Here is a 57,671-nt window from a genome sequence, read left to right as displayed (position 1 = left end):
ATGCCGATTTTGCAAATTCCTGCTCTTACCTTTGAAAATATCGTAGGTGACGTAGAATACCAAGATGGGGTTCTTAATTTTAAACAAGTCTATGCGAGTGTGTATGAGGGTAAATTGGAGGCTCACGGTGTTTATAATTTAGATACGCGAGCTTACGAGATTTATGGCGTTGCTAAAGACCTCAATAGTTCTATTGCTTTAAAAACACCAGAATTTGATGTGCCTGTATCGGCAAATTTGAATTTTGTTAGCTATGGGCAACCGAAGGACATGGAAGTATGGGGCAATTTTTGGTCTGGTGAAGGCCGCTATGTGCTCATTCCTATTAAGGGGATTACGGGTTGGTTCCACAATAAAGGACGCCATCTTTCCTTTGCTGATGTGAAAGTGCAAACTCCGATTACGACGATTTCTACGGACGCACTGCACATTGACAATGGAGAACTTACCATGGGACCGCTCAATATTACGTCTAATGGGGGCAGTAATTTTATCCTCTATGATGAAAGTGCTTATGGAGAGTTAGATGAACAAATGGGCCGCATTACACAAGGCTTTGCTACGGCTACTGATAATGTAAAACGCATACAAGATAACACAAAAGCGCTACAAGAAGCAGATATACAATCAGCTTTCAAAATGAATGGTGAATTAGATGAAGCGAAAGCCAATATACGGAGCGCGTCGGAACGGATGAAATCATTGCGACTCAAATAGAGGGTCTGTGTGTTATAATTAATAATATTGCTAGTGTTAATACGTGTTGGTGTAACGCTATAGATTTAGTACAGTACTATGGATACTACTATAATATATATTTATAATATATATTAAATAGACAGTATATAGATAATAGATACTATATAAGTAAATAAGAAAGGGGTAACTATGGCATCTGGTAGAACAGAACAAGAATTACAAGGCGTAACGATGCTAGGAACGACAACAGAATATCCTACGGATTACGCACCACATGTATTAGAAGCATTTGATAATAAACATCTGGACAATGATTATTTCGTTAAGTTCAATTGTCCTGAATTTACAAGCCTTTGTCCTATGACAGGGCAACCGGACTTCGCTACCATTTATATTTCTTATGTACCGGATAAAAAAATGGTAGAGTCTAAATCTCTTAAACTGTATTTATTTAGCTTCCGCAATCATGGCGATTTTCACGAAGACTGTATCAATATCATCATGAAAGACCTCGTGAAATTGATGGATCCTAAATATATTGAAGTGTGGGGTAAATTTACACCGCGCGGGGGCTTATCCATCGATCCTTATGCGAACTATGGTAAACCTGGTACAGAATGGGAAAAGACGGCGAAAGAACGGTTGCATTTCCACGATATGCAACCAGAGCGCGTAGCATACCGTTAATGACTCGATAGGGGAATCAATCCTATGAGCGTCTTAGTCCTTATCGTGTATATGATTCTTTCCGTTCTATGGGAATTGGCTGCTATAGGAGTATTGGTTCTTTTAGGAATGGGCATAGCTTTACAACCCGGTGCAGTGCTAGCTGGCCATTATGTGCGTGGAATGGAACGGAATCGATCGTTTCAATGGCACGCGTGGCTTATCGTAAGCATCGCTGTGTATGTAGTGATGGCATTGATACTGGCTAGCAGAGATTGGTTCATTAGCACAGGGTTGAATAACTTTAGTAGTTTTATGATCGTTGGCGGTTATAGTTTTATTCAAAGTCTGTGGTGGCTTCTATTTATTGGCTCCATAGGGGCTGTATTACAGCTTTCACAGCTATTAGGGTTGACCCATGGAGAACGAGATTTACAGTTCTACTATGAGCAAATAAAAGGTCATAAGGTGGCGCCTACATGGTGTGAACGCTATATGGAGAAGGAACCGTGGTCTTTGCAACGAGCTCTAGTAGAGATCGTTTATCTCTTGTGGGCTCCGCGATGGTCCTTGTGGCCTTATGGCGTATGGCTTTTAGTCGTTTTGTTTACTAGCCATGACGGGTTCATTATAACCGGCCCTTTATTGATCGTAGCAGTCATAAGCGGTTATCTAATGGGGCATTATCGGTTCCATGATGGTGAAAGTAGAATCGAAGGTCTATGGAGTTGGCTGCGGCGAGGCACACCTTGGCTCGTAGTCATACATCTAGTCCTGAAGATGGTAGGTATATTACTGGCAATGTAGAAAATAAATAAGAGAATAGGAGCTTGTATGGGTGGTTTGCGTCAATTATGGCAGAAAATTCAATATAATATTAAGCGCGTTATGGAGTCAGATCCTGCCGCTACGAGTGTGTGGATGGTGATTTGGACATATCCCCATATGGAAGCACTCTTTTGGCATTTCTTTGCGCACCGCCTCTATAAAGCGGGGTGGCCTATTTTAGCGCGCCGCATAGCCCTTCATGCTAGATGGGTGACGGGTATTGAAATCCATCCAGGGGCGACTATTGGCAGAGGCCTTTTTATTGATCACGGTATGGGCGTTGTTATCGGTGAAACGGCTATTATTGGGAATGATGTTACGTTATTCCACCAAGTTACTTTGGGAGGCATGTCTTCAAAAAAAGTAAAGCGCCATCCTACTATAGAAGACGGCGTTTTAATTGGTGCGGGCACGAAGGTATTAGGGAATATTACTATTGGGGCTCGTACAAAAATCGGCTGTAATCTCGTCATTAAACATGATATTCCAGCAGATACAGTTATATTTGAAGCAGATCCAGAGAATATGTATATTAAAAAATCGAAAAAAATAGATACATTTTGTTGACAAATAAAAATACAATTGTTATACTAACAACATAATCAATAATGATTACAAATTACAAATGCTTTTCAAATAATATTTGCATATATGATGTGCAAATTGTATGATTGTATTAGATAACATATTAATTAATTTTGGAGGAAATTATTATGAAAAACACAGCACAAGTAAACCAATATTTAGCAGATCTTTCCGTATGGATCGTGAAACTTCACAACTTACATTTCAATGTAACAGGCCCTCAATTCAAATCCATTCATGAATACTTAGAAGTAATTTATGATATCGCATTTGACTACTATGATGATGTAGCAGAAGCAATGAAAATGGCAGGCCAATTCCCTGTTGCTAACGTTGCTCAATATGCGGAAATGACTAAAATTCAAGAATTAGGTCAAGAAGATATTCCACAAGGTAAAGTAATTGATATCTTGTTGAACGATATTAAATACATGAAAGACCAAGCTCTTGCTATCCGTGAATCTGCAAGCGAAGAAGATCATTTCGCACTTGCTAACATGATGGAAGATCATGCTGGTTACTATACAAAACAAATCTGGTTCATCGAATCCATGATTAAATAATTAAATTGACAATAACTTACTGCTATGATATGATTGTTCAGTAAGTACGGAGGATTACTCAAGAGGCTGAAGAGGACGGTTTGCTAAATCGTTAGGGCGGGTTACCGTCGCTAGGGTTCGAATCCCTAATCCTCCGCCATGCTTTATTTACAATTAAATTAGATAGTGCAATATAGCAAAGCCTAGCAAATACTGGGTTTTGCTATTTTTTATATAGCACATTGGTATAAGTTTGCAAAAGTTCGCCTCATTTTCGCTCCATTGACAAATAAGATTTTTGTTTTATATATCTTTACAAAGTTACTAAATTGTGATATAGTGACATTAATAAATAGTGCTCTTAGTTTTAGGCAACCCATTATGAGGGAAATGCTGAAGCTTAGAGCTTTTTTTTTGGGGGGAGAGTAAAATGGAAAAGAAGATTGCAATTTTGGTAGATGGCAGTTTTTATCAGAAAAGAATACATGCATTGAAAGATTTTAAAACACCTAAAGAAAGTGTTGATTTTTTTATTCAATATTGTAAAAGGCATGTAAGAGCAGAAAGATTTAATTCTTTTTCTTTATATAGAATATTCTACTATGATTGCCCACCAAGTGATAAAGAAGTTTATCATCCCTTATTAAAAACAGCAATTAAACTAAAAAATACAGAGCAATATAAATGGATGACAGAATTTATAAAAGAATTAACAACTAGGAGAAAGGTTGCTTTGCGATTAGGACGGTTGAGTGATAATGCGGTCGCATATAACCTAAGACCAGATGTAACAAAAAAACTTTTGAATGGCAAGCTAAATATAGAGGATATTAAAGAACGAGATTTTTATTTATCTATTGCTCAAAAAGGGGTAGATATGAAATTAGGTGTTGATGTATCTTCTTTAGCCTATAAAAAGCAAGTAGATAAAATTGTACTAATTGCTGGGGATAGTGATTTTGTACCTGCTGCAAAGTTAGCTAGAAGAGAGGGCATAGACTTCATATTAGATCCATTGTGGAATCCTATTAATGCAGATTTACATGAACATATAGATGGTTTAAAAAGTTGTATAAATAAAAATGGAGAAAAGGGGCTGTAATAAACAGCCCCTTTATTTCATATAACAAATGTATTTAATTTATCAATTACTTCTTGTTTTGCTGCTTTTGATACATGGGTATATACAGATAACGTAGTACGATGGTCCTTGTGGCCGACTCGTTCTAATTTTTTATCTGCAATGTGGATTTTACGTAAAATTTTATTAACATATTGCAAGTTGTACGGGTGGCCAGTGTTGGTTGAAAATATATAGTCCTCTTTGCAATAGCGTGTAGATTTAAATGAATTAACTCTATTTTCCTAGATTAATATATCAAGAATTTCTACAGCGCGCTTATTAAGCATAACTTTGCGAACCGAATACACATTTTTAGGAGTACCCTTTTTAAAATTAGTAATTGATCCATTAATATCAATCACATTGAATGCTTTATGATAATCGCGTAATCTAAGCGCTACTAATTTCCCAAATCTAAGACTTGTAAGGGTGATAAACTCCATTATTAGGCTGATGAGACGCTTCAGGTACCGTATTTAATTGTTTCCCTTATCCTGTTGGCGTAGGGGAGGAGGGAAACAATTAAAAATTCGTATTTTTTATTTTAGGTAGAGGAATTTACTCTGCTTTTAAATTGCGTTTTACTTTTTTTATATCAATTTCAGGAGGTAGTGTTTCTGGTTTTATTCCACGATTTATTAGCATTTCTCTAATAGTTGAATTATTTTGTAAATGCTCATCTGTAATTGGCAACTCACCATATAAATCATTTTGTTCTACGTTATGATTTGTCATTTCTGTGGCAAGTTTTTTGCTGTAATAGTAACTGCAGGGAGAAATTCGGCAAGAGGTCTATTTCTGTTAATTCTTGTTGTTGAGTTTGTACAGCAAAGTATGTTTGTGCTAAGGCTATGACTTTTTTGATTATCATTATTCATGGCAATTAAATAGTAAGCATAACGAGATAATACTATATCTTGTACTTCGTGTTGTAAGGTAGCCCTAACATCTACCAATTTGTTGACGTTAACAAATTCGGAAGAAACTTTATAATTACTAGATTCACAAGCGATTTTAGTCTTTTTGATAACTTTGTTGAAATTTCTTCATTCGTTATATTCTAAAATAGTTTGTAATTCACGGGCATACCAAAATTCATTTCCATTAGCATTGATATTTTTTATTGTTTTAAATAAGTTATCATTTGGTGAAGTGGTTTCTTGGACAGAACTTCCGACATTTATTCCATCGAAGAAGAATAAGAGAAAAATATATTTGCAATAGTAAAAGGGACTGTAACTAACATGCGCAATAATCGCATGCTGTTACAGTCCCTTTTTATGCGGTTAAGTTATACAGAATAAATTTGTATTATATACCTACTTTCATCATCAATTGTTCAATTAATGCGCGTTGCTCTTCTAATTGAGCTTGTTGACTCGCTACTTTTTCCTCTAATGCTTTGTTATTAGCTTCTAGTGTGGAAAGATTAGTGCTAGCCATAGTGCCAGATATCATAGTATTGCGGTAAATCGTATCGTCTTTTTTGCCGAATTTCAATGATACACCTACATTGAACATAGGGTCGCTATCTAATGTACTAGATACGCTAAACATAGTGTCTGCATTTGGACGGTAGAAGCCACCGATAGCTACAGCGCTTTCACCTTTGTAGCTGCCTAAAGCTGCAGCGGCAGAGAATTTATCATCTGGATTGAATTCTAATGGGTGAAGACCGGCTAATGCAGCAGCGTGAGCACCAGTTTTTTCAATTTTTTGGTCTAATTGACCTATGCGGTTATCTAAACCTGTTACACGATCGTTTAGACCTGCAACTTGAGTATCTAAACCGCTTACTTTACTATCTAGGCCTTTAACGTTGTCATTCAATTTAGATACATCTTGGGTAATATCATTAACGCCTAATGTATCTTTCCAGTTATTGATATCAGAAGTGTTTAAATTAGAAGCGTCTTTGTTAGCTTTGCTATCTAGCTCTGGTTTAACAGCAGCCTTGATAGCGTCATCTTTTACAGAGATTTTGTGATTTACTTGTGTTTTGTCAGCATTATAAGTAGATTCAATGGTTACATTGTCGCCTTCAGATAACGTAATAGCATTTACATTGCCTACTGTATTTTCATCGATGCCGAGAAGGTCTTTCCATCTTTTTACGTTATCAGGTGTAATGTTGCCAGCGTTAACATCTGCTTTATTGCCCAATTCAGTGCCTAGCGTTGATACAGCATCTGCTAATTTAGTTGTTTCACTTACAACACGTCTCAATTGTGCTACATTGACTGCATCTGTATCATTTGTACCGGCCGCTACATTGATGATTTGGCGAGTCGTTTGTGCTTTACCTGCTGAAGCAGGAGAACCTACGCTAACGGCACTTTCAGTAGCTTTGAAAGTAGCTAATTCATCGTTGAAGGCAGTCATAGCTTTCATAAAGTTAGCATTTGCTTTTATCCAATTATTTTGGGCTGTACTCGCTGCTACTGCTTCTTTGTCATATTGGTCTCTTAAATTTTTAGCGGCTGTGTATGCAGCATCATCTTTTCCTTTGGTAGCTAACATAATTTGGCGTTGCTTTTCTTTGTTGTCAGATGCTGTTTTATAAGTGTCGTTAAGTGTTTGGTATTCTTGGATTTGTTTGGACCACGTAGTTTCAAAGTTTTTGGTTGCATCACTAGCACTGATTTGGTCAGACAATGCCGCGTCACTCGTAGCAAGGGTTGTAGCTTTGTTATCAGCAAATGGTACATAACCTTGGCGGCCAGCGCCACGATCCGCAACAGAACCATTACCTAAGGCAATACCGCTAGCATATTTTACAACAGCTCCAACACCTAATGCTGTGCCACCGTCAGCTTCTACTTTAGCCTCTTGCCCTAAAGCTACTGAGTGGATGCTTCTAGTACTTGCTTTGGCGCCGATAGCTGTACCACCTACGGCTGTAGCGTTATTACCAATGGCTACACTATAATTAATAATGTCCATATGTTGATTGCCGTCGTTTTGGATATATTTGTAGAATTCACCAGCACTAGCACCAGAACCGATGGCAACACCATTAGCTGCTTTAGCACTATCGCCCATGGCTGCGGCAGAGGTACTAGCATATGCATTTCGACCAACTACAGCACTATTTTGGCTAGCATATGTACCAGCGCCTATGGCAGTGCTGTCCATAATAGATTGACTGTAGGTACCAAGGGCAGTAGAAAAACCGCGAGCAGAATAGGCACCAAAACCGATGGCCGTATTACCTTTTCCTGCTCCATCGTTGCCTCCATTGCCATCAACACCTTCACCGTTTTGATTATTATTTTGGGCTACTCTAACGAATGGGGTTTGGCTAGAATTTAAAAACTGACGGTAATCAAATAGCTGGTCTGATTCCACCTTAGCCTCAGAGCCAGCGGAAGCGATGGTGTTCGCATCAGGTGCTTTACCAATACCTACATAAGAGCCTGCCACACCAGCAGCATCTACACAAGTAGTGGCGAAACCTAAACTACCAACACAACAGGATAAAACTAATAATTTTACATACTTGCTACGTCTCTGTTTCAACATACATTTATCCTTTTAGGCTGAAATAAGTAGAATACAATTGTATAGATAAAAACTATTACTATAATGCATAAAATTATCACCTATATACATAATGAGTATATTATGTATAAATATAAAATGATATAGAGATTGAAATATAATATATATGATAGTTGGTTATATGTATCCACCTTATGACCTGGGATTCATAACGCCATTATTTTCTGAGGCTTAGAAAATATGGTAAAATATAGGGTAAGCATTACGTTATGTAATCATAATTGTTATATGCCTAAATGTTGACATCATAGTGGCTAAATTATAAAATGGATTGTATAAAATCTATTTTATAGTCGTATCACTGTGGTTTACAGTAGACCATAGGTTACGATACATATGGAGGTTATGATGAAACGATTACAATATAGATTAATGCAATCCTTATTAGGTGGTATTGTATTGGCGGGCACTGTTGGTATTTTGTCGGCTTATGCATCAGACATTCCTCGCGCTATTCCTGTAGAGGCAGGGCCTATAGCTGATGTGAAGGTAGGTTCTTTTGGAGGCCGTCATGATAGTAGTTTGATTACACCTAATGATTGGACATATACAGCGTTACAAACATTGATAAAACATGGTGCTATTCGAGATACAAAAGGGTTTGTCTTTGATGGAACGACCGTTTATACGAAAGATGAACTAATGCCTCTTATTGATGAGGTGGTAGATAAACGAGAGCAAATGAACGACAATGATCGAGCGTTCGCTCTTCGTATTTATCAAGAAAACATGCGCGATGTTATGAATTATCGGGTAGCTAAAGATAGACAAGAAAAATTAGAAAAACAACGTAAACAAGAAGAGAGAGAGGCTCAAAAACAAAAGGGGAAAGCGAAGCCTAGCGCGGCTCGACAAGAGGCTTTAGATGCTGCTGAAAGCAGTGTTAACAATGGCGAAGAGAAGGCTTTAACAGAGGAAGAAATCAAAGAGAAAATGAAGAATTTCAAAATTGATGATTCCCGCGTTAGAGTGAACGGCGATGTGCGTATCCGTTATGGCAAAGCAGAAGGCAGTAAATCTGGGAGAGATGGCCGCGTGCGTACAGAAATAGCTTTCACCTTATAATAGAGCTAGTCTCCTCAGTATGTAGGGAGATAAGATGATTGATTTTATAAAGAATAAATTATTTACGGTTCACCAAAATGGCAAATATCACGTCAGTGAAGTGTTTAAATATATGGGGCCAGGGATTCTCGTTACAGTAGGTTTCGTAGACCCTGGTAATTGGGCGGCTAATTTGGCCGCTGGTGCTAGTTTTGGTTATGAACTGTTGTGGGTAGTGACGCTATCTACGATTATGCTCATTTTGTTGCAACACAATGTGGCGCATTTAGGCATTGTACGAGGCCAATGTTTGGCAGAGTGTGCCTATGAGTTTTTGCCTCGTTGGTTATCCGCTACCGTTCTCAGTACGGCAGGCATTGCTGCCGTAGCAACGACCTTGGCGGAGTTTATTGGGGCTGCCATTGCATTGAAGATGCTCTTTAATATCCCCCTCGTGATTGGCAGTGTACTTACAGCTATTTTATGTGCTGTCATGCTAGTAACGAATTCGTACCGTAAGTTGGAACGTATCATTGCTGGTTTTGTATCGCTCATTGCAGTAGCCTATCTCATCGAAGTGTACATGGTTGATGTAGATTGGGCAGCCGCTGGTATTGGGTGGATTAATCCGACTTTACCTAATGAATCAATGCTTGTTATTCTTAGTATTTTAGGGGCTGTTATTATGCCTCATAACTTATTTTTGCATTCTGAAATCATACAAAGTCGCAAATTCAATACGGCTGACGAAGTTGTAATGCAACGGCAATTGCGGTATGAATTCTTGGATACTTTGTTTTCCATGGGTGTTGGCTGGATGATTAATTCTGCTATGATTCTCTTAGCGGCAGCTGTATTTTTTAGCAATGGTATTGCTGTTACTGAATTAGAACAAGCGGAAGAACTGCTCAGACCTTTAATTGGACCTGCAGCAGGTACGATTTTTGCTCTTGCTTTGCTATTTGCAGGTATCGCTTCGTCGGCTACAGCAGGTATGGCTGGAGCAAGTATTTTTGCCGGCATGTTTGGAGAAGCCTACGATATGAAAGACTTTCATAGTCGTTTAGGCTTGGCGTTAACGTATATTCCAGCGCTACTTATGATTCTATTTGTAACAGATTCATTCCAAGCATTGCTAATTTCACAAATGTTTTTAAGTTTGCAATTACCGATCACTATTTTTCTGCAATTGTATATGACGAGCAGTAAACAGGTAATGGGGAAATACGCAAATCGCCGATTTACAGGCATACTATTATGGACCATTGGTATAGCTGTAACAGCTATGAATATATATTTGTTATATGTAGGGTAAGATGCATAGACTGCATGAATGGAGGAACTTATGGGTACAGAAAAAGAAACTAATCGTGTCATGACAGGAGTCGAGTCCGACTACAACGATGTAGTATCTGATATTGCAGAAGAGCTAGTGGCTCGCCTTAATGTGGAGGAAGATGGCACTATTATTGATATGTTCCAGACTGGTTCCTTTGATCCGTGGCAGTTATTTGTGTTTTACAGTGCTCTTGAAAAAGCGCTCATGAGTTTTAGAACTGATAAACGGAAGAAAACCGTCATCGTTCACGCTCAACCCGAAGCGCTCGTTGGTACAGGACCTGTGGTGATGCCTGTGTCGACGATGGTGGAACATATATGTATGTCTCGTATGAATGATCTCAGTGAAGGACGCTTAGAAACAGGTTTACTAACTGTGTCGAGTGAAAGCATCGACTACGAAGGGGTCAACTTGAAAGGTCGTTACGTTGTGATTATCTGTGATATTCACGACCACGAATCACCATACTTGTCGGAATGTATTCGCTTGTGCAAAGAAATGAAAGCCTCTCATGTCGTTGCTGTTCCATTAATGGTATGGAATCCGGATCTCATCGATCATCTTACGGAAGAATCGATAAAGGCGGATTTATCTTATGAAAATCGTACTCTCTCCTAGTAAAACAAAGAAAATTAGTGGCATTCCCACGAAAGGACAGCCGTTCGCGCATATTACAGAATCCATTGTAAATCATGTGAAAGCGCTTGATGCGGCTGCATTAGGAAAGATTTTAAAAATTAAAGAAGACAAAGCGGCACAGCTTTATGGGTTGTATCAACATTTTGAGGAACTTCCTGTAGGTGCTGCCGTTGAAAGTTATGATGGTATAGCTTTTAAATATTTAGATTGGGCTAGCCTCGACGATGCTACCAAGGCTTATGGGGAAAATCATTTAGTCATTATGTCTGCCTTATATGGCGCTGTAGAGCCTCATATGGAAATTGCCGAATATCGCCTTGATATGGTGGATAAAATTGGAATCCCTTTATATGAAGTGTGGCATGAAGAGATGAAGGCCTATTTTCAGAACGAAGATTGGATTTTGAATTTAGCGTCTAAGGAATATGCTAAGATGATTGATCACCCTGCGGTGGTGACAGTGGAGTTTTGGGAGCGTCGTGGCGATGTATACAAACAACTGAGTACATCGTCAAAAATGACGCGAGGACTAATGGCTCGTTATTGCTTAGAAAAACGGGTAGCCACAGTAACAGATTTACCGGCTACCATCAATGGATTTAATCGTGTAGGGCAAGATCATAATCTTGCTATACCAGCCGAATCTATGACTATACGATATGAAAAGGAGGGATAAGTGCTTGACGGTACAAGAAATTTTACAGAAAGACCTCGTTGGTGACGAATGGCTCACCGTTGACGAGTTGCGGTATTTAATGTCTGTAACGGATGAAGAAGAGTTGCAGTTAATTTATAAAAAAGCGTACGAAGTGAAATCTCATTACGTACAGCCGATTGCGTATTATAGAGGACTTATTGAGTTTTCCAACCGATGCATTAAAAATTGTGATTACTGTGGTATTCGCCGAGATAATGATAAAGTAGAACGTTTCGATATGAAACGGGAAGACATTATTAAAATGGCGCAATGGGCTTACGATCACGAATATGGCTCTATCACTTTGCAATCAGGGGAGCGCAATGATGATGCGTTCGTCGATTATGTAGTAGAACTCATTCGTGACATTAAGGCGATTGGTGATGGATCTCTAGGCATTACCATGTGCGTAGGAGAACAGACGGAAGAAGCATACCGTCGTATGCGTGAAGCCGGCGCTAGTCGTTATTTGCTGCGCATTGAAACGACAAATCCTGAACTGTATAAAAAAATTCATCCTCAAGATGAATTGCATTCCTTTGAAACACGCGTGGAATGTTTGCGCAAGTTGCGTCGTGTCGGATTCCAAGTGGGCACTGGTGTCATGATTGGTTTGCCAGGACAAACAGAAGAAGACTTAGTGAATGATATTCTTTTCTACCGCGATATGGACATCGATATGATTGGCATGGGGCCCTATGTAGTGCACAACGATACACCATTGGGACAAGAAGCATTAGCCATGGGCATCGATACAGAAGAGGGGAAACTGAAACGCATTCAATTAGGCCTTAAAATGATTGCTTTAACGAGACTTTTCTTAAAAGATGTCAACATCGCTGCTACGACGGCTTTGCAAGCGCTTGATAAATTAGGTCGCGAAAAAGGTCTTCAAGCAGGGGCGAATATTTTGATGCCTATCATTACGATTCCGGAACATAGAGCAAAATACTTGCTGTATGATAACAAACCATGTGTAGACGATAATGCAGACAAATGTAAAGACTGCTTAACACGTCGCGTTATGTCTATAGGTGATACGGTGGGCTGGAAACAAAATGGCGACTCTAAGCATTATGGAAAACGGACAGGATTATTTTAGTGATTGCATATCTTATGTGAATCGGTAATAACTCGTCTTTGATAAAGTAATATACATATAAAGCCTACAAACTTAGGTTCAACTTAAGTTTGTAGGCTTTTTGTTTTGCTGTGATGCGGTTCGATAATCTTACTTTCGGTTAAAAAAGGACTTTTACCGATTAATGGCGAAATTATATTACAAGAGAATGAATTTCTTGTAAGGAGGCGATTCCGATGAAAGAGTATGGCAGTAACCACATTCGTAATGTAGCTGTAGTGTCTCATGATGGGGCAGGCAAAACAGCACTCGTTGAATCTTTGCTATTAACGTCTGGTGGCGTCGATTTTGTAGGTCGAGGTCAAGATAATAAGCATATTATGGATTTTGAGCCAGAGGAGATCAAACGGAATGTGACCATTCAGTTAGGGATGGCGCCTTGCGAATGGAAAGATCACAAGGTGAATTTCATTGATACACCTGGCTATAACGAGTTCCATGGCGAAGTTCGCGCAGCGCTCCGTGCTTGTGATGGTATGTTGATGGTATTATCTGCAACATCTGGTGTGGAAACGGATACAATACGAGCTTGGGAATATGCCGTGGAACTACAAATGCCCCGCATGGCTTTCATCAATAAAATGGACGTTCCTGGTGCCGATTTCTTCGGTACTATTGAACGGATGCGCGAGCTATTTGGCAAGGCTATTATGCCATTGCAAATTCCTATTGGTGATGGTGAAAGTTTTGAAGGTGTTATAGACGTAGCTAAAATGACTGCGTTTATATATAAGGACGGCCAACCAACCGAGGTCGCTGTACCAGCTCATCTTATGGAAAAGGCTCAAGAAATACGGGAATTAGCCGTAGAAGCCGCGGCTGAAGGTAGCGACGAATTGTTGGAAAAATATTTAGAAGGCGAAGAACTTTCATTAGAAGAAATTCGCCAAGGTCTACGGGAAGGGATGCTTACCGGCCGTGTATGCCCAATTATGTGTGGTAGTGCCACAGCTCGAATTGGGCTCGATCAAGTATTGGATCGAATGATTCGGTATATGCCAGATGCTACTAAAAAGGTAATGACTGCCACATTAGTAGATAGTGGTGAACCATGTGTTGTTCATGTAGACAAACCATTGACCGCATTCGTATTCAAAACATTGTTAGACCCTTTTGCAGGTAAACAAAGCTTTGTACGCATTTTTTCAGGAGAATTAACAGAAGGGGACCGACTATTTGATGTAAACCAGGATAGCGAAGAAAAATGGAGTAAGATGGTTACCCTTATTGGGAAGCAACAAATTCCAGTCACTTCCGCAAAAGTAGGGGATATCGTAGTGATACCGAAATTACCTAATGCACGAACTGGTGATACATTAACATCTGCTGATTTTAAGGTGAAGTATGACCCTATTCGATTCCCTCAACCGTTGTATACTGTGGCTATGGAACCAGTAAAAAAAGGTGAGGAGGAAAAACTAGCTAGTGCTATCGCTAAAATCGCAGAAGAAGATCCAACTTGTGTAGTTGTGAGAAATCCTGAAGCTCGCCAGTTACAAGTAGAATGTATGGGCGAAGTTCATTTGGAACATATTCTAAACAAAATGGATCGCAAATATGGCGTACAAGCTAACTTGGTTGACCTATATATTCCGTATCGCGAAACGATTAAGGGTTCTGCAGAAACAGAATCGAAATATAAAAAACAAAGTGGCGGTCACGGACAATATGGTCATGTAAAAATCCAAGTTGATCCATTATATGATGGTGAAGAGTTTGCTTTCGTAGACAAGATTTTTGGCGGTGCTGTACCGCGGCAATATATTCCGGCAGTGGAGAAGGGTGCCAAAGAAACCCTAGAAAAAGGCCTAATTGCTGGCTATCCAATGATTGGCGTGCAAGTGACTCTCTTAGATGGATCCTACCATTCAGTAGACTCCTCTGAGTTAGCATTTAAAGTCGCTACGTCACAGGCCATCAAGGATGTGATTCCAAAGGCGAAACCAATTCTATTAGAACCAATCTATGAGGTCAATGTATTTGCTCCTGACGCTTGCATGGGTGATATCATGGGTGATCTAAATAGCCGAAGAGGTCGCGTATTAGGCATGGAACAAAGTGAACTGCCAGGTATTTCCGTTGTAAAAGCACAAGTGCCGTTGGCAGAAATGTCAGACTATGTGACAAGTTTACGTTCTATAACACAAGGACAAGGCGTATTTAACCGTCAATTCTACAGCTATGAAGAAGTTCCTCATAAAGAAGCGGATGCTATCATCGCCAATTATAAGAAACAAAGTGAGTAATGTAGAAAGCACTACAAATCAGTCCACGTTAAGAAAGTATTACAAGCACATGTACAACTATATGAATATAGTTACATGTAACACATCGACATCATGTCATAAAACTGAATAGTATTTTGCGAGCCCTCCGTATATGTAGCGTACGGAGGGTTTGTTTGTCCTTTCTATTGGTATTGATACCTTTATTACTATGTGTATTAGAGTTATAATAAATATAAATATTTATGATGTTTGGTGATGATAAGAAAGGACTAACCATGTTTTTCTCTTCCATACACGCAGATTACACTAAAATGGGCTATCCGAAGGCTATCATTCGGGCCTTAGACTTTTTAAAACATACGGATTTAACGAAGCTTTCAGGGGGGCGTCACGAAATTGAAGGCACCTTGATGTACGCTAATGTAGATGATGTGGAGACGAAGGAGTTTGCTGCAACGAAGCCGGAGTCGCACAAGGAGTATATTGACATTCAATTTATGGTGCGTGGCGAGGAGAATATGGGGTTCTTTGTTGATCGGGACCTTATAAAGCCAGTGGAATCATATCCGGAACGAGATGCCTATTTCTATCCTAATGAAGCGAAAGACGAAGGGCTAATTCATTGTCCAGAAGGGTATTATACTGTATTTTTCCCGTCCGATATTCACCGTCCCTTATTAGCCGTGAAAGAGCCTATGGCGATTCGTAAGGTGGTAGTAAAGGTGCATGTGTCGTTATTAGATGAGTAGGAGTGTAGCATGAGTCGTTATCAATGGATTGGTATCGGTCTTACCTTATTAGGGGCTATATTGTGGGGTTTGTCTGGCACGTCTGTGCAGTTTCTTGGCAATTATCGGCATATGAATCTGGAATGGCTCATTACGGTACGCCTCATTGGAGCGGGCTTGTTAATGGTTGTATATGGCTGGATTCGACAAGGGAGTGCCGTATTTGATGTGCTCCGTAATACACGAGATTTTTGTTGGCTCGTCATTTTTGGCCTTTTCGGTATGGCTATGTGCCAATATACGTATTTTCGCTCCATCGTTATCGCTGGCGCTGGTATCGCTACGGTACTGCAATATTTGGCGCCGTCCATGATTATTGTGTATTTGCTATTGCGCTATGGCAAACGGCCTACAGGGGGAGAGATTATATCCATCATTCTTGCGCTAGTGGGAACCATATTGTTAATGTTACAAGAAGGCCTTTCCTTTGAAAGTATCCACTTAGATGTATTGTTCTGGGGGCTTTTATCTGCCCTAGGGGTAGCCATTTATAGTGTATCGCCGGTACGATTATTATCTACTTATGGCACCATTCCTGTTGTCGGATTTGGGATGCTCATTAGCGGTATAATTGTAGGTGTAGTATTCCATCAACCCCACTCGTATGCGGACTGGGATATTTGGACTGGCATAGGCCTCTTTAATGTTCTCTTTTTGGGAACCATCGTGTCCTTTACGGCTTACTTAGAAGGGGTGAAACGGGTTGGCCCTGTAACGGGCTCCATTTTATCCTCCGTAGAACCCATATCAGCGGCGTTACTTAGTTGGGTTCTACTAGGTAATGAATTTACCACTACTGGTCTCATCGGGATGAGCCTTATCATCCTTACCGTTCTTATTATCGCTTTTGAAAGACAGCGTTCCTTGAAAGCGGAAATCAAGGGGCATTTAGCAACTAAAGATAATTAAAAATAAGCACTATCACGAATGGAGCAAATCCATGATGATAGTGCTTGTTTTGCTTTCTATTCAGTTCGTTAGAGAGGGGATTAGTATAAAACGTTCAATTATGTTAGGCGCCACCAGATCCACAGGGCTGCAGTAATAAATAAAGCACCACTTACCCAGAATAAAGTGGTAAAGCCGAGCCAAGCCATGAGACTAGCACCGCCTACAGCGCCGAGGAAGTAACCGAAGAATAAACATGATTGGTTATAGGCGAAGACTTGTCCTGTCAGTTCCCGTGGTGTTTTCGACGATAGATACGTATTTAGAGCCGGTAACATACCGCCTAAGCCGAAGCCTTGAAAAAAGCGAATGACCGCTAGTTCGTATACTGTGTCTACATAGGCTTGTGGAATGTTGAGTAGCCCTACATAGATGAGGGAGGCCACAAGGACTTTACGGGGCCCAATGCGATCCACTAAGCGTCCTAAAGGAGAACTGCTGAGTAGTTGAGCAATACCCATAGCAGAAAATACGGCGCCAGCAATGAAGGCTAGATTTTCCGTATTTGACGGTACAATGCCTCTAATATACACGGCGATGACGGGTTGCAAAGACATAATGCAGAGTGCGTAAATAAAGGATGCTACGTAAAGAGAAAGGAGTCCTGAAACATCAGGAATACGAGCTTTCAGTTTCGATGGGCTCAACATTTCAGGATTTGTTTTGGGTACGTAGTTTTCGTGAATAAATCGAGTTGCTAATAAGCCTGCTAACGCCATGAGAACACCGACGATGATAAAGCTATTGCGGATGCCTACTGTATCTGCGATATAGCCACCGAGGCTAGGCCCAATGAGGGAGCCCGCTAAGTTTGCTGACGCCAATAACCCTAGAGCCCAGCCTGTTTTGTTGAGCGGTGCTTCCGATGCGATAAGAGTAATGCTGGCCGTGTAAAAGCCGCTTACAAACCCTTGTAATAAACGCATGAGAACGACCCCTTCCGGTGTCCATTGAAAGGCAATCAATATATTGCATAATGCCATTCCAAAGCTAGAACGGATTAATGTAATTTTTCGCCCCTTTTTATCTGCTAATCGTCCCCAAAAGGGTGCTACTAGGCCTACAATGAGGAAGGTAATACCCGTTGCGAGACCAGACCAGAGAGATAGCGATTCTGGCGTGTATACCCCTAATTCGTGAAAATAAAGGGGGAGGACCGGTGCTAATTGGCTGACCCCGAATGATGTAAAAAATACACAGACTAAGCAGATATATACTGTTTGTTTCCAAGTTTCCATAAGCATGCCTTTTCTTTGATATATGATTGCCATATTTATATGATTAGTATATGGGTATGGCTCATTTGTAACGAACATATTTTATATAGTAAAGGATGTCTTTCTCTATATAGTATATCTTGAATTCTCAAAAAAAGAAAAATATCTATTCTTGACTTTCATTCTATAGAACTCGTATAATTAAACCATAATTTAATACTCGCCTATTTAAACCGATGAGGTGGAGATAAAAATAGGATATGCACTCACAGAGAGCGGGACTAGCTGAGAACCCGTAGTACGCAGCTTATTAAATGGACCACCGAGGGCGCAGGGAACGGAATGGCTTTCACAATGAACATTCTTAGTATGGTGCGACGTTACATGAGCGTTAATCGTGAGGGATATGTTAGTATCCTGCAAAGGGGAATGCAGTGCATTCAAACAAGGTGGTACCGCGATTTATAGGTCGCAATGGGAACATGGCGGAATGGTCATTTGATGATGTCATGTTGACCCTATATATAGAACTATAAACTCGTCCTTGACGTTATATTGTCATGGGCGAGTTTTTTTGTTGGCTAAGGCCAGATGGAGGTTCTTATGATTCAACCGAGTATAGACCGTGTAAAATCTATAGCCCAAGGCTATGATATTGTTCCTGTATATATGGAGATTCTATCTGATATACGTACTCCTATCAGTGTGTTAAAGGCACTAAAACAAGTATCGAGTCACACCTATTTGTTAGAAAGTGCGGATAACAGCAACCACTGGGGGCGCTATTCATTCCTTGGATACGATCCGAAATTAGAGATTTTCTGCAAGAATCACGTTATGACTATCAAAGATAGTGTAACCCGTACATTTCCTTGTGATGACCCAGCAGCAGAAATTCGAGCGATCTTAGGGCAATATAAAAGTCCTCGCTTAGAAGAATTACCAACTTTTACTGGTGGTTTTGTAGGGTATTTCGGGTGTGAATATATTCGCTATATTGAACCGACTCTTGATTTTCCTATACCAGATGATGATCCCGCAATGGTAAATGATGTGGACTTAATGTTGTTCGATAAAGTCATTGCCTTTGATCATTATAAAAATAAAATCTACCTAATTGCCAATATTTCTACTGATGATATAGAACGCAATTACTATAAAGCAGAACTAGAACTGAAAGCTCTTGCCGATTTAGTCGTGCATGGACAAGAGGCAGATATTCCTAAAGGCGTACTGAAATCTGAATTTACTGGTGAATTTACAAAAGACGAATTTGAAGACACCGTGCGGACCGTACAGCATTACATCAAAGAAGGGGATATTTTCCAAGCCGTTCTATCTAATCGGAGAGAAGCGCAATTTGAAGGTAGTTTGCTCAATGCTTATCGCGTGCTGCGCACGATTAATCCGTCGCCATATATGTTCTATTTATCGGGTGGTGACGTAGAGCTGACAGGCGCTTCCCCTGAAACGTTGGTGAAGCTGACAGATGGTAAATTATATACATTCCCTATTGCTGGTACTATGCCGCGAGGCAAAACGGAAATGGAAGACCTGGCTATTGAACAAAAGCTCATTAACGATGAAAAAGAATTGGCCGAACATAATATGCTTGTTGATTTGGGGCGTAATGATTTAGGCAAGATCTCTAAATTTGGCAGTGTTAAGGTGGAGGCACTTCATCAGTTACAACGCTTTTCTCACGTTATCCATATTACGAGTACTGTAACAGGAGATATTCAAGACGGCTATGATGCACTAGATGCTATTGGTGCTACATTGCCCGCAGGTACTTTGTCAGGAGCGCCTAAAATTAGAGCCTTAGAAATACTCCATGAGTTAGAAAAAAGCCCTCGTGGCGTCTATGGTGGTGCAGTAGGGTACATTGACTTTGCTGGCAATATGGATGTGTGTATTGGCATTCGCATGGCCATGCATAAAGAAGGTCGCGTTTTTGTACGTTCTGGTGGTGGTATTGTTCGAGATAGCGTACCAGAAAATGAATACAATGAAACGACTTATAAAGCACAGTCTATGATGACGGCTATTACGAAAGCGCAGGAGGTAGAATAATGGTACTCCTTATAGATAATTATGATAGCTTTTCTTTTAATTTGTATCAATTAGTAGGATCTATTAATCCTGACATCAAAGTCATCCGCAGTGATGAATTGACGGTTGATGAGATTAGAGCATTAAAACCGGATTATGTTATTTTGTCTCCTGGTCCTGGTCGCCCAGCAGATGCAGGGGTTTATGAAGACTTGTTACGAGAATGTAAAGGCGAATTTCCTATATTAGGCGTATGCCTTGGGCATCAAGCTATTGGTGAAGTCTTTGGTGGCACTGTGTCATATGCGAAACAAGTTATGCACGGTAAACAAAGCGTAGCTAAACAAGTAACACCGTCCAAGATTCTCGCTCATATTCCCGAAGAATTTCTCGTAGCTCGTTATCACTCCCTAGCTATTGTGGACGATACGATTCCAGAAGACCTTATCGTTACGTCTGTAACCGATGACGGAGAAGTAATGAGTGTGGAACATAAGGACTATCCTATTTATGGAGTACAGTTCCATCCGGAATCCATTATGACTCCTGAGGGAGAACAAATGATTCGCAATTTCTTATCTCTGTAATGATCATTGTAAGTTAAATATGGAGATAGATAGTACTTACGTAGAGATCGATAGAATTAATAATTTTTCCAAATATAGGGCTTCCTATAAATAGGATTCATTACGATATACTGTGAAGAGAGAGGTGCTTGTATGATTGAAGAAGCATTATATAGAATTACGCATCATCAAGATTTGTCTTATGACTTAGCTAAATCGACGATGAATCAAATTATGTCTGGTGAAGTTGATGCGGTTCCTATGGCTGGATTTTTATGTGCCTTAGCCACAAAAGGGCCTACAGTAGAGGAGATTACAGCCTTTGCTACGGTAATGCGTGAGAAAGCAGGTTCTGTACCGCATGATAAGCCTGTTGTTGAAATCGTTGGTACTGGTGGCGATGAAGCCAATACATTCAATATTTCTACTACCTCTGGCTTTGTCGTAGCTGCAGCTGGTGTACCTGTAGCGAAGCATGGCAATCGTAGCGTATCTAGCAAATGTGGTGCCGCTGATTTAATGGAAGCATTAGGTGCGAAATTGGAATTAGACGGGGCACAAAATCACAACGTGCTCAATAATGCAAACATGTGCTTTATGTTTGCGCCTGTATATCATCAAGCGATGAAATATGCTGCCCCTGTGCGCAAAGCGTTAGGGATCCGTACTGTATTTAATATTTTGGGACCTTTAGCTAATCCTGCTGGTGCTACTGTGGAATTGATGGGCGTCTACGATAAAGCATTGGTAGAACCGTTGGCTCGCGTATTATCTAATTTAGGTGTGAAACGAGGTGCGGTTGTTCACGGATTTGATGGTCTCGATGAAATTACAGCCACCAATAAAACGTATGTCTGTGAAATTAATAACGGTCAATTTACATCCTATGAGTTTGATCCGAAAGACTACGGTTTTGATTACGCCAGAAAAGAAGAATTAGAAGGCGGAGATGCTGTGCTCAATGCAGAGATTACGCGCCGTGTATTAAATGGCGAAGAAGGCGGTAAACGGACGGCAATCCTCCTCAATGCAGGGATGGCTATTTACTTAGCGAAAGACGGTATTTCTATTCAAGAAGGCATTGCTATAGCTAAAGATATGATTGACTCTGGTAAAGCCTTGGAAGTATTGGAACGTTTTGTGCGTACTACGCAAAACGTATAAGTATGGCCAGGTTTATATAGCGGGGATATTCTCTATATAGGCTTTTATATACGAATATAGGAATTGTAATGATGATATTAGATAAAATTATTGAATCTACCAAACAACGTGTAGAAGCGGAGAAAAAAGAACAGTCCTTAGCGGATGTACAAGCGTTGGCACTAGCTATGGATGTAGATACAACTTTTCCTTTTGAGGAGGCTTTGAGACAACAAGATTTTAATTTTATTTGTGAAGTTAAAAAAGCATCGCCTTCCAAAGGGATTATTGCAGAAGATTTTCCTTATTTACACATCGCTAAAGAGTATGAAACCGCAGGTGCAGCGGCTATTTCAGTGTTAACTGAACCAGAGTTTTTCAAAGGGCACAAACGCTATTTAGAGGAAATCGCTCAAACCGTGAAGATTCCTGTGTTGCGGAAGGACTTCATTATCGATGAGTACCAAATCTATCAAGCCAAGGTATGGGGCGCATCGGCGATTCTATTGATTTGTGCTTGCCTCGATGTGCCTACGTTGACAAGATTTCGCGAATTAGCAGATTCCCTTGGTTTATCTTCTTTAGTAGAGGCTCACGATGAAGAGGAAGTACAAATGGCCATTGATTGTGGCGCTCGCATTATTGGCGTCAATAATCGGAATTTGAAGGATTTTACCGTCGACATTCAGAACAGTATTCGCCTTCGAAAATTGGTCGATGATGATGTTATTTTCGTTTCTGAAAGCGGTCTTGAAACGCCGGAACATATCCAACTGTTGAGGGACAACAACATTGGCGTGGCCCTCATGGGTGAAAGCTTCATGCGGGCGCCTAATAAAGTGGAAAAATTGGCGTATCTCTACGGACCGATCCACTACAAGCCAGCTGTTAAAATGTGTGGCATTTCCCAAGTGGAAACAATCCCTGCCATCGTAGCAAATGAGCCAGACTACATGGGGCTTGTCTTTGCGCCCAGCAAACGACAAGTATCGGTAGAACAAGCATGTGTTTTGGTGCAGGCTTTGCGAGTAGAAGAAGAGAAGGCAGGAACGAATCGTCCGATTCAAGTTGTTGGCGTCTTCGTTAATGAACGGTTAGAAGATATCCTTTCTATTGTAGATGAAGTAGGGCTAGATGTGGTACAACTTCATGGTGATGAGCAGGAAGCGTTCATTCAAGATTTGAAAGAACAAACCGATGTAGAGGTGTGGAAAGCCGTTCAAGTGCGCACCGCAGACGATGCAGCGGCTTGGATCGATAGCGCTGCAGATATGTTGTTATTTGATGCATACCACAAAGATGAACGCGGTGGTACAGGAGAGATCTTCGATTGGTCTAGCTTGGATAACTTTGATCGGCCCTTCATATTGGCTGGCGGTATAGATCGTACTAATGTAGCACGTGCCATTCGGGCAGTGCGGCCTTTTGGTGTGGACATTAGTAGTGGTATAGAAACAGATGGTAAGAAAGACCCTGAGAAGATGCAGGCTTTCACAGAATTAACAGACGTAGTGAGGAGAGGTTGACTATGAGTGAACAACGACACGGCTATTTTGGTGAGTTTGGTGGCCAATTTATGCCAGAAACATTGATGAATGCTGTCATCGAATTAGAGGAAGCCTATAATCGATATAAAGATGATCCTGAATTTATTCGTGAATTGGAAGATTTACATCACACATATACAGGCCGTCCATCGTTGTTGTATTTTGCAGAGCGTATGACAAACGATTTAGGAGGCGCGAAGATCTATTTAAAACGAGAAGACTTGAACCACACTGGGTCTCATAAATTGAACAATGTACTAGGTCAAATGTTGTTAGCTAAGCGCATGGGCAAAACTCGGGTCATTGCTGAAACAGGGGCTGGTCAACATGGTGTGGCCACCGCAACAGTGGCGGCTTTGATGGGCATGGATTGCGAAGTATTCATGGGTGCCGAGGACTGCGAACGACAAGCACTCAATGTATATCGCATGCAATTGCTCGGCGCTACTGTACACGCTGTAACGAGCGGCACAAGCACGTTGAAAGACGCCGTATCGGAAGCCATGCGTGAATGGACAAATCGTATGGATGACACCCATTATGTACTAGGATCCGTTATGGGGGCCCATCCGTTCCCTATGATTGTGCGCGATTTCCAATCCATCATTAGCCGTGAAGCGCGGGAACAAATCCTCGTTGCAGAAGGTAAATTGCCAGCAGCCGTATTAGCTTGTGTAGGGGGCGGTTCTAATGCGATGGGCATGTTTTATCATTTTATTCCTGATGAAGAGGTACAACTCATCGGTTGTGAAGCAGCCGGTCGTGGCATTGATACGGAAGAACATGCTGCTACCATAGCAAAAGGGTCAGTAGGTATTTTTCATGGTATGAAATCTTATTTCTGCCAAAATGAAGATGGTCAAATTGCGCCAGTTTACTCCATTTCTGCAGGTCTCGATTATCCTGGTATCGGCCCAGAACATGCGTATTTGCACGATAGTGGTCGCGCCCAATACGTACCGATTACCGATGATGAAGCAGTGGATGCTTTCGAATACTTATCTCGTTTAGAAGGCATCATTCCAGCCATTGAAAGTGCGCATGCCATTGCGCATGCACGAAAAATCGCCCCTACTATGAGTAAGGACGACAGCATTATCATTTGTTTATCTGGCCGTGGCGACAAAGACGTGGCGGCTATGGCGAAATACAGAGGGGTGGATATTCATGAGTAAGATACAAGATGCTTTCAGCAATGGAAAAGCTTTTATTCCCTTCATCACCGCTGGCGATCAAGGCATTGCCACAACAGAACGATACATTCGAACCATGGTGAAAGCCGGCGCTGATATGATTGAAATCGGCATTCCTTTCTCCGACCCTACAGCAGAAGGTCCTGTCATTCAAGAGGCTAGTAATCGTGCATTGGACACGGGCGTAACCATAGATGATATATTCGATATGGTGCAACGGTTACGCACAAGGGGAGGTCATGCTAGTAATGAGGGGGCTTTTGTTAGTGAAGAACCAGTGACCATTCCGTTAGTGTTCATGACGTACTTGAATCCTATCTTTGTGTACGGTCGAGACAAATTCTTTGCCCGTTGTGAAGAAGTTAATATCTCCGGTGTTATTGTGCCAGACATGCCCTTTGAAGAAAAAGGAGAACTACAATCCTATGCTAATAAACATGGGGTTGAGGTAGTATCTCTTATAGCGCCTACTTCTGAGCACCGCATCGAAATGATTGCGAAAGAAGCGGAAGGTTTTATATATTGCGTGTCTTCTCTTGGTGTAACGGGTGTGCGTAGTGAAATTAAAACAGATATTAAATCCATTGTGGAAACGATCCGCAAATATACAGATATCCCTGTAGCCGTAGGCTTTGGCATTTCTACGCCAGACCAAGCACGAGCCATGGCTAATCTATCAGATGGAGCCATTGTAGGATCCGCTATCGTGAAACTCGTTGCAGAACATGGGGAACAAGCAGATAAGGCGTTATTTGAGTACGTAAAGACTATGAAAGCTGCTGTAGCAGAAGCGTAGCTAGACACTGCTACAATGTATATTTTCAATATATGGTAGTAATGGTGTAGTATTATATAAAAAGCCCAGTACAGTAAATGAGATGTCTACTGTACTGGGCTTTTTTATGTTTTGTGTATAGTGTGTTGTGAATGTTACTGTATGAAACAGTTAACATGGGTAGGTAAAATGTGTGTAAAGAAGATACATTGCGTTTAGTGGCTAGGGTCGGCACCCATATGTGCACGAGAACGCTCTGCTCTATTTTTGGAATCATATCTATCCCAAAAGTACTTTTTACGATTTTTTTCGCGTTCTTTTCTCTCTTCTTCGCGTTTTTTACGATCTTCTTCGTAGCGTTTTTCTCGCTCTTTACGTTCTTTTTCAATACGCTTTTGATAATCGCTATCTGATTTTTTGTGATAGCGTGAAGAGCTGCTATAGGATGGACCTATAGTTGCTGCCGCAGCTGGAGCTATAACGCTAGAGGCAATAAATGCACCAAAACAGAGCATGATAATGCTTTTGCTTGTTTTTGATTTCATTTGTGTAACTCCTATATTTAATAAAATGTAAATTGCAATATTAAATTTTATAAAATCATAATAAAAGAGTAATATGAGTATAAAATGAAAAGATGCAACTCGAATATTTGATTATTTAAGTTGCATCTTTTCTTTTTGTTGTGTGTTTATATGGAAATGTGTGTGAAGTTTGTATTATTAGATTGATTTTATGTGTATGTAAGGAATCTTTATACTGGGGATTCAGTTTGATTGTTATTTTTTATCTTTTTTGTCTTTTTTATTAGAATGTTTTGTACTGTTTTTTTGTTTTTTATTTTCTAATTTGAGCTTATTTTCTTTTTTCTCTTTTTTCTCTTTTTTTTCTTTGTACTCTTTGTGCTCTTTTTTATCTGCTTTTTTAAAATCTGTTTTGTGTGTATCTTTCTGAGGTGCTACTGCATCATTTTTATGCTCTGTCATAATAGCTGGAGTTGGTTGGATGTGCTGTACTTCGGCCGCATTAGCAGATGTAATACCAGTAGCTGCTACAAGAGTGAATGCAGATAATACTAAGGTTTTTTTTAACGTATTCATAATGATCTCCTTTTGGTTTACTAATATATATTTGTAAAACTATTTATATTAACAAGGTACATATTAATATTTAGTACCTTGGATATGAGTATAATGTAATGCAATATAGTGAAGATAAGATGAGGAAGAATAAAATTATTAAATCTGTTAGACAGGAAAGAATTGTTGTTGAGGATCTTATTTGGTTTACAAACGATAGATATTTGACGATAGAAGCAGAAGCAGGTATACTATAAGTAAGTTATACGAGCGGTATAACGAATAAGGGTTATAAAATATTATCCAGATTCACCTTTAAAGAGGTAAAAAAATAGGACGGGGGCAACCGTCCTATTTTCTTTTCTATTTCTTGTTAATATAGTGCACAATAAGAGCGGTTATTATGCTAACTAACAAAGGGGCTAGAAAAGGAAGCCAAATAAGGGTGACAAACCCACTATCCATATTTCACCTCCTTTCTCAAGAGGTAACTTTATTATATCATGTATATTCATCAATACTGTACTTTTATAAATAATTTTGAATGTATTTGACAGTAATCTGCAAGGACTCTATAATATTATCTAGTATATAAATATTATTGCGTTGAAAAAGACGGCGTATTTCAGGAGAGTTTAGCAGAGACCAAACTCATAGGCTGCAAGGTTTGGAAACTTGGAAATAGGCGGATCACTTTGGAGCAAGCAGGAAACTGCCGGTGAACACCGTTATATGTAAAAGTGGCTTTCACAGTGGAGGGCATAGGACTAGGATTTGTTGTGTAAATTCTGGGTGTGCTTTCATAGTCAGATGTGAAGGTCAGTAGGGTGGTACCACGGATATAACGTCCGTCCCTTCGGGGACGGGCGATTTTTTTGTATAAAGGAGAACATCATGGATTACGGTAAAACATTACACTTGCCTGAAACGGAATTCCCTATGCGCGGCAATTTGCCGAAGCGGGAACCAGAAATTTTACAATTCTGGGAAGACAATGATATTTACAATAAGCGATTAGCACTTCGCAAAGATGCAAAGCCATTTATTTTGCATGATGGCCCTCCATATGCAAATGGTAAACTACACATCGGTCATGCCCTCAATAAAACATTGAAGGACATTATCATGAAATATAAAACCATGACTGGTCACTATACACGTTACATTCCTGGTTGGGATACGCATGGTTTGCCAATCGAGCACGCAGTTATTAAAAATACTGGGTTAAATCGTCATGAAATGGCGCCTCTCGATTTGCGCAATCAATGTAAAGAATACGCCTTGGCTTGCGTAGAAGATCAGAAGAAAGACTTCATCCGTTTTGGTGTGCTCGGTGAATGGGACCGTCCGTATTTGACATTGCGCCCTGAATTTGAAGTGAAACAATTAGGCATTTTTGGTGAAATGGCCAAACGCGGTCATATCTACAAAGGCCTTAAAACGGTATACTGGTGTACACATTGTGAAACAGCATTAGCGGAAGCAGAAATCGAATATGCAGAGAAAAAATCCTTCTCCATTTATGTTAAATTCCCTTATGTATCTGAACCGAATGTGACATTGCCAGCAGGTGTATCCCCGGAACAGGCATATGCTGTTATTTGGACTACAACACCTTGGACAATGCCTGCTAACGTAGCTATTTCCGTAAATCCTGAATTGGAATACGGTTGGGTGCGCGTAGGCGATGAATATTACTTGATGGCTACAGAACTTGTTGAAGCGGCGATGAAAGATATCGGCATCGAAGAATACGAAATTGTAAATCGCTTCTCTGGTGCTGGGCTAGAATTAGCTGAGTTTAAACATCCTTTCGTAGAACGTACATCTACTGTTCTCTGTGGGGATCACGTAACATTAGATGCTGGTACAGGCTGTGTACATACAGCACCGGCACATGGTGAAGACGACTTTAACATCGTAATGCGTTATAACAAAGAGGGCAAAACTGATCTGCCAATTATTTCTTTGGTAAACGAAACCGGGAACTATACGAAACAAGTAGATGATAATCGTTATGGTGATACAGAATTCCCGTTGGCTGGTGTAGAAATTCATGATGCGGAAGTGCCAGTTATTAAAATTTTGGCGCACAACAATGCATTGCTTCACAAATCTAGCCTTCGTCACCAATATGCGCATTGCTGGCGTTGTAAAAACCCTGTTATTTACCGCGCTACTGAGCAGTGGTTCTCCTCTGTAGACGGTTACCGCCAAGAGGCTCTCGATGCAATTGATAACCAAGTGCAATGGATTCCTAAATGGGGGCATGATCGCATTTTCAACATGGTGCGCGATCGTGGTGATTGGGTAATTTCCCGTCAACGTATTTGGGGTGTGCCAATTCCTATTTACTATTGTGAAAGCTGTGGCGAGCACATCATCAATGACGATACAATTAAGGCATTACAAGAAAAAGTAGCCGTAGAAGGCTCTGACGCGTGGTGGGCTCACTCTGCGAAAGAATTGTTACCAGAAGGTTTCACATGTCCTCATTGTGGTCATGGGGAGTTCAAAAAAGAAACAGATATTATGGACGTATGGTTCGATTCTGGTTCTTCTTGGGCTGGCGTATTAGAAGTGAACGATCTTGATGTGCCTTGTGCGATGTACCTTGAAGGGTCTGACCAACATCGCGGTTGGTTTAACTCTTCCTTATTAACAGCCGTTGCTACAACAGGTAAAGCACCTTACAATTCCGTGTTGACACACGGTTTCGTAGTAGATGGGGAAGGTCGCAAAATGTCTAAATCTGTGGGCAATACAGTGGCACCTAGTGATATTATCGACGTATACGGTGCTGACGTAATGCGTTTGTGGGTATCTTCTGCAGATTACCAAGCAGACGTACGCTTATCTAAAGACATTGTGAAACAATTGTCCGAAGTATATCGTAAAATCCGTAATACATTGCGTTTCTTGCTCGGTAATTTAGATGACTTCAACCCAAATACGGATAAAGTGGCTTATAGTGAATTATCTGAATTTGATAAATGGGCTTTATTGCGTCTTGAAGAAGTGCGCGCTAAAGTAACAGAAGCGTATGAAAACTACGAGTTCCATATGTTATACCATGCTATTCATAATTTCTGTACTGTAGATCTTAGCTCCATCTATTTAGATGTTATGAAAGATACTATGTATGCTGAAAGCAAAGATGCGGTTATCCGTAAATCTGCTCAAACAGCAATGTACGAAATCTTGAAAACATTAGTTGCTATGGTAGCACCAGTGTTGTCTTTCACAGCGGAAGAAGTATGGAAATACATGCCTAAAGAAGAGGGGATGCCAGAATCTGTTATGCTCGTTGATTGGCCAACCGGTCATGGAGAGCAATATAATCAAGATATGGCAGATAAATGGAATCAATTATTGGCATTGCGGAGTGCTATTCAAAAAGCATTGGAAACAGCGCGTCAAGACAAAATCATCGGTCATCCATTAGATGCATCCGTTACCGTATATGCATCTGGTGCTGCATTAGCTGCGCTTCAAGGTTTTGGTGAAGAAAGCTTAGCTAAATTGCTCATTGTGTCTGAAGCGCACATCGAAGATGGCGCAGTGCCAGCAAATGCTGTTGTGGACGAAGAAACAGGCGTAGCTACTGTAGTGGCAGCGTCTGAATTAGAAAAATGCGAGCGCTGTTGGATTCACCGCGATACAGTGGGACAAGATAGCGAATATCCTACATTATGTCACCGTTGTGCAGACGTAGTGAAAACGTTATAAGTACATTTTTTAGGAAGAAAACTAATAACATATTACAGTTTATAGCGATAGAGTTACATGTAGATAGCTCTATCGCTATTTTTACTAAATGAAAGAGAATGAATTAATTGTATTGCAAATGTTAAGCAAAAGCGTTACAATTGTATTAAAAGGAGGTGGGATTATGGCTAAAACAGCTAATATTAGTTTGCGTATTGATCCAGAAATTAAAAAAAGTGTAGAAGAATTATATGCTAGCTTTGGCATATCTGTTACAGATGCAATTAATATTTTTCTCCATACTTCCCTAATGGAAGGTGGATTTCCATTCCAACCCAAACAGCCGCGTTATAATAAAGAAACTGAAGCTGCTATCCAAGAGACTAGAAATATAATATCTGGAAAAAGTAAGACAAAATCATATGCCACAATAAAGGAGCTCGTTGACGAGTTAGGATTGGAGTAATTGTCATGTTACGATTAGAGGTTACTAGTAGATTTAAAAAGGACCTAAAGCGCTTGCACAAACGTAAAAAAGACCTTACTAAGCTATACTCAATCATAACGAAATTACAAGAACAAAAGCCTTTAGAACCTTCATTGAAAGATCATCCTTTAACAGGGAATTATAAAGGACTACGGGAACTACATATTGAACCTGATTGGTTACTGATTTATGCTATTTATACGGATCGTTTAGTATTAACTGTAACTCGAACAGGAAGTCATTCTGATTTATTCTAAAATAAAGAGACTGTAATAGAATTCGGTAAAACCGTTTTCTATTACAGTCTCTTTTTATTATTTATATTATTTAATTATTTACATTAATCAATCCATCAGTATAACCACTACTCATAGATTCAAACATTGTACTCGATATAGAACCTGTTTGTTCCATTGCGCCTTTGCTGATGAGACTGCTTTTTATAGCTGGTTTTAATTGACTGATTTTGGCAGATTCAATGTTAGCAGTTAAATCTAAATCATCGTATAAGAAATTGACATTGCTAAGAACGATACTTGTGCTTTTATGAGGAATTGTATCTTGAACCATATGGGCATGTGTGAAAGTAAGGGCTCCACTGATTAAGCTAAGTGTTACTGCCGCAATAGTAATTTTAATATGTTTCATTTTTGTATTATAATTCATTGTGATACATCCTTTCAGTATTTGCTTTTATATAGTCGTTGTATATAAGGGGGGAGAGGGAGGTTAAGCGTTGTATTGAATATGGGGTGTATCTTAACCTCTGACTACATAATAGCAACTGAATATTGCGATATGGTATCACATTTTTTACAATACTACATCATATATATTACGAAATTATTACAACGTGCCACCTTCGTTATTCGCTTCTCCGCTAGACCACACTTTTGTGGCATAAATAGAGTTGAATAGAAGGGCTGCTTGGAGAGCTACTTGAGATAAGTTAGCTCCTAAAGAGCCTACGGTGGTGTCACCTGTTAGGGTTTGAACGGATAGAGCTGACCAATATACGATGTTGGCGATGTTTACAAAGATCCAAAGGGACCAGTTTTCATTGTATTTAAAGATATAGAGAATTTGAGCAATGAAACTAATGACGAAGTTAATGGAATCAAAATACGGTAATTGACCGCCTAACTGAGCCAATATGAACCAACCAATGGCCCAAGCGAGAATAGCTATAGCACAAACTTTTTTTCGTGTTCCAGGAGCAAAGGATTTTGTTTCTTGTGTTTTACCCCATAAATACCAGCCGATAGGTTGAGAAATGACATACACAATGCCCATGGCAAAGGCACCGTAAGCTTGACTAATCCAGGCTACATAAGTCATGGCTAGACATTGAATAACGCCAAAAAGGAAGGAAATTTTTCGCCCTTTCATTCCATATACGAGGCATAGTACGCCGCAAATGCCAGAGATCATACCGATGGCACTGTCTGGAACAGCTATGAATACGCCGATTTGAACGAGTAATAAACAGAGTACGTAAAAGATTTCAAAAGGTTTCCAGTTTTTAAATAGTTGGTTATACAACCAATTCGTAGAAGTTGTTGCCATTAGTTATTCTCCAAACTTTCATCACATAAAATATTGAGGGCCGTCAAAATGGATTGTTCTTCGCCACGCCGTAAAGCGTCATCGCTGTGGGCTAAATTATTAATCCCTTCCATGACATCGCCTTGGTAGAGGACGACATTGTTTAAAATAGATAATGTGTGTAGTCCTCGTAAACGTCCGATGACCATAAGAATGCCTGATTCCATATCGTCCGCTAAGATACCTTTGTTAGCCCAAAAGGATTCAACGTCTTGATTGTTATCGCAATAAAAGCCATCGTGAGAACGAACGATACCATAGTGGGCGTTAGGGGCGTGACGATGAGCTAAGTTCAACAAGGCCGATGATGGTACAGCGGGATAGATTTCCGGTACATAGCGACGAGACAATCCGTCGTCGCGAACGACACCTTCAGCAATTATAGTTTCGCCTAAACCGATAGTAGACTTCATAGCACCACAAGAACCGACGCGAATGATGTATTGAATACCGATATTATGCAATTCTTCGATACCAATACCTGCAGAGGGTGCACCGATACCAGTAGACATAGCTAAGATGCGCTGTCCTTTATAGGTTCCTACCACCGATTTGTATTCCCGATTGTAAGTCACTGGCGTCGCATTGTCTAAATGGGCTGCAATCGCATCTACTCGTTTCGGATCGCCTACGATAATCGCCTTCGTTGTGCCAATACTGGACGTTAATTGAATGTGAGGTTGAGGGGCTTCCTGAGCCTCATGATAGTTATCTCTTGTTTCCATATAAGGACTCCTCAGTATAAAACTACATTTTATAATAAGTATATAAAATATGCTATATTATTGTAAATGCTTAGGCACGGTTATTCGTTTCCATTCCGATACATCAGGTACATCTAAGGTTTGTGTTGTTTTTTGCAGCCAATAGTTTAAGGATACTTGACTGTTAAAGTAGGTTTCAAACAAATATGATTTTCCAGGAATATTTATGATATCACCGTCGTCAGTAGGAACTTCTAAGGATCCTTCTTTCAATAAAAGTTGGACGCGAAATGGATTCTGTTGATTCCCCTGGTAAATGAAATAGGAGGGCCTATAAAATCGTGAGTACGGATATTGACTTGTTGATATCGTTTGCTTTTGATTCCCTCTAAAGAGGCTTGAATCATAGCGGTTGCATCGTCGTAGTTTTCCAATAGGAATTGCTCATCGTCTATATCTAGTACATAGTGCCATGCGGATGTTTCTTGTGCTTTTACAATTGCCCATCCTTCTAAGGTGTTAGGGAGGCATTCTTCGTAATATAATGTGTGGAGTATCTCGTAGGTTTCATCTTTTGTGCAGATGGTTTCGTAACGAAGCTCTTGTCCTTCATCGTAATGATAACCGCTTATTGTTAATTGGTATGTATGGTTTGGCATGGCTTTCACAGTGAGATTATATATGTTGCGGAGATAGTCCGTTACAGACAGGTATCTACTGTACCAGCTGAGACGTATCGTTTTGTGTTTTTCTAGGGCATTCTCTATGGTAGACCAATTATAGATTGTGGTATCCCACAGTTGAGAATGTTCTTCCACCGCTAGTCTAATGGCATTGTGCGGATACGTTGTGTGCTTCAATCGAACTGTAGTTGTCGATTCCGTAATGCCTTTTTTGTAGGTCCAGTGGCCGTTGATTTGTTCGAAAGCTTGCAATCGTTCGGCACCTTCATCATCAAGAGGAACGGTGTGGCGTGGATGGTCGGCGAGGCTTGCTAGATATTTTTTATAACGCAATATATACTGGTGAGATTCTTCGTAGTATTGGACGGCTTTATCTAAATCAGGCTCATCTGTAACATAACCTTTTTCATACGCATAGCCCATAGCAACGCGAGTTAAAGCGCTAGTAATGTCATAAAAGAGTATTCGATTTTCTTTTTCTTGAATGACCCGTTCCTCTTCTAATAGACGGAGTAATGATTGAACAGCATAGCGAATATTGGGAGCTACACCAGCTCCGTGGAGACGTGTATAACTAATATAAGGTAAGGCAAAGAAGTAGCGGTCTTTGATGGCTGCGGTGTGAACTAAATCGGCAATGCGCCCCCAATCGAGAGGGAGGGGGCCCATATGGAAGATATAGGCAAAGGCTGCTTGTAGTGCAGCGTAACCAGCATCGTGAAAATTCCTAGATGCCGCTTCTGTATAGAGCTCCACTGCCCGCAATGGGTCAAAAGGGATGGTCTGTTGAAATGTTTCGTCATCGTAAAAATGGAAATAGTAATCTGCTAACTCGCTAATGCATTCCGTTTGGCCTTTCTCAGCTCCTTGTTGAAACCAAGTGAAAGCCTCTGTAAATTGGCCACGTTCGTGTGCATCAAGGCCCGCATAGAGCATCATCGTCGGGTTTCCGAGATGGGCTGCTACTTTAGCAGTAGCTCTCGCCATGTCGAGATTGTCAGCGTCGATATAGATATTTCGGAGATTGCCTTGGAATAGGGCCAGCCCATTGTCAAGGGCCTTTGTAAACCAATAGGTAGCCTCTGTAGTACCACGTTCCTCTAGTTCTTTGGGGTTTACGGTTCCTTGTAAGGCGCGGAGGGCATTAGGTAATGTTTGACTGCGTATAGCTTTGTTAATGCGCTTCCAAATATTGGGTACCGCTGGATTGATTCGAGCTTTGGCAGTACTAATGCGGTGGTAATCTTCCCAGAAATAGACATTGCCAATAATATATTGGCAGTATGCATCGCCTTCGTTAGCATGATGGAGGACGATGGTGAAAGCGTCATCAAAAGAGAGTGTCATATCTCGTTCTACTGTAGGCGTAATGGATCCAGCAATACGCAAAGCCTGCAGTGTTCCGATAGGGCTGGCATAGCGAATGCTGTTGTGTAAATACTGGTAAGTACGGATATTATCTTCTGGGAAGCCTAGCTCTTCAGGTGTGAATTGAGGCCCTCCATATACGCGAGCTAACAAGGCGTAGGCATCGCCCAGCTCCCGTTGTGTAGGACTATCCTCTTGTATTGCGTCAGTAGTAGAAACGGAGGCCATAGCAGGAATAGAATGATTCGTAGCGGATAGTGTGTTAACAATAGATTCTAATTTGCGTAAACCTTCTTGGGCTATTGTTTTGTCGTAAGATGTAAAAATCATATGGAATGCTTCTTGCAAACGTTCCGTAAAATACATAATAATTCCTTTCTATGGGAGTGTATTGGTTCATATATAAGAGGCATTGCTTTTCTTAGAATGGGATATGAATATAGTCATGAGTACATGTTGTAGGCATAAGAAAACCGACCACTCTTTCACATATACTACTGATTTGATTCAGAGTGATTGTTTCTGTGAAGAGGGTCGGTTTGTGTAGGAGTTACTTATTATTTATTTGGTAAGTAATCACCGAACCATTTTTGATAAATAGCATCGTAAGTGCCATCTTCTTTCAGCTCTTTTAATGCTTTGTTAACAGCTGCTTGTAATTCTTTGTTGCCTTTTTTTACACCTAATACTGTACCAGGGGATTGTGTAGGTTCACCAACGAGTTTGAGATCTTGGTCAGCACCTTGTTTTAAATAATACATAGCTACAGCATTATCAATGATAGCGCCATCAATAGTGCCTGCTTTTAATTCCATGAAAATATTAGCATTGCTATCGATTTGTTTTACCGTAGTACCAGGGATTGCTTGTGCCATTTCTACAGGAATTGTACCGATTTGGGCACCTACCGTTTTATTGGCTAAGTCATCCATATTGTTAATGGTTGTGTTATCTTTGCGAACAACAGTGATGAAGCCGCCTTCTTTAAAGTAAATATCAGAGAAATCTAATGCTTTTTCGCGCTCTGGAGTAGCGTTAATGCCTGCTGCAATCATGTCGATATCGCCAGATTGAACCGCTGGAATCAAAGCATCAAAGCCCATAGATTTAAATTCCATTTTTAAACCTATTTTTTTAGCGATTGCTTCTGATAAATCCACATCAAACCCTACATATTTATCGCCTTCTGTAAATTCAAATGGTGGAAATGTCGTTTCGGAACCTACGCGTAACACACCTTCTTGTTGCGTCATTTTTTGTGCATCGTTGCCACAACCTGCTAAAATTCCCATCGCTGCTACTGCTACAAGTGCGAGGGCTGTCAATTTTTTGAATTTAAACATTGTACATCCTCCGATCATAAACACATCGTACATATTCATGTATATATTGTACGGAATTTTGAAAGGATAGGCAATAACATTGTATCATTAATACGCGATAACATTGTATAATTAGGAGTAAGATAAAATAATAACTATATTAGTTTCTTGCATCATTTGTAGGGACATAACGTAATGAATGCACCTATGCAAGATATATTCAATACAGGAGTATTTATGAAATCTTTATTTTTAAAAGCTTGTGAAAGCTTTGGTAACGAAGCATTTGCTATTAATTATAGTTTGGCTAGGAATCCGGAAATTTCTGGTCGTGAATTTGAATCGGTAAAGACCATTGGAAAGGTTTTAGAGAATCATAATATCACTGTGGAATATGAATTTTGTGGTTTGCCTACTGCTTTTAAGGCCTCTATCGTGAAAGTCAATAACCCTGTAGGCCGTCTCGTTATCCTTTGCGAGTACGATGCGTTGCCAGAGGTAGGTCATGCTTGTGGACATTCTGCAAGTGGGGCTATGAGTGTACTAGCAGCGTTAGCTTTCAAACAAATGGAACAAGAGGGCGTTCAATTTACTATGGATATCGATATTGTTGGCACTCCTGATGAAGAGGCTACCGGATGTAAGGTGGATATGGTCAATGCTGGCGTGTTCAAAGAGTATGATTTGGCTATGATGGTTCACCTCGATGGGGAAGAAACACGACCGAATTCTCAATTTTTAGCCCTCGACTGTTTGCGTGCTCAGTTTCATGGCAAACCCGCTCATGGTGCAGGAGAGCCGTGGAATGGTGTGAATGCTGTAAATGGTGTACAAATCGCTATTCATGCGATGGATATGTTGCGCCAACATGTATTGCCTGAAACGCGTATTGGCACGTGGATCACCAACGGTGGTAGTGCATCCAATGTGATACCTGCTTTCGGTGAATTAGAAGTAACAGTGCGGCATACAGAGCGAAATTATTTAAATACGGTAACGGAAAAGATAAAGCATATCTTTGATGGAGCTGCCCTCTGCACAGGGACGACGGTGAATTACGATTTTTATGGTAATTCCTACGATAGCATGAACCAAAACGATGAAGCAACCCGCTTGGTGGAATCCGTGATGACCGATCTATCGATTCCTTTTGAACCAGGTCCAGCCGATATTGGGGGCAGTTCCGATATCGGTAATGTGAGCTGGCAATGTGCGGCACTACATCCTAAATTGCGCTTAGCAGGGAAACCGAAAGTATGCCATGCCCAAGAATTTGCTGACGCTATGTTAGACCCGACTATAGAGAAAACAATTATGGATGGAGCGGCACTTATTGGGCTTACTTTTATTAACGTAATGGAGCAACCTGCATTGCTAGAGGATATTGTAAAGGAATTTAAGGAGTCTTTATAAGGCATAGCATATTTTATGTGATGTATATGCTTGTAAGAATAAAGGAAGTTTATAGATGATGTGCCCCCTATTGATAGGAAGGAGGCGCCCATGAGCGGCATTGAATTTTATATTACTCACACTTGCATCAAATGTGGCGCCTGCGCTATCGATTGTCCTGTTTCCTGTATCATAGAAGGGGACACTCAATTTGTTATTGGTGAAGATTGCATTCGCTGTGGTGATTGTTATTCCATCTGTCCTGTAGGGGCCGTGAAAATGCGTGTTCATCAAGACATAAAGGGATGAGCTATGCTATAATAATCTATAGTCGTTAAAGTACGTTTACATATGTGCAAGAGGTGATAGACATGAAATATGTAACGCTCAATACAGGCACAACGATGCCGATTATGGGCTTTGGCGTATTCCAAGTAACTGATTTGGCGGAGTGCAAACGAGTTGTACTGGATGCTATCGATGCAGGGTATCGCTTGTTTGATACGGCTGCAGTATACGGAAACGAAACGGCTGTTGGCGAAGCTATTGCAGAGGCTATCGCCGCTGGTAAAGTAACGCGAGAAGAGTTGTTCATTACATCTAAATTATGGGTGCAAGATATGAACGAATCTGATGCGGTAGCAGGCGTTGAGCGATCCTTGAAGAACTTAGGCCTTGAATATTTAGATTTGTATTTATTACATCAGGCGTTAGGCGATTATTTCGGAGCTTGGCGGACGTTAGAGAAATACTATGAAACAGGTCATTTGAAAGCCATCGGAGTTAGCAATTTCTACCCTAATATGTTGACGAATTTCTGCGAAACTGTGAAAGTCATCCCTGCAGTAAACCAAATCGAATTGCATCCTTTTTTTACCCAAGATGATGCATTAGAAACAATGAAATATTATGGTGTTATTCCAGAAGCGTGGGCTCCGTTAGGCGGCGGTCGATATAATCCGTTAGATAATGAATTGCTCCAAGGGATTGCTGAAAAATACGGTAAGACTGTAGGTCAAGTCGTACTCCGTTGGAATCTGCAGCGCGACGTAGTTGTCATTCCCAAAACGACGCGCAAAGAACGGATGGTAGAAAACTTTGACGTGTGGGATTTTGAACTTTCACAAGAAGATATGGATACTATTTCCTCCCTTGATATGGGGTATGGTGGTACGCGGACGAAACATTTTGATCCAGAATATGTACGCATGATACATAATGTTAAAGTTCATGAATAAGCATCCTCTATTTTATTAGGTATAGCAGAGCGTATGCTTTCAGAATAGATGTAAATAAAAAGTATAATTTCTTGATAATGGAGGAAAGAATGGAAAACAAGGAATTTGTTATTGTTGTCGATTTTGGTGGTCAATATAATCAATTGATCGCTCGTCGCGTTCGTGAAAACCACGTATACTGCGAAGTGTATCCATACAACAAAGCATTGGAGAAAATTAAGGAATTAAAACCACAAGGTATTATTTTCACTGGTGGTCCTAATAGCGTATACGAAGAAAATTCTCCAAAAATTGAGAAAGAAATTTTTGACCTTGATATTCCAGTTCTCGGTATGTGTTATGGTATGCAGTTTATGGCTCACACATTAGGTGGGGAAGTAAAATCTGCAGATAATCGAGAATTCGGTAAAACTCCGACTAAGGTTGATACAACATCTCCATTGTTTAAAGATCTTGAAGATGAGCAAATCGTTTGGATGTCTCATGTTGACTATGTAGCTCAAGTGCCTGAAGGCTTTGAAGTAGTAGCGCATACAAAAGACTGTCCAGTAGCAGCGATGCAAAATAAAGAGCGCAAATTATACGCTATGCAATACCATGCAGAGGTACTTCATACAGAACATGGTAAGGAAATGCTTCATAACTTCTTGTATGAAGTGTGTGGCTTTACAGGTACGTGGACAATGGCTAACTATGCGAAAACAGCTATCGAAGATATTCGCAATACCGTTGGTGATGGTAAAGTCTTGTTGGCTTTATCTGGCGGTGTAGATAGTTCCGTAGCAGCAGCGTTGATTTCTAAAGCGGTAGGCGATCAATTAACATGTATCTTCGTTGATCACGGGTTGATGCGTAAAAACGAAGGTGACGAAGTAGAAGCGGCTTTCAAAGATTCCGGTATGCATTTTATCCGCGTTGATGCGGAAGACCGTTTCTTAGGGAAATTGGCTGGCCTTGAAGATCCAGAAGCAAAACGCAAAGCCATTGGTGAAGAATTTATTCGCGTCTTTGAAGACGAAGGCCGTAAAATTGGATCTGTTGATTTCTTAGCACAAGGTACGATTTACCCTGACGTAATTGAATCTGGTGATGGTGAAGCAGAAGTCATCAAATCTCACCATAACGTTGGCGGTTTGCCTGCAGTAGTAGATTTTAAAGGCCTTATCGAGCCACTTCGGAATTTGTTCAAAGACGAAGTACGTGAATTGGGCGCGGAACTCGGTTTAGCAGATTATCTCGTATGGCGTCAACCATTCCCAGGTCCTGGCCTTGCTATCCGTGTAATGGGCGAAATTACGAAAGATAAACTAGATATCTTGCGCGATGCAGATGCTATTTTCCGTGAAGAAATTGCTAAAGCTGGTCTCGATCGCGATATTAACCAATACTTCGCTGTATTGACATCTACACGTACTGTAGGCGTAATGGGTGACTTCCGTACGTACGATTACACATTGGCGTTGCGCGGCGTTACTACAACAGATTTTATGACCGCTGACTGGGCGCGCATTCCATACGACGTGTTAGATACAATTTCTCGTCGCATCGTAAACGAAGTACAACATATTAACCGTATTGTGTACGATATTACATCTAAACCGCCGGCTACGATTGAGTGGGAGTAAAATTATAATTCTAGTGAGTTCTGAAAGCGTTAGTTATAGCGCTTTCAGAACTTATTTTATAGGCAAGAAAGGTAAGACACATATAGCATGATTCGCATTATCGACGGTAAACCTTACTTAGATCAAGTCAAAGAGTTAATTCTAGAATACACAAATTGGCTCGGCCGTGATTTATCATTTCAAAATTTAGATAAAGAATTAGCAGATATTGCCGAGAAATACACAGCGCCTAATGGAGAGTTGTTAGTGGCTATTAACGAAGAGGATGTAGTGTTAGGCATGGTGGCTTACTACCAACATAGTGAAAACCGTTGCGAAATGAAGCGGCTCTATGTACGTCCTGAAGGTAGAGGTCATGCGTTGGGTGATAAACTAATTATTAAAATCATGGAACATGCTAAAGCTTCTGGCTATACAGAAATGGTGTTAGATACTATTGAACCATTACGAGCGGCTATTCACTTGTACAAAAAACACGGCTTTGAAGAAATCGATCCGTACTATCATAATCCTATGGATGATGTCATCTATATGGGGCGGTTGTTATAGTTTGTATATTTAGTATAAAATTATATGTTTTGCGTTGTAGCGGTCATATTATTGTGGAATCCTATGTAATATATGTTTGCGTCAGTTTATTAGCGCTTCGAAAATAAAGATATCCGCTATACATGGGTAAAATCATACAATTATAATATGTTGATAGGCCTATAGTTCAAAGAAAATAGCCAGCTAGTGCAGTTTTGTACTAGCTGGCTATTTTTTTAAGAAGGTAAGTTTTCTTTTTTATAAGTGTTTAGAGAGTTTATAAGTTTGTAAATGTTAAGTATCTTTTGGAGTACAAAGTTTCGATATAGCACTTATTAAGGAATAAGTGTTTGGAAATGACTTGGTCCGATGAGGGCGATAACGCCTAGTGCCATCATGACCTTCATTTGGATGCGTTTCCTACGTCTCATGATGAACCTCCTATAATTAAAAAGTATGTTTCATTATGTAGTGTCAGTTAAGTTATAAGTGTGTTTATGGAAATGAACGATAGGTATTTGGTATGTTCGTTCATTTCTTGAATTAAGTATAACATAGTTGAGAAAGAATATCAATAATAAAATGAAAATTATTTTCAATTTATTGCTTTCAATTTAAAAAGATTGTTTATAATTAGTTGGTATTAAGTGTTTTGAGATAGGTATATATATTCTTTTATATTATCGCAGATACTATTTGTTATAATACAAAATAATACAAAGAAAAAGATTGCTATTTTAGGAGGTAATTATGAATCACCGTTTTATAGTTGATACATATGAAGTACAGATTACAATGAGTGATAGTAATACTCAACACGTAGTTTTTGAATTAGCATTTCAAAATCATAGTGATCAAGTGTTACAGGCTTATCATGAATTAGAAGGTAAGCCCTTTCATTATGTGACGATTACTGGTTTTGATTGGGAGAATGATTTGTCGCCTTGGCCGGAATCTGCATTGTTGCGTAATGACGATGTTTTTGCCGGTAAAGCTGCCGATTTTTTTAAGAATCTTAGTCGAAAAAATTGTACCGCAAGCCCTTCGGGAAATAGGCATAGCCGAAGGTAAGTGCCACTTAGTAGGTTATTCATTAGCAGGATTAGGAGCTCTTTATATGGCCTATCATAGCAATGTATTCTCTAGTATTGCATCGGTGTCAGGGGCTTTGTGGTATCCGAAGTTCGTAGATTATGTGAGAGGTCATTCGCTCCCCGCTACAGTAGAACGAGTATACCTTTCCTTAGGAGATAAAGAACAGAAAACAAGAAATCCTTATATGAGCCGAGTTCAAGAGGCGACAGAATTGATTTACAATCATCTTACACAATCTGGTGTGAAAGCGATTTTTGAACTTAATCCTGGGAATCATTTTAAAGATGAAGTTTTCCGTATTGCGAACTGTGTTCATTGGATATTGAATGAGTAAGTGTGCAGTTAGTTGTGTTAGAGTATAGAAAAATATATTATAAGTATTTAAATTATAGTCAGATAATTAATATTAGTCAGATAACTAATATTATATTTATTAGGTGTCGAACTAATAAAGAATGGGAAGTTAACTTATAAATATAAATGATGGATCGGCTATTATGTGATGAAAATATAGTCTATTCCTAAAATGATATTGATATTTATTTCTATTTTGGTAAAATGAATAATAATCACTATAGGAAATTGTTCTCATTAATGTATTCTTGTATACTCTTTTTCCTTATAGTTTGTTATATTTGGTGTGTTTCTCAGATAAGGAGATTGGGTATGAAAAAACAGCAACAATACCGCAATTGGCTATGTGCCGCTTTATTAGTATCGATGCCACTCACTGGCTACGCTGCAGAGTACCAGTTAGATGATATGGTCATTACTGGTGTGCGTGTCCATGAAGCGCCCATTACAGAAAATAATGAAGTGGCGGGAGGTCAAGTAGCTCGTACTGCTGATTATGGTGTACTAGGTAATCGCGATACAATGACTACACCATTTAATATGACGACTTTCACAGATAAGACTATTACAGATATTCAAGCTAGTAATATCACAGACGTCATAGCTATGGATGCGTCCACTAATAATCAAACATTATCTGGTGCATCTCAGGCGTGGGCTATCCGTGGTTTCCGTGCGCAACAACAAGACGTATCCTTTAACGGTCTTCACGGCATTGCGCCGCGTTTTTATACCGGCGTAGAAGGTATTGACCGTGTGGAAGTATTAAAAGGTGCTAGTGCCTTGTTATATGGCATGTCTCCAAATGGTACAGTAGGCGGGAATATTAACTATGTACCAAAGCGGGCAAAATCTGGAGAAAACCAAAACTCTATTAAATTGTCCTACGGTGATGGACATCAATTTGGGCAACAACTTGATGTAGCTGCTCGTACGGCAGACAATAAATGGGGCGTTCACTTTACTGGATACCATACAAATGGGTCTACATCATTTAACGATGAAAAAATTCAAACAAACTCAGCATTCCTTGGTATAGATCGTCAAGGGAGCAATTCTCGTCTCTATGTAGATGCTGGTTATGTGTATAGCAATATTGATAATCCGCAATATCGTGTACAGTTTGCAGGAATTACAAATACACGGATTCAAAATAATTACATCAATCGCTTTGGTTTGCCAACAGCGAATCATAATGAAAAGTATGGTTTAGCTGATACGTACCGTCATGTGACAGAAAAATTTGCCGTGTCTCGTTATGAATATGATTTTTCTAAAAACTTGACTGCTTTTGCAGCTCTCGGTATGCGTCATACAAAAATGGATTATGTGTATAACGATTTCCGTTATCAAGCAAATGGCAATACGCAATATCGTTTGCATAATAATAATCATATTAATAAAGCCCTTTCAGCTGAAGTTGGCTTGAAAGGTCAATTCAATACTGGCTCCGTAAAACATGAAGTGACAGGCGTGGCTACACGTTTGGCGTGGAAGCGGTATATGACAAATGAGACCGGTGCTTGGACAGTGATGAGTAGCTTAACACCTAGCACAGTATCTAGTTATGATCATTCTTATGGTTGGGGAGCAGAATTAAACGATTCTAATTTATTGACTGGCTTTGCTTTGACTGACGTTATTTCTACGAAAGACGATAAATGGACATTTATTCTTGGTGGTCGATACCAACATATTAGCCAAGTGATGAATAAAACCGGTAAGTCTTATAAAGAAAACGCTTTCTCTCCAGCTTTTGGTGTTATTCATAAATTAAATGATACGACCTCTGTGTATGCGAACTACATGCAGGGCTTATCTGCTGGTGATTTGGTAGATAGCAATTACGCTAATGATGGTGAGGTGTTATCACCATATAAAACGAAACAATTTGAAGTAGGGGCTAAATTTAATACTGGTAAATTCTTAACTACTGTATCTGCTTTCCAAATAGACCAAGCTGGCTCCTTAGTAGAAACTCGCAATGGTTTGGATTATTTAACTGATGGTGGCCGCGTTCGTAACCGTGGTTTAGAAGTATCCATCGCTGGTGAGCCAAAAGAAGGAACTCGTGTAATGGGCTCCGTTATGTACTTATTATCTCGCTACCATAAAGCACCTACATCTTATGAAGGTAATGAAGTCATCGGTACACCGCGTTGGCAAGCAGTAGCGCGTGTAGAACAAGATATTAAATCTGTTAAAGGTTTATCCGTTAATGCTCGTGTGAACTACCAAGGTCCGGCTTACATTGATCAATGGAATACATACAAAGTAGGTGGCCGTGTAACTTGGGACTTAGGTGCTAAATACGAATTCAAAGGGTTTGGATCTCATCCGATGATAGTACGTGCAGACGTATACAATGTATTCAACAAAGATTACTGGAATGCTATGAGCAACAACCCAGCTATTTATGTTGGCAAAGGCCGCACAGCGGTAATTTCTTTAGAAACTCGTTTCTAAGATTATAGGTAGCATTTAATAAATTGAATATATAAACATTTTAGTTGACAATGATAATCATATCTATTAATATTAAATGTAATTAATGAGATTATTTTTCAACTATGGAGGACTTATGAATGTATTTTACAGTCATAAGTCCTTTTTTATTGAGTTGAATTCTCGTTATAATTGGTGTGTATAGAATGGTTTATTGAGATTTGTTCATCTCTTTAAATCTATAGTTTGAAAGGGGCGGTGAGGTCGATTCAACAAACTAAATCGATTGTTGCGCAGTGGGCGTTGCTCGTTTTTCTTGTAATCTCTGTTATAGTAGCGGTGTCATTAGGGGCTGTATCCATTGCGCCAAGTGATGTGTGGCATATCATTGCCGCGAAAGTACTGGGACAGGCGCCTAGTGTATCGTCAGCTCTGACGGACATAGTTTGGGATATTCGCATTCCTCGAGTTCTATTAGCTGCTATTGTAGGGGCTGGTTTGGCCTTGTCGGGGGTAGTGATGCAAGCTTCCGTACAAAATCCATTGGCGGAGCCTTTTGTATTGGGCATTGCCTCTGGTGCGTCTGTAGGGGCCGTTGCAACTATACTATTTGGCGGAATGGTGGCCGTCCACGGTATCTCCATAGGAGTTCCTGTAGGCGCTTTCATGGGTGCTGTTGTAGCTACTGTGGGGGTGCTCTTATTGGCTGGCATTCGTAAACGGATGTCTACGGTGCGGCTCATCTTGGCAGGTGCCATTGTGAGTGCTTTTTGTACGGCTTTGTCGAATCTCATTATTTATTTAGCTGGAGATGCGGAAGGCATCCAGTCTGCCGTATTCTGGACTATGGGCTCCTTAGCAGATGCGAAATGGGATGGCCTTGTCTTGCCTATGGCAGCTGTAGCAGCTATTATAGCTTATTTTATGAGCCAAATTCGTACCTTAGATGCTCTCTTATTAGGTGAAGAAGCAGCCATTACTCTAGGCATTAATGCCACACAGAAGCGTCGAATCTATATGGGATGTATTGCGTTCCTCATTGGTGTGCTCGTGTCGCAATGCGGAATTATCGGCTTCGTAGGCCTTGTTATACCTCATATGATGCGATCCTTCGTAGGGGCTTCACATCGTCATTTATTGCCGATGGTCGTTCTCTTTGGCGCCATTTTCCTTGTATGGGCCGATTTAGTGAGCCGCGTCGTTCTTGTTTCTGGTGATTTACCGATTGGTATCATTACGGCTCTTATGGGGGCTCCATTATTTATGAAATTGCTATTTGGTAATTCTACGAATTTTGGAGGTTAATATGAGAGATATACGTATAGAACAATTACAATACACCGTAGAGGGGCGAGAGATTTTGAAAGACATTTCTCTCACCTTAGGAGGCCAAGAATTTGTAGGCCTCATCGGACCGAACGGGAGCGGTAAATCGACGCTGTTAAAGCATATATATCGGGTTAACCCTATTCAACAAGGTCAAATCTATATTGATGATGTACCGCTTCGCGACGTGCCTCTCCGGGATAGTGCTCAGAAAATTGCCGTCATGGGGCAGTTTACGAGACTCGATTTTGATTTTACGGTTATGCAAATTGCACTCATGGGACGAACCCCTTATAAGCAGAGCTTTGACGATGACAATGACTATGATTATGCCTTGGCTGAAAGCTCTCTCAAAAAGGTAGGTATGTGGGAGGCGAAAAACCGGTCTTTCAGTACCTTGTCTGGCGGTGAACAGCAGCGTGTTATGCTGGCTAGGGCCTTAGTGCAGGAGCCTGAATACCTTATTTTAGATGAACCGACGAACCATCTGGACATTACGTATCAACTGGAATTATTAAAAATTGTAAAATCCCTTGGTATCGGCGTAGTGGCGGCATTGCATGAATTGAACTTAGCGGCTCAGTTCTGCGACCGCATTTGCGTCTTAAAAGACGGTATGATTCAGCGTATGGGAACGCCCCGAGAGGTTATTACAGAATCGACGTTGAATGATGTATACGGTGTAAAGGCCGTTGTTGCTTATGATGAATACCATATCCCGTACGCTCGGTACATTGTGGAGGGCATTCATCATGAATAAACCTTCTACAACGAACGGAACATCGTCTATGAGTGAAACGTCTAGTGTGAAGACGGTGACTATCATGAATAAAGTGTCGCGCATCGTACAAGGGCTTTTGTTCTTCGTAGTAACAATAGGGATTCTGTGGTTTGGCATTACCAATGGCACTGGTATTGTTAGCGATACCACTCGTAGTGGCGAGAATATTATCCAATTGGAGAATTATACTGGCGAAGGCCATCGTACTATGGTTTCTTACGAAGTGCCGCCTAGACGGGTGCTTATAACGTATCCAGGGGCTACAGAGCTGCTTATTGCTTTAGGCTTGCAAGATCGCATTGTAGCAACCATGAAGCCGTACGGTGTAGAGCCGCCAGAATTAGCTGGTGCTTATGATGCATTGCCAAAACTAGAAGCGCCTTTCGTACCTACCAAAGAAGAAGTGTTGCAAGAGAAGCCAGATTTAGTAATGGCTTGGAATCATCACTTTTTGCCTAATGCGTTGGGGGATGTGAGATATTGGCATAAGCGTGACATTGCTACTTATATTGTACCTGCTACGGTGCGGAAAGGTTCGCCTACTATGGAAGGCACAGTATTTCCTTTCATCGACAATGTAGGTGCCATATTTGGCGTTCCAGAAGAAGCGGCTCGGTATAAAGAAAGTCTGGCGGATCGTATTGCAGCCGTTCGTCAGGATGCGGTAGTCCGAGGTACAACGCCGACAGTTATGGTATTACAGCTGTATGGTAATAGTATGTATACCGTGTACGGTGAAAACTATATTGTTTATGATATTGTTCGTACCGCTGGTGGACAGCCTCTTGTGCCGCAAGGCATGTCTTTTATAGGCCCGGAACGTATTTTAGGGGTCGACCCTGATTATATCGTTCTCGTCATGACTGACTATAGCGGCAATATGGAAACTTTCACAGAAGAGGGCATGAATCTCGTGAAAGCAGATCCTAATATTCGACATATGCGCGCCATCGAGGCGGGACGAGTTATTCCTGTTCCGTTCGGAGCTATTAATAATGGCAATGGCCGTGTTGTAGATGTACTGGAAATGATTAGTGCAGGGCTAAATAGGAATTCGTGCTATTAGCCTATAGTTTGTATAAGTTTACACCCGATTATATATGAGTAAAAGAAGTCTTTTACAGTTGGCCACATATAGAAGAGCTATATGTGAAGTATTTATTAATAATATGTGTGTAGCCCAAGTGTGATGGGCCGAGGAGATTATATGAATCAGAAATTATTAAAAGCCATCGTTCTTAGTGCGTTAACAGTAGCTATTGTGCCAACAGTACAGGCAGCAGAATATCAATTAGATGATATGATTATTACTGGTACGCGCGTAAAAACAGAAGTAAAAGACGTAGCAGCTAATGTAACAGTTATCAATAATGAAAATATTGAAAAAGGCAATTATAGCAATGTGTCTCAAGCGTTACAAGCGGCCAATGTAGACGTAGTAGATCACGGTTCTGCAGCGTACCCAGTACTCAATGGCGATACCCGTGTACTTGTACTCGTCAATGGTCGTCGGGTGAACTTTGATCATCTTACTGTATCTGGCAATGATAATGCAGTAGATATTAACCAAGTACCGATGGACAATGTGGATCATATCGAAATCGTGCGTGGTCCTAACTCTGCTTTATATGGTCAAAAAGCGGTAGCCGGTGTTATCAATATCATTACAAAAGAGCCAACGCCGGAAACAAGAACGACATTGACTGCTGAATACGGTACATGGAATCAACGCCGTGGTGCTATCACTCATTCTGGTGGGGATGAATTGAATCGTTACATGGTAACTTATTCAAGAGAGAAACGAGATAATTACGACTACCGCGATAGTAATGGCAATAGTCATGAATTCCCTGATAGCTACAAAGACCGTGAAGATATGACCTTCCGTTATGACCGTTTCTTTGGTAAAGACCGTGCTACATTTGATTTCGGCCGTTCTCATGCAAAAGATGGTTATGGTATTTATTTGACAAATCCAACACAAGGTATCGCTTATGGTCAAGGGTCTAAATTTGACTCTACTATCACTAATATTGGTGTCACATATACATTTAACCAAAAAGAAAAAGGAGAAGGTACATTCCTTCGCTTTACGCGTAACGGTGATAGAACAGATTCTCCATTTGCAGGTACACCATATGAACACGATTTGCGCAGCTATACCTTTGAAGGGCAGAAAAACTGGACTGTGAAAAATCATGATATCGTTGGTGGCATTGCATGGGAAGAACAACATTTGTGGGAAAATAACGATGGTTCTACAATGGATGCGAAAGCCATTACAAAATCTATTTTTGCTGAGGATCGTTGGACATTAGGTGATGGTTGGTCCTTGAACCTTGGTGGTCGTTATGAACATCACAGCGATTACGGCGGTGATTGGACAAGTCATGTAGGTGTCAATAAACGCCTCGGTGAAGATACCCATGTGTACGCATCGTGGGGGACTGCCGTTAATAACCCAACATTGAAAATGCGTTATGCGAATACGCCGTATATGCAAGGTAACCCAGATCTAGAACAAGAAACATCTAGAACATTTACCGTTGGCGTAGATAGCAAAATCAATGATAAATTGAGCGTATCTGCTAGCGTGTACGATTCTAAATTGAAAAATGCCTTGAATTGGCGTTGGAACGGCGTAACTCGTTACTACAATGTAGACGAAGAAAAACGCCGTGGCATGAGTCTTGGTGCGACATATAAAATCAACGATGCATGGCGTGTTCGCGCTGGTTATGATTACAGCCGAATCCGCATTAATGGGGAAAATGATGCTCGTAACACTCGTCCAAATGGCTACAACATTGGCCTTACATACAATAAAAATAAATGGGATATTACGAATAACTTGACCTATGTAACGGGACGTAGCGATCTATACACAAGCAATAGCTACTTCTTGTGGGATATGAATATCAATTATCAATGGCGTCCAGATACGAAATTCTACATTAAGGGGTATAATTTAACGAACGAACATTACGAATCTAGTGCAGCTACTAACCTTGTACGCGGTGCTTACGCAATGCCGAAACGCCACTTTGTAGCTGGTGTAACACATAGTTTCTAACGGTTAGATACTCTGCAATGTAGTACGTATGACATAGCATCTCGCATCACCATTATTACTAATGCGATGTGCTAGACATATGAAAATATGAATCTATATTGACGTATTAGAGTGATATATATTATCATTAAACAGTTATATTTTGAAAGTTACTATCAATTCTTTTCGAAGTAATGTTAGGTAGTATAGTAATGCAATTCTTTCATTATCTAGGAGGTTTACATGGAATTTTTTAAAGAAGCAGGACAGTTGTTTATACAAGGCGGCCTAGTAATGTGGCCATTATTGATTTGTTCTATCATTTCCGTTGCTATTTTAATTGAGCGGGTACGCACATATAATGCAGCAACATCTGATATGGAAACATTAAAAGCTAAAGTAGCAGAACTTGTTCCACAAGGTAAATGGGAAGAATTGCGTCAAGTGTGCAAAAATGATGGTGGCGTTGCAGCTGAATTAGTAGAAGCTGCTGCATCTCAACCGCATGGTATTGAAAAACAAACACAAGCATTGCAAGGTGCAGCTGGTGCCATTGCAGCTCGTTTGCGTGCTAACTTAAATTACTTAGAAACTATTGTTACATTAGCACCATTGCTTGGTTTATTAGGTACTGTAACAGGTATGATTGGTTCTTTCTCCGTATTGTCTGTATCTGATGGCGAACCGTTTGCGATTACTGGCGGTGTGGGGGAAGCCTTAATTGCTACAGCAACAGGTCTTTGCGTAGCTATTATCGCCCTCGTTATCCATGCGTACCTAGTACAACGAGAAGATAAACTCGTATCCGCTATGGAAGAGGTCGGTGCCGTATACATGACAGCATTGGTAGGTGACAGCGATGCAGCTTAGAAGCTTACGTACTACAAATAAACCAAAATTGATGATCATCCCTATGATTGATATCATCTTCTTCTTGCTTGTATTCTTTATGATGAGCATGTTATCTATGGTTGTACAAAAATCAGTACCTGTTAATTTACCAAGTGCCCAAACAGCCAAGGTAGACATTCAAAAGAAAGTACCTATTACTGTTACTTCTGACGGTACTGTGTATGTGAACGATACTAAAACAAATATTGATGGTATGATCCGCTACCTTCAAATTGAGCAATCGAAAGGGACGGAAATGACTATCGTATTGCGTGCTGATGCAGCGGCTCAATATGGCGCTTTTGTACAAGTATTAGATACGTTAAAACAAATGAATATTACGAAAATTGCCATTGCTACTGAAAGCAATTAAGGAGGTGCTCTATGTTTAGATGGATAACATCTTTCGCAGGATCACTTATTATTAATGCTTTACTTCTTATTGGGGGGGCATTCTATTTGAACTTTGCTGCCCCTGAAGCAAATGAGCAACCAGAGCCAATCCTCATGGAAATCGTTTCTGATGATGCGGCACCAGCGGCAGGTCCACAAATTTCTGCGCCAAAACCAGAAAAAGTAGACATTCCACCACCGCCAACGAAAGAAGAAATAGCACAAATGGTGAAAAGTAACGCTGATACAATTCCTGTAGATAATAAAGTAACAGATGATATGCCGAAACCACCAGTGCCAACACCACAGCAGACAGGTAACCCTACTGAAACAAAAGGTGGAGGTGGTGGAGGTAAAACCGATAATCCAGATGGAGAAGGAAATGGGGGTGGTGGGGGACCAAAAGAAGATAAGTCTCAAGGTCCTCGACGTTTAAGTACACCAACACCTTCTATCCCGGCTATCCCAAGAGAACAAGCCGTAGGTGATTCTGTTACTGCATATATTACAATTGCAGCTGATGGATCTGTTAGTGATGTATCGCTATCTTCATCGACTGGTTATGGACCAGCAGATGATGCTATTATTTCTACAGTATATGGATGGTCATTCTATCCTGCTACTGATGAAGATGGTAATCCTATTAGTGTAACTGTACCGCAGAACTTTGGATTGGATATTAAATAGAATATGTTAAAAGAGTTGTGATGATATGATATTTCTTTCATTACAACTCTTTTTTTGTATTGTAAAATCTAGTATGATACATATATAATTAAGAATTTTTATTTATTATGTAATGTGAGCGGGAATATGAAATTAGTTAAAATTTTTGTTTTAGTAATTGCTGTTTTTAGTATGGCTTTGTATATAACTTCAAATGTAGAAGCAGAAGATTTGAGTCGTGGACCAATCCCAATAAATAGATTTCCTTTGTATGATGTTCTTCCTAGAGATTCTGGGCATAAAATAATTAATAACCGTGTTGAAACTGTGCAATTTATTGATGATAAGGGAGAGGTTCAGGCTGTTTTGATAAAGAAATCATCTGGAGATATGGCTTATGATGAAGCGATTGTTGCATTTTTGAAAGAATCTCGCTTTGAACCTGCATTAGGGGAAGATGGGAAACCTGTGTCTACCATAGTTCGACAAGCTATTTTTATCGGATTTAAGTAAAATTTAGATTTCAAGGAATTGTTTATATAGAATTAGGATAAGGGGCATATATTATGAAATTACTTAATCGTTTCATTCTAGCTACTGCAGCTCTTGCCGTAGTTAGCGTGTATACACCAGCCAATATGGAAGCAGCAGAGGTGGTATCGCCACCAAAAGAGGTGTCCATTGTAAAACCAGTGATGCCTGCTATTCCAGAGGGGTCTGTTGTGGCAGATACAATGCGCATCCGTTTTTTGATTGATAAAGATGGGGATGTAAAATCTGTATTTGTGGAACAATCGTCTGGTTATAGTGCTGTTGATGAAGCTGTCAAAGCAGCGGTAAAACAATGGAAATTTACTCCAGCGATAGGGAAAGATAAGAAACCAAAAGAATCTATCATCGGTATGACCATAACTTTGCCAGTGCGAAAGTAAAAGGAGGGCACACATGATGAAAAAGACAATCCTTGCCTGTATAACTGCTTTCATAATAGGAATCGGTACGTCCCATGCTGCTTACGAGCCACCAGTAGCTGTATACACACCAGATATTGATTATGATGTAGTGGAATATTACGAAGGTAATGTAAGTGGTATTAATGTACGCTTTGATATTGATGAAGACGGAGATGTAGATAATGTAGAGCCCTTAGGATCTACTGGCGATGGCGCGGTGGATGCGCAAATTGTTGATACTGTATCGACGTGGCAATATGAACCTGCTAGAGATAGTTATGGAAACCCTGTAGAGACATCTAAAACTGTATATATTGATTTAGGTACATAAGTGGCTAGTGTTGCGTTTTGTACATAAATGATCTTCTGTTTTGTCCGATTATCGAGAGAACGTTGAATATGGGTAATCTAACATTAACTAACAATTAACTAACAGAGTTGTTATGAAGTAGTATATTTCATAATAACTCTGTTTTTTATATCTTTATATCTTATTTTGTATCCGTAGCTACTGAAAATTACTTTCAAAAAGAATATACTAGCCGTATAAGGTATTAATCGTGCGTGGCAGTTGAGTATTGCCGAAATGTCAGTTCGATTGTCATATAGTATCGAGGAGGTTATCATGACGGATTTAAAGCAACGGTTGGACATCAACGATGAGCGATATAGAGTGATTGTGTCTGTTAAAGAAGATTATTTAGATGGTGTTATTTCCTTAGCGGAAGGCAATCGTATATTAAAAGAAAAATTAGGTACTTGTACGCCTGATGAGTTTGCCTTTGCTGAGCAGCGGTTGAAAGGGGCTTACAAAGACGAGGAAATTCTCGATAAAATGGACGATTTATTAGCCCTATTTGATGGTGTATTAGTGCGTACTGACAATGTGTATCCCGAAAACCATCCACTTTGGGCCTATGTAGAAGAAATTAATGCAGTGGAACGCATCGTAGTAGAGGCGGAGGCTCTGTTAAGAGAAACACATTTTATTAAAAATCCATGGCTGGCTTTATTTGATGCGTTTAATCAATGGCGTGTTCATTTATCGCGCAAACAAAATCAATTATATCCAATGCTTGAGCAACATGGTTTCGATCGTCCTACACGGATTATGTGGACCTTCGATGATGGTGTACGCGATGCCATTCGTGATTCCTATGTTTTATTGCGAGAGGATAAAGAACAAGCTTTTCTCGCTTCTATGTCTGATACGTTAGAGAAATTGCGTGATTTAAACAGCAAAGAACTGGAAGTGCTGTATCCGACGGCTTTCAAATTGCTTAGCGACGAAGAGTTTTACATTATGAGCCGCAATGATTATGAAATTGGATATGCTTTGATTGAGGCGCCAGATCTATATGTACCAGTGGGGATAAATGATAATACAGGTGAAAGCAGACCATTAGGAAATAGCGGTACCTACAATAGTGCCAATGGCAGTGCATCGCAAGGTGTGTCGAATGCGTTTTTACAAGATTTAGCGGGGTTGTTGTCTAAATATGTGGGACCTATGCAACAAGAGGTGGCGAAGGATCAAGTATTAGACGTGGCGACAGGTAAATTGACATTAGAGCAAATCAATTTATTATTCCGTCATATGCCTGTAGATTTATCCTATGTAGACGAAAACGAATTAGTAGCATTTTATAGCGATACACCACATCGCATTTTTCCGCGTAGTAGCAATGTCATTGGACGAGAAGTGATCAATTGTCACCCTGCAAAGTCGATGCATGTGGTGAAAGAAATTATTGAAAAGTTCCGCTCCGGCGAACAAAGTCAAGCTGAATTTTGGATTAATAAACCAGGTTTATTCATTTACGTGCTTTATACGGCAGTGCGCGATGAATCTGGAAAATTCCGTGGCGTTCTTGAAATGATGCAGGACTGTACGCATATCCGAGAATTGACAGGTTCTCAAACTTTGTTAACATGGGATAAAGGATACGTAGGGGAACAAGGTGATACAGATAGTGCATCTCCTAATCGCGCTGTAGATGTAACGGAGGATAGTGCAGATGCAACAAAGGCTATTGAAGATGAGGTGGACGAGAGTAGTGAAAGTAGCGAAGAAGATGTTTCTATCGACACTAAAACGACCTTGTCGAATTTGATTAAAGCTAACCCAGATATTGTAGATTATCTCATTAGCCTCAATCCGAAATTTGAAAAATTAAAATCCCCTATGGTAAAAATGATGGCGAAAGTAGCTACTATCGAGATGATTGCAGAACGAGGAGGCTTTGATGTGCAAGAATTATTAGAGCGTATCAAAGCGTTTATGAATAAAAAATAATGTTGATGTAAAAGAGTATTACTATAAGATGACTCATTGTTGTTATGGCAATGAGTCATTTTTATATATACAACTCTAGTCAATTACTGAAATTATATTAATTATATTGCACTAATCTAGTTGTAAAATATATTAATGTACAATAATAAGTAATTGTTTAATGTTTTATGTATACAAATCGCGTAAAAAAAGGTAAAATAAATATAATTGGAATTATATATTACTTTCAACATGTAATGATATATCATGATTTGTATAAAAAGGTGAAACTATGGCAACTAGATTAGTTTGGAATCAAAGTGAAATTAAAACGAATCCTTTATTCTCTAAATTGCGTAGCACAATTGAAACAGCATTTTACGGTAACAATGTACATGCTGTACAATCCGTAGCAGAATCGTATCAATTGGCTAGTGAAGAGCCAGGTGTTATCGTTCTCGATATGCCTATTCATAAACCCGAAGAGCAAGGTTTACCGGCTGATGCCAAAGTATTAGTTACAAATGACGGTAAAACGACTGGCCGTTATGCGAAAGCACGCCGTATCATTGGAGACGAAGGTATTGACGAAGTTGAATTAGCTGGTATTGCTCGCGAAGCTGTGTACGATAGTCGCAACAAAGAGTGGATTTCTACGCAAGTTATTGTTGGTCTCGATGAGAAATTTACGGCTCGTGCGCATTTGATGATTCCAAAAGACCATGCATCCATTATGTACTCTTGGATTATGAACTTTAAATTCTTCGACGAAGCAGTGAAAGAGTTCTACAAAAATAGTACAGAAATTCCAGAAGGGGATATTTTCATTTACTCCGATCCTGATTACGTAGTACCAGGTCATCCAGGTGGTCTTGCGATTTTTGATCCTGCCCATAACTGTGCAATGATTCTTGGCATGCGTTATTTCGGGGAGCATAAAAAAGGCACATTAACATTGGCTTGGTCTTTGGCGAACCGTTACGGTTATGTAGCTTGTCACGGTGGTATGAAACGATATAACCTTAAAAACGGCAGCTCTTACACAATTGGTGTATTCGGCTTGTCCGGTTCCGGCAAATCTACATTAACTCACGAAAAACACAATGGTCGCTATGACATTTCTATCTTGCATGACGATGCGTATATTATCAATACTGACGACTTATCTTCCATCGCGATGGAACCGACGTACTTCGATAAAATGCAAGATTATCCTGTCGACCATCCAGCTAACGAGTTCTTGTTAACCTTACAAAACGTAGGCGTTACACTTGATGAGAATGGTAACAAAGTAGTGTTAGCAGAAGATGTGCGTAACAATAATGGTCGCGCTATTAAATCTCAATTCTGGACAGATAACCGTGTTAACTATGTGAAAGAACCGGTAAATGCTATTGTGTGGTTAATGAAAGATAAAACATTACCACCAATCCTTAAAATTGACGATCCTGTGTTGGCTTCCACTATGGGTGCTACGCTAGCTACACGTCGTTCTAGTGCAGAAAAATTAGATGCTAATGTAGATCCAAATGCACTCGTTATTGAACCATATGCTAATCCGTTCCGTACCTATCCGTTAGCGCGCGATTATGAAAGCTATAAAAAATTATTCCAAGAATGTGGTGTAGATTGCTACATTATGAATACTGGATTCTTCCTTGAGAAAAAAATTCCTAAAGAAATCACATTAGATTTATTAGAACGTCTAGTAGAAGGGGATTTGGTGTTTGAACCATTTGGTGCTTACGAAAACTTATCTTACGTAGAAGTACCTGGCTTTGAACCTCCATTCGACGTACGTGAATACCATCACCAATTGCACCAAGCCTTTGAATTCCGCTATGAATACGTGGAAAACTTGAAAGACGGCAAAAACGAATTGCCACAAGAAGTGCTTGATGTACTTAAAACGTTGATGTAGTATTTTCTAGTTGCATATGTACAACTATGACTACGATAGGAATGTGATAGAATTGATTTAGCCTTAACTTTACAAGTTAATAAATATATATTAATGAAAAGTAGCCGTATCGTGATGGTACGGCTACTTTTCGTTTATAAGGACATTTTAATTGCATGTAGGGTGATATTGTATGATGTTATTTTATATCTAATTTATAGAAAAATTATAAAAAAATAAAAACTACTTGATTAGTATACTTTAGGGAAGGTATAATCATTAATAATAGTAATATGTATTTCGCGAATAAATATGAATCATACTTATTGATTACTATGTTTTTCAATAGAGTTTTTCTTGTTTTGTATATTTTGTAGTTATCGTAATAAGGGGTGAATTAATTAGGCTCTCTGTCAAATGTTGGGGTGCTTATCCCTAATCATTTGTTTGGCACCAATCACTTATGTGGTTGGTGCCATT

55 protein-coding genes and 1 tRNA gene (1 of these 56 running past the window's edge) are annotated in these 57,671 nt (G+C 40.0%); 44 read left to right on the top strand and 12 right to left on the bottom strand.

Annotated elements, in window-relative coordinates:
* The 7 genes from NFR29_RS03575 to NFR29_RS03545 form a co-directional block, all read left to right on the top strand.
* On the top strand, window positions 1–717 hold the end of the coding sequence (locus NFR29_RS03575; protein WP_251423357.1) for a translocation/assembly module TamB domain-containing protein. Its footprint begins 906 nt before the window's first position; only the last 717 of its 1,623 coding nucleotides appear in the window; its start codon lies off the left edge, out of view; the stop codon is at window positions 715–717.
* Between the two features lie 171 nt (window positions 718–888).
* Window positions 889–1,386, top strand: coding sequence for a preQ(1) synthase (queF, locus tag NFR29_RS03570; RefSeq protein WP_251423354.1), 498 nt, complete (start codon window positions 889–891; stop codon window positions 1,384–1,386).
* Between the two features lie 24 nt (window positions 1,387–1,410).
* A complete protein-coding gene (locus tag NFR29_RS03565) occupies window positions 1,411–2,172 on the top strand; it encodes a hypothetical protein (RefSeq protein WP_251423351.1) in 762 nt (253 codons plus the stop codon).
* Between the two features lie 27 nt (window positions 2,173–2,199).
* Window positions 2,200–2,760: a serine O-acetyltransferase EpsC gene (epsC, locus tag NFR29_RS03560; RefSeq protein ID WP_251423348.1), complete on the top strand. Its 561-nt coding sequence runs from the start codon at window positions 2,200–2,202 to the stop codon at window positions 2,758–2,760.
* Between the two features lie 146 nt (window positions 2,761–2,906).
* The gene (locus NFR29_RS03555) at window positions 2,907–3,341 is read left to right on the top strand and encodes a Dps family protein (protein ID WP_251423345.1); all 435 of its coding nucleotides are present in this window, start codon (window positions 2,907–2,909) and stop codon (window positions 3,339–3,341) included.
* 48 nt (window positions 3,342–3,389) lie between these two features.
* Window positions 3,390–3,480: transfer RNA gene (locus NFR29_RS03550), tRNA-Ser, on the top strand.
* Window positions 3,481–3,750: 270 nt separating this feature from the next.
* Entirely contained in the window at window positions 3,751–4,422 is a 672-nt protein-coding gene (locus NFR29_RS03545) for an NYN domain-containing protein (RefSeq protein WP_251423342.1), read from the top strand.
* A gap of 17 nt (window positions 4,423–4,439) precedes the next feature.
* Here NFR29_RS03545 and NFR29_RS03540 read toward each other — a convergent pair whose 3' ends face one another.
* The 3 genes from NFR29_RS03540 to NFR29_RS03530 form a co-directional block, all read right to left on the bottom strand.
* Entirely contained in the window at window positions 4,440–4,601 is a 162-nt protein-coding gene (locus NFR29_RS03540; protein ID WP_251423339.1) for a hypothetical protein, read from the bottom strand.
* Between the two features lie 400 nt (window positions 4,602–5,001).
* Window positions 5,002–5,178 (bottom strand): hypothetical protein, encoded by a 177-nt coding sequence (locus NFR29_RS03535; RefSeq protein ID WP_251423336.1) that lies wholly within the window; start codon window positions 5,176–5,178, stop codon window positions 5,002–5,004.
* 576 nt (window positions 5,179–5,754) lie between these two features.
* Window positions 5,755–7,965 carry a YadA-like family protein gene (locus tag NFR29_RS03530; protein ID WP_251423333.1) on the bottom strand — a complete coding sequence of 737 codons (2,211 nt, stop codon included), beginning with the start codon at window positions 7,963–7,965 and terminating at the stop codon, window positions 5,755–5,757.
* Between the two features lie 387 nt (window positions 7,966–8,352).
* Here NFR29_RS03530 and NFR29_RS03525 point away from each other — a divergent pair, with 387 nt between their 5' ends.
* From NFR29_RS03525 to NFR29_RS03490, 8 genes are all read left to right on the top strand, one after another.
* Window positions 8,353–9,069, top strand: a complete 717-nt coding sequence (locus tag NFR29_RS03525; protein WP_251423330.1) for a hypothetical protein — start codon at window positions 8,353–8,355, stop codon at window positions 9,067–9,069.
* Between the two features lie 34 nt (window positions 9,070–9,103).
* Window positions 9,104–10,363 (top strand): Nramp family divalent metal transporter, encoded by a 1,260-nt coding sequence (locus tag NFR29_RS03520; RefSeq protein ID WP_251423327.1) that lies wholly within the window; start codon window positions 9,104–9,106, stop codon window positions 10,361–10,363.
* 30 nt (window positions 10,364–10,393) lie between these two features.
* Window positions 10,394–11,005 (top strand): hypothetical protein, encoded by a 612-nt coding sequence (locus NFR29_RS03515; RefSeq protein WP_251423324.1) that lies wholly within the window; start codon window positions 10,394–10,396, stop codon window positions 11,003–11,005.
* The gene (locus NFR29_RS03510; RefSeq protein ID WP_251423322.1) at window positions 10,983–11,702 is read left to right on the top strand and encodes a YaaA family protein; all 720 of its coding nucleotides are present in this window, start codon (window positions 10,983–10,985) and stop codon (window positions 11,700–11,702) included. Before NFR29_RS03515 ends, NFR29_RS03510 begins: the two co-directional genes overlap by 23 nt.
* 4 nt (window positions 11,703–11,706) lie before the next feature.
* Window positions 11,707–12,825, top strand: a complete 1,119-nt coding sequence (hydE, locus tag NFR29_RS03505) for a [FeFe] hydrogenase H-cluster radical SAM maturase HydE (RefSeq protein ID WP_251423319.1) — start codon at window positions 11,707–11,709, stop codon at window positions 12,823–12,825.
* A 215-nt stretch (window positions 12,826–13,040) separates the two neighbouring features.
* Complete coding sequence (fusA, locus tag NFR29_RS03500) at window positions 13,041–15,110, top strand: elongation factor G (RefSeq protein WP_251423316.1); 2,070 nt, start codon at window positions 13,041–13,043, stop codon at window positions 15,108–15,110.
* A gap of 257 nt (window positions 15,111–15,367) precedes the next feature.
* A complete protein-coding gene (locus tag NFR29_RS03495; protein ID WP_338146900.1) occupies window positions 15,368–15,841 on the top strand; it encodes a NanQ anomerase/TabA/YiaL family protein in 474 nt (157 codons plus the stop codon).
* A 9-nt stretch (window positions 15,842–15,850) separates the two neighbouring features.
* Complete coding sequence (locus tag NFR29_RS03490; RefSeq protein WP_251423310.1) at window positions 15,851–16,789, top strand: DMT family transporter; 939 nt, start codon at window positions 15,851–15,853, stop codon at window positions 16,787–16,789.
* 98 nt (window positions 16,790–16,887) lie between these two features.
* On the opposite strand, the gene NFR29_RS03485 is transcribed toward NFR29_RS03490, so the two are convergent.
* The gene (locus NFR29_RS03485) at window positions 16,888–18,066 is read right to left on the bottom strand and encodes an MFS transporter (RefSeq protein WP_251423307.1); all 1,179 of its coding nucleotides are present in this window, start codon (window positions 18,064–18,066) and stop codon (window positions 16,888–16,890) included.
* Between the two features lie 582 nt (window positions 18,067–18,648).
* On the opposite strand from NFR29_RS03485, the gene NFR29_RS03480 reads away from it, so the two are divergent.
* The 6 genes from NFR29_RS03480 to trpA all read left to right on the top strand — a co-directional run bounded on the left by NFR29_RS03480 (window position 18,649) and on the right by trpA (window position 25,342).
* On the top strand, window positions 18,649–20,118 hold the full coding sequence (locus tag NFR29_RS03480) for an anthranilate synthase component I family protein (RefSeq protein WP_251423304.1): 1,470 nt from the start codon (window positions 18,649–18,651) through the stop codon (window positions 20,116–20,118).
* Entirely contained in the window at window positions 20,118–20,684 is a 567-nt protein-coding gene (locus NFR29_RS03475) for an anthranilate synthase component II (protein ID WP_251423301.1), read from the top strand. The genes NFR29_RS03480 and NFR29_RS03475 overlap by 1 nt, the downstream gene beginning before the upstream one ends.
* A 132-nt stretch (window positions 20,685–20,816) precedes the next feature.
* Window positions 20,817–21,827 (top strand): anthranilate phosphoribosyltransferase, encoded by a 1,011-nt coding sequence (gene trpD, locus NFR29_RS03470; protein ID WP_251423298.1) that lies wholly within the window; start codon window positions 20,817–20,819, stop codon window positions 21,825–21,827.
* A gap of 71 nt (window positions 21,828–21,898) precedes the next feature.
* Complete coding sequence (gene trpCF / locus NFR29_RS03465; RefSeq protein ID WP_251423522.1) at window positions 21,899–23,332, top strand: bifunctional indole-3-glycerol-phosphate synthase TrpC/phosphoribosylanthranilate isomerase TrpF; 1,434 nt, start codon at window positions 21,899–21,901, stop codon at window positions 23,330–23,332.
* A 2-nt stretch (window positions 23,333–23,334) separates the two neighbouring features.
* Entirely contained in the window at window positions 23,335–24,528 is a 1,194-nt protein-coding gene (trpB, locus tag NFR29_RS03460; RefSeq protein WP_251423295.1) for a tryptophan synthase subunit beta, read from the top strand.
* Entirely contained in the window at window positions 24,521–25,342 is an 822-nt protein-coding gene (trpA, locus tag NFR29_RS03455) for a tryptophan synthase subunit alpha (RefSeq protein WP_251423292.1), read from the top strand. Before trpB ends, trpA begins: the two co-directional genes overlap by 8 nt.
* A gap of 194 nt (window positions 25,343–25,536) precedes the next feature.
* On the opposite strand, the gene NFR29_RS03450 is transcribed toward trpA, so the two are convergent.
* Together NFR29_RS03450 and NFR29_RS03445 are read right to left on the bottom strand one after the other, a co-directional pair.
* The gene (locus NFR29_RS03450) at window positions 25,537–25,866 is read right to left on the bottom strand and encodes a hypothetical protein (RefSeq protein WP_251423289.1); all 330 of its coding nucleotides are present in this window, start codon (window positions 25,864–25,866) and stop codon (window positions 25,537–25,539) included.
* Window positions 25,867–26,100: 234 nt separating this feature from the next.
* Entirely contained in the window at window positions 26,101–26,421 is a 321-nt protein-coding gene (locus NFR29_RS03445) for a hypothetical protein (RefSeq protein ID WP_251423286.1), read from the bottom strand.
* Window positions 26,422–27,294: 873 nt separating this feature from the next.
* Here NFR29_RS03445 and ileS point away from each other — a divergent pair.
* The 3 genes from ileS to NFR29_RS03430 all read left to right on the top strand — a co-directional run bounded on the left by ileS (window position 27,295) and on the right by NFR29_RS03430 (window position 30,852).
* A complete protein-coding gene (gene ileS / locus NFR29_RS03440) occupies window positions 27,295–30,129 on the top strand; it encodes an isoleucine--tRNA ligase (RefSeq protein WP_251423283.1) in 2,835 nt (944 codons plus the stop codon).
* Between the two features lie 163 nt (window positions 30,130–30,292).
* Window positions 30,293–30,574: a type II toxin-antitoxin system RelB/DinJ family antitoxin gene (locus tag NFR29_RS03435; protein WP_251423280.1), complete on the top strand. Its 282-nt coding sequence runs from the start codon at window positions 30,293–30,295 to the stop codon at window positions 30,572–30,574.
* A 5-nt stretch (window positions 30,575–30,579) separates the two neighbouring features.
* Window positions 30,580–30,852, top strand: a complete 273-nt coding sequence (locus NFR29_RS03430; protein WP_251423277.1) for a type II toxin-antitoxin system RelE/ParE family toxin — start codon at window positions 30,580–30,582, stop codon at window positions 30,850–30,852.
* A gap of 70 nt (window positions 30,853–30,922) precedes the next feature.
* On the opposite strand, the gene NFR29_RS03425 is transcribed toward NFR29_RS03430, so the two are convergent.
* The 6 genes from NFR29_RS03425 to NFR29_RS03400 form a co-directional block, all read right to left on the bottom strand.
* On the bottom strand, window positions 30,923–31,261 hold the full coding sequence (locus tag NFR29_RS03425; RefSeq protein WP_251423274.1) for a hypothetical protein: 339 nt from the start codon (window positions 31,259–31,261) through the stop codon (window positions 30,923–30,925).
* A gap of 180 nt (window positions 31,262–31,441) precedes the next feature.
* Complete coding sequence (gene pnuC, locus NFR29_RS03420) at window positions 31,442–32,161, bottom strand: nicotinamide riboside transporter PnuC (RefSeq protein ID WP_251423272.1); 720 nt, start codon at window positions 32,159–32,161, stop codon at window positions 31,442–31,444.
* Complete coding sequence (locus tag NFR29_RS03415) at window positions 32,161–32,925, bottom strand: nucleoside phosphorylase (RefSeq protein ID WP_251423269.1); 765 nt, start codon at window positions 32,923–32,925, stop codon at window positions 32,161–32,163. The genes pnuC and NFR29_RS03415 overlap by 1 nt, the downstream gene beginning before the upstream one ends.
* A 57-nt stretch (window positions 32,926–32,982) precedes the next feature.
* Window positions 32,983–33,177, bottom strand: coding sequence for a hypothetical protein (locus tag NFR29_RS03410; RefSeq protein ID WP_251423266.1), 195 nt, complete (start codon window positions 33,175–33,177; stop codon window positions 32,983–32,985).
* Entirely contained in the window at window positions 33,174–35,321 is a 2,148-nt protein-coding gene (locus NFR29_RS03405; RefSeq protein WP_251423263.1) for a tetratricopeptide repeat protein, read from the bottom strand. The genes NFR29_RS03410 and NFR29_RS03405 overlap by 4 nt, the downstream gene beginning before the upstream one ends.
* Before the next feature lie 191 nt (window positions 35,322–35,512).
* Window positions 35,513–36,298, bottom strand: coding sequence for a basic amino acid ABC transporter substrate-binding protein (locus NFR29_RS03400; protein WP_251423260.1), 786 nt, complete (start codon window positions 36,296–36,298; stop codon window positions 35,513–35,515).
* A gap of 216 nt (window positions 36,299–36,514) precedes the next feature.
* Here NFR29_RS03400 and NFR29_RS03395 point away from each other — a divergent pair, with 216 nt between their 5' ends.
* The 20 genes from NFR29_RS03395 (at window position 36,515) to NFR29_RS03300 (ending at window position 57,212) form a co-directional block, all read left to right on the top strand.
* Entirely contained in the window at window positions 36,515–37,690 is a 1,176-nt protein-coding gene (locus NFR29_RS03395) for an amidohydrolase (protein WP_251423256.1), read from the top strand.
* 90 nt (window positions 37,691–37,780) lie between these two features.
* Window positions 37,781–37,978, top strand: coding sequence for a 4Fe-4S binding protein (locus NFR29_RS03390; protein ID WP_251423253.1), 198 nt, complete (start codon window positions 37,781–37,783; stop codon window positions 37,976–37,978).
* A 62-nt stretch (window positions 37,979–38,040) separates the two neighbouring features.
* Complete coding sequence (locus tag NFR29_RS03385; RefSeq protein WP_251423250.1) at window positions 38,041–38,907, top strand: aldo/keto reductase; 867 nt, start codon at window positions 38,041–38,043, stop codon at window positions 38,905–38,907.
* An 89-nt stretch (window positions 38,908–38,996) separates the two neighbouring features.
* On the top strand, window positions 38,997–40,532 hold the full coding sequence (gene guaA, locus NFR29_RS03380) for a glutamine-hydrolyzing GMP synthase (protein WP_251423247.1): 1,536 nt from the start codon (window positions 38,997–38,999) through the stop codon (window positions 40,530–40,532).
* 87 nt (window positions 40,533–40,619) lie between these two features.
* Window positions 40,620–41,081, top strand: coding sequence for a GNAT family N-acetyltransferase (locus NFR29_RS03375; protein WP_251423245.1), 462 nt, complete (start codon window positions 40,620–40,622; stop codon window positions 41,079–41,081).
* 729 nt (window positions 41,082–41,810) lie between these two features.
* The gene (locus tag NFR29_RS03370) at window positions 41,811–42,131 is read left to right on the top strand and encodes a hypothetical protein (protein WP_251423242.1); all 321 of its coding nucleotides are present in this window, start codon (window positions 41,811–41,813) and stop codon (window positions 42,129–42,131) included.
* Entirely contained in the window at window positions 42,031–42,489 is a 459-nt protein-coding gene (locus tag NFR29_RS03365) for an alpha/beta hydrolase-fold protein (RefSeq protein WP_338146898.1), read from the top strand. The genes NFR29_RS03370 and NFR29_RS03365 overlap by 101 nt, the downstream gene beginning before the upstream one ends.
* A 332-nt stretch (window positions 42,490–42,821) precedes the next feature.
* The gene (locus NFR29_RS03360) at window positions 42,822–44,975 is read left to right on the top strand and encodes a TonB-dependent receptor (RefSeq protein WP_251423239.1); all 2,154 of its coding nucleotides are present in this window, start codon (window positions 42,822–42,824) and stop codon (window positions 44,973–44,975) included.
* A 225-nt stretch (window positions 44,976–45,200) separates the two neighbouring features.
* Complete coding sequence (locus NFR29_RS03355; RefSeq protein WP_251423236.1) at window positions 45,201–46,259, top strand: FecCD family ABC transporter permease; 1,059 nt, start codon at window positions 45,201–45,203, stop codon at window positions 46,257–46,259.
* Between the two features lies 1 nt (window position 46,260).
* Window positions 46,261–47,040 carry an ABC transporter ATP-binding protein gene (locus NFR29_RS03350; protein ID WP_251423233.1) on the top strand — a complete coding sequence of 260 codons (780 nt, stop codon included), beginning with the start codon at window positions 46,261–46,263 and terminating at the stop codon, window positions 47,038–47,040.
* A complete protein-coding gene (locus NFR29_RS03345; RefSeq protein ID WP_251423230.1) occupies window positions 47,033–48,127 on the top strand; it encodes an ABC transporter substrate-binding protein in 1,095 nt (364 codons plus the stop codon). Before NFR29_RS03350 ends, NFR29_RS03345 begins: the two co-directional genes overlap by 8 nt.
* A 141-nt stretch (window positions 48,128–48,268) precedes the next feature.
* Window positions 48,269–50,134 (top strand): TonB-dependent receptor plug domain-containing protein, encoded by a 1,866-nt coding sequence (locus tag NFR29_RS03340; RefSeq protein WP_251423227.1) that lies wholly within the window; start codon window positions 48,269–48,271, stop codon window positions 50,132–50,134.
* Between the two features lie 222 nt (window positions 50,135–50,356).
* The gene (locus tag NFR29_RS03335) at window positions 50,357–50,983 is read left to right on the top strand and encodes a MotA/TolQ/ExbB proton channel family protein (RefSeq protein ID WP_251423224.1); all 627 of its coding nucleotides are present in this window, start codon (window positions 50,357–50,359) and stop codon (window positions 50,981–50,983) included.
* Entirely contained in the window at window positions 50,973–51,377 is a 405-nt protein-coding gene (locus NFR29_RS03330; RefSeq protein WP_251423221.1) for an ExbD/TolR family protein, read from the top strand. The genes NFR29_RS03335 and NFR29_RS03330 overlap by 11 nt, the downstream gene beginning before the upstream one ends.
* 11 nt (window positions 51,378–51,388) lie before the next feature.
* A complete protein-coding gene (locus NFR29_RS03325; RefSeq protein ID WP_251423218.1) occupies window positions 51,389–52,084 on the top strand; it encodes a TonB family protein in 696 nt (231 codons plus the stop codon).
* A gap of 126 nt (window positions 52,085–52,210) precedes the next feature.
* Complete coding sequence (locus NFR29_RS03320) at window positions 52,211–52,576, top strand: energy transducer TonB (RefSeq protein WP_251423215.1); 366 nt, start codon at window positions 52,211–52,213, stop codon at window positions 52,574–52,576.
* 53 nt (window positions 52,577–52,629) lie between these two features.
* Complete coding sequence (locus tag NFR29_RS03315; RefSeq protein WP_251423212.1) at window positions 52,630–52,995, top strand: energy transducer TonB family protein; 366 nt, start codon at window positions 52,630–52,632, stop codon at window positions 52,993–52,995.
* A gap of 13 nt (window positions 52,996–53,008) precedes the next feature.
* Window positions 53,009–53,347 carry an energy transducer TonB gene (locus NFR29_RS03310; RefSeq protein ID WP_251423209.1) on the top strand — a complete coding sequence of 113 codons (339 nt, stop codon included), beginning with the start codon at window positions 53,009–53,011 and terminating at the stop codon, window positions 53,345–53,347.
* A gap of 294 nt (window positions 53,348–53,641) precedes the next feature.
* On the top strand, window positions 53,642–55,312 hold the full coding sequence (locus NFR29_RS03305; protein ID WP_251423206.1) for a PAS domain-containing protein: 1,671 nt from the start codon (window positions 53,642–53,644) through the stop codon (window positions 55,310–55,312).
* A 271-nt stretch (window positions 55,313–55,583) separates the two neighbouring features.
* The gene (locus NFR29_RS03300) at window positions 55,584–57,212 is read left to right on the top strand and encodes a phosphoenolpyruvate carboxykinase (ATP) (protein WP_251423203.1); all 1,629 of its coding nucleotides are present in this window, start codon (window positions 55,584–55,586) and stop codon (window positions 57,210–57,212) included.
* Window positions 57,213–57,671: the final 459 nt, after the last annotated feature.

The sequence above is a fragment of the Veillonella agrestimuris genome (assembly GCF_943193065.1).
GTDB lineage: Bacteria > Bacillota > Negativicutes > Veillonellales > Veillonellaceae > Veillonella > Veillonella agrestimuris.
This window is presented reverse-complemented; position numbering and strand designations above follow the sequence as displayed.

Bases quoted from the DNA above. Each gene is read 5' to 3' on its own strand.
- NFR29_RS03520 (WP_251423327.1), top strand. From the start codon at position 9,104: ATGATTGATTTTATAAAGAATAAATTATTTACGGTTCACCAAAATGGC.
- trpCF (WP_251423522.1), top strand. From the start codon at position 21,899: ATGATATTAGATAAAATTATTGAATCTACCAAACAACGTGTAGAAGCG.
- NFR29_RS03385 (WP_251423250.1), top strand. From the start codon at position 38,041: ATGAAATATGTAACGCTCAATACAGGCACAACGATGCCGATTATGGGC.
- NFR29_RS03370 (WP_251423242.1), top strand. From the start codon at position 41,811: ATGAATCACCGTTTTATAGTTGATACATATGAAGTACAGATTACAATG.
- NFR29_RS03310 (WP_251423209.1), top strand. From the start codon at position 53,009: ATGATGAAAAAGACAATCCTTGCCTGTATAACTGCTTTCATAATAGGA.
- epsC (WP_251423348.1), top strand. From the start codon at position 2,200: ATGGGTGGTTTGCGTCAATTATGGCAGAAAATTCAATATAATATTAAG.
- NFR29_RS03555 (WP_251423345.1), top strand. From the start codon at position 2,907: ATGAAAAACACAGCACAAGTAAACCAATATTTAGCAGATCTTTCCGTA.
- NFR29_RS03305 (WP_251423206.1), top strand. From the start codon at position 53,642: ATGACGGATTTAAAGCAACGGTTGGACATCAACGATGAGCGATATAGA.
- NFR29_RS03320 (WP_251423215.1), top strand. From the start codon at position 52,211: ATGAAATTAGTTAAAATTTTTGTTTTAGTAATTGCTGTTTTTAGTATG.
- NFR29_RS03445 (WP_251423286.1), bottom strand. From the start codon at position 26,421: ATGAATACGTTAAAAAAAACCTTAGTATTATCTGCATTCACTCTTGTA.
- NFR29_RS03510 (WP_251423322.1), top strand. From the start codon at position 10,983: ATGAAAATCGTACTCTCTCCTAGTAAAACAAAGAAAATTAGTGGCATT.
- NFR29_RS03515 (WP_251423324.1), top strand. From the start codon at position 10,394: ATGGGTACAGAAAAAGAAACTAATCGTGTCATGACAGGAGTCGAGTCC.
- NFR29_RS03495 (WP_338146900.1), top strand. From the start codon at position 15,368: ATGTTTTTCTCTTCCATACACGCAGATTACACTAAAATGGGCTATCCG.
- trpA (WP_251423292.1), top strand. From the start codon at position 24,521: ATGAGTAAGATACAAGATGCTTTCAGCAATGGAAAAGCTTTTATTCCC.
- NFR29_RS03345 (WP_251423230.1), top strand. From the start codon at position 47,033: ATGAATAAACCTTCTACAACGAACGGAACATCGTCTATGAGTGAAACG.
- trpB (WP_251423295.1), top strand. From the start codon at position 23,335: ATGAGTGAACAACGACACGGCTATTTTGGTGAGTTTGGTGGCCAATTT.
- NFR29_RS03425 (WP_251423274.1), bottom strand. From the start codon at position 31,261: ATGAATTATAATACAAAAATGAAACATATTAAAATTACTATTGCGGCA.
- NFR29_RS03405 (WP_251423263.1), bottom strand. From the start codon at position 35,321: ATGTATTTTACGGAACGTTTGCAAGAAGCATTCCATATGATTTTTACA.
- NFR29_RS03565 (WP_251423351.1), top strand. From the start codon at position 1,411: ATGAGCGTCTTAGTCCTTATCGTGTATATGATTCTTTCCGTTCTATGG.
- queF (WP_251423354.1), top strand. From the start codon at position 889: ATGGCATCTGGTAGAACAGAACAAGAATTACAAGGCGTAACGATGCTA.
- NFR29_RS03400 (WP_251423260.1), bottom strand. From the start codon at position 36,298: ATGTTTAAATTCAAAAAATTGACAGCCCTCGCACTTGTAGCAGTAGCA.
- NFR29_RS03415 (WP_251423269.1), bottom strand. From the start codon at position 32,925: ATGGAAACAAGAGATAACTATCATGAGGCTCAGGAAGCCCCTCAACCT.
- NFR29_RS03450 (WP_251423289.1), bottom strand. From the start codon at position 25,866: ATGAAATCAAAAACAAGCAAAAGCATTATCATGCTCTGTTTTGGTGCA.
- NFR29_RS03325 (WP_251423218.1), top strand. From the start codon at position 51,389: ATGTTTAGATGGATAACATCTTTCGCAGGATCACTTATTATTAATGCT.
- NFR29_RS03525 (WP_251423330.1), top strand. From the start codon at position 8,353: ATGAAACGATTACAATATAGATTAATGCAATCCTTATTAGGTGGTATT.
- NFR29_RS03530 (WP_251423333.1), bottom strand. From the start codon at position 7,965: ATGTTGAAACAGAGACGTAGCAAGTATGTAAAATTATTAGTTTTATCC.
- NFR29_RS03395 (WP_251423256.1), top strand. From the start codon at position 36,515: ATGAAATCTTTATTTTTAAAAGCTTGTGAAAGCTTTGGTAACGAAGCA.
- NFR29_RS03330 (WP_251423221.1), top strand. From the start codon at position 50,973: ATGCAGCTTAGAAGCTTACGTACTACAAATAAACCAAAATTGATGATC.
- NFR29_RS03435 (WP_251423280.1), top strand. From the start codon at position 30,293: ATGGCTAAAACAGCTAATATTAGTTTGCGTATTGATCCAGAAATTAAA.
- NFR29_RS03475 (WP_251423301.1), top strand. From the start codon at position 20,118: ATGGTACTCCTTATAGATAATTATGATAGCTTTTCTTTTAATTTGTAT.
- NFR29_RS03545 (WP_251423342.1), top strand. From the start codon at position 3,751: ATGGAAAAGAAGATTGCAATTTTGGTAGATGGCAGTTTTTATCAGAAA.
- NFR29_RS03375 (WP_251423245.1), top strand. From the start codon at position 40,620: ATGATTCGCATTATCGACGGTAAACCTTACTTAGATCAAGTCAAAGAG.
- NFR29_RS03340 (WP_251423227.1), top strand. From the start codon at position 48,269: ATGAATCAGAAATTATTAAAAGCCATCGTTCTTAGTGCGTTAACAGTA.
- NFR29_RS03315 (WP_251423212.1), top strand. From the start codon at position 52,630: ATGAAATTACTTAATCGTTTCATTCTAGCTACTGCAGCTCTTGCCGTA.
- ileS (WP_251423283.1), top strand. From the start codon at position 27,295: ATGGATTACGGTAAAACATTACACTTGCCTGAAACGGAATTCCCTATG.
- NFR29_RS03335 (WP_251423224.1), top strand. From the start codon at position 50,357: ATGGAATTTTTTAAAGAAGCAGGACAGTTGTTTATACAAGGCGGCCTA.
- NFR29_RS03535 (WP_251423336.1), bottom strand. From the start codon at position 5,178: ATGACAAATCATAACGTAGAACAAAATGATTTATATGGTGAGTTGCCA.
- NFR29_RS03300 (WP_251423203.1), top strand. From the start codon at position 55,584: ATGGCAACTAGATTAGTTTGGAATCAAAGTGAAATTAAAACGAATCCT.
- NFR29_RS03390 (WP_251423253.1), top strand. From the start codon at position 37,781: ATGAGCGGCATTGAATTTTATATTACTCACACTTGCATCAAATGTGGC.
- pnuC (WP_251423272.1), bottom strand. From the start codon at position 32,161: ATGGCAACAACTTCTACGAATTGGTTGTATAACCAACTATTTAAAAAC.
- NFR29_RS03365 (WP_338146898.1), top strand. From the start codon at position 42,031: ATGACGATGTTTTTGCCGGTAAAGCTGCCGATTTTTTTAAGAATCTTA.
- NFR29_RS03490 (WP_251423310.1), top strand. From the start codon at position 15,851: ATGAGTCGTTATCAATGGATTGGTATCGGTCTTACCTTATTAGGGGCT.
- NFR29_RS03430 (WP_251423277.1), top strand. From the start codon at position 30,580: ATGTTACGATTAGAGGTTACTAGTAGATTTAAAAAGGACCTAAAGCGC.
- trpD (WP_251423298.1), top strand. From the start codon at position 20,817: ATGATTGAAGAAGCATTATATAGAATTACGCATCATCAAGATTTGTCT.
- fusA (WP_251423316.1), top strand. From the start codon at position 13,041: ATGAAAGAGTATGGCAGTAACCACATTCGTAATGTAGCTGTAGTGTCT.
- NFR29_RS03350 (WP_251423233.1), top strand. From the start codon at position 46,261: ATGAGAGATATACGTATAGAACAATTACAATACACCGTAGAGGGGCGA.
- NFR29_RS03485 (WP_251423307.1), bottom strand. From the start codon at position 18,066: ATGGAAACTTGGAAACAAACAGTATATATCTGCTTAGTCTGTGTATTT.
- NFR29_RS03360 (WP_251423239.1), top strand. From the start codon at position 42,822: ATGAAAAAACAGCAACAATACCGCAATTGGCTATGTGCCGCTTTATTA.
- NFR29_RS03480 (WP_251423304.1), top strand. From the start codon at position 18,649: ATGATTCAACCGAGTATAGACCGTGTAAAATCTATAGCCCAAGGCTAT.
- guaA (WP_251423247.1), top strand. From the start codon at position 38,997: ATGGAAAACAAGGAATTTGTTATTGTTGTCGATTTTGGTGGTCAATAT.